This window comes from Spiroplasma endosymbiont of Polydrusus pterygomalis (assembly GCF_964030825.1).
Lineage (GTDB): Bacteria > Bacillota_I > Bacilli_A > Mycoplasmatales > VBWQ01 > Spiroplasma_E.
In genome coordinates this window covers 1211098-1268768 of the sequence record NZ_OZ034964.1, presented here as the reverse complement: position 1 = coordinate 1268768, position 57671 = coordinate 1211098, and the positions used below count along the sequence as shown (strand labels likewise).

The 57671-nt window shown below is 25.8% G+C and carries 71 protein-coding genes, 3 tRNA genes and 1 riboswitch (2 of these 75 only partly in view); of the genes, 67 read left to right on the top strand and 7 right to left on the bottom strand.

Going from position 1 to position 57671, the window contains the following annotated elements; translation table 4 throughout:
- The 32 genes from rpsC to ACQH25_RS06205 all read left to right on the top strand — a co-directional run.
- Nucleotides 1-356 carry the end of a 30S ribosomal protein S3 gene (rpsC, locus tag ACQH25_RS06360; RefSeq protein WP_425381168.1) on the top strand. 388 nt of this gene lie to the left of the window's left edge, so 356 of the gene's 744 nt are visible here — the last part of the coding sequence; the start codon falls outside the window, past its left edge; the stop codon is at nucleotides 354-356.
- Nucleotide 357: 1 nt separating this feature from the next.
- Nucleotides 358-843: a 50S ribosomal protein L16 gene (gene rplP, locus ACQH25_RS06355; RefSeq protein WP_425381167.1), complete on the top strand. Its 486-nt coding sequence runs from the start codon at nucleotides 358-360 to the stop codon at nucleotides 841-843.
- Nucleotides 824-1318, top strand: coding sequence for a 50S ribosomal protein L29 (rpmC, locus tag ACQH25_RS06350; RefSeq protein WP_425381166.1), 495 nt, complete (start codon nucleotides 824-826; stop codon nucleotides 1316-1318). Before rplP ends, rpmC begins: the two co-directional genes overlap by 20 nt.
- Entirely contained in the window at nucleotides 1318-1587 is a 270-nt protein-coding gene (gene rpsQ, locus ACQH25_RS06345; RefSeq protein WP_425381165.1) for a 30S ribosomal protein S17, read from the top strand. The genes rpmC and rpsQ overlap by 1 nt, the downstream gene beginning before the upstream one ends.
- 15 nt (nucleotides 1588-1602) lie before the next feature.
- A complete protein-coding gene (rplN, locus tag ACQH25_RS06340) occupies nucleotides 1603-1971 on the top strand; it encodes a 50S ribosomal protein L14 (RefSeq protein ID WP_425381164.1) in 369 nt (122 codons plus the stop codon).
- A gap of 13 nt (nucleotides 1972-1984) precedes the next feature.
- A complete protein-coding gene (rplX, locus tag ACQH25_RS06335) occupies nucleotides 1985-2332 on the top strand; it encodes a 50S ribosomal protein L24 (protein WP_425381163.1) in 348 nt (115 codons plus the stop codon).
- A gap of 21 nt (nucleotides 2333-2353) precedes the next feature.
- Nucleotides 2354-2911 carry a 50S ribosomal protein L5 gene (gene rplE, locus ACQH25_RS06330; protein ID WP_425381162.1) on the top strand — a complete coding sequence of 186 codons (558 nt, stop codon included), beginning with the start codon at nucleotides 2354-2356 and terminating at the stop codon, nucleotides 2909-2911.
- Nucleotide 2912: 1 nt separating this feature from the next.
- Complete coding sequence (locus ACQH25_RS06325) at nucleotides 2913-3098, top strand: type Z 30S ribosomal protein S14 (RefSeq protein ID WP_174480921.1); 186 nt, start codon at nucleotides 2913-2915, stop codon at nucleotides 3096-3098.
- Between the two features lie 13 nt (nucleotides 3099-3111).
- Nucleotides 3112-3516 carry a 30S ribosomal protein S8 gene (rpsH, locus tag ACQH25_RS06320; RefSeq protein WP_425381161.1) on the top strand — a complete coding sequence of 135 codons (405 nt, stop codon included), beginning with the start codon at nucleotides 3112-3114 and terminating at the stop codon, nucleotides 3514-3516.
- 12 nt (nucleotides 3517-3528) lie between these two features.
- Nucleotides 3529-4083, top strand: a complete 555-nt coding sequence (rplF, locus tag ACQH25_RS06315) for a 50S ribosomal protein L6 (RefSeq protein WP_425381160.1) — start codon at nucleotides 3529-3531, stop codon at nucleotides 4081-4083.
- 29 nt (nucleotides 4084-4112) lie between these two features.
- The gene (gene rplR / locus ACQH25_RS06310) at nucleotides 4113-4463 is read left to right on the top strand and encodes a 50S ribosomal protein L18 (RefSeq protein WP_425381159.1); all 351 of its coding nucleotides are present in this window, start codon (nucleotides 4113-4115) and stop codon (nucleotides 4461-4463) included.
- Between the two features lie 17 nt (nucleotides 4464-4480).
- Nucleotides 4481-5179 (top strand): 30S ribosomal protein S5, encoded by a 699-nt coding sequence (gene rpsE / locus ACQH25_RS06305; protein WP_425381158.1) that lies wholly within the window; start codon nucleotides 4481-4483, stop codon nucleotides 5177-5179.
- A gap of 9 nt (nucleotides 5180-5188) precedes the next feature.
- Nucleotides 5189-5632, top strand: coding sequence for a 50S ribosomal protein L15 (gene rplO / locus ACQH25_RS06300; RefSeq protein WP_425381157.1), 444 nt, complete (start codon nucleotides 5189-5191; stop codon nucleotides 5630-5632).
- Complete coding sequence (secY, locus tag ACQH25_RS06295) at nucleotides 5633-6991, top strand: preprotein translocase subunit SecY (RefSeq protein ID WP_425381156.1); 1359 nt, start codon at nucleotides 5633-5635, stop codon at nucleotides 6989-6991. It abuts the gene before it with no gap.
- A 9-nt stretch (nucleotides 6992-7000) separates the two neighbouring features.
- On the top strand, nucleotides 7001-7666 hold the full coding sequence (locus ACQH25_RS06290; protein WP_425381155.1) for an adenylate kinase: 666 nt from the start codon (nucleotides 7001-7003) through the stop codon (nucleotides 7664-7666).
- Nucleotides 7659-7904 carry a M24 family metallopeptidase gene (locus tag ACQH25_RS06285; RefSeq protein WP_425381154.1) on the top strand — a complete coding sequence of 82 codons (246 nt, stop codon included), beginning with the start codon at nucleotides 7659-7661 and terminating at the stop codon, nucleotides 7902-7904. Before ACQH25_RS06290 ends, ACQH25_RS06285 begins: the two co-directional genes overlap by 8 nt.
- Before the next feature lie 15 nt (nucleotides 7905-7919).
- The gene (gene map, locus ACQH25_RS06280) at nucleotides 7920-8699 is read left to right on the top strand and encodes a type I methionyl aminopeptidase (protein ID WP_425381153.1); all 780 of its coding nucleotides are present in this window, start codon (nucleotides 7920-7922) and stop codon (nucleotides 8697-8699) included.
- 3 nt (nucleotides 8700-8702) lie between these two features.
- Nucleotides 8703-9026 (top strand): translation initiation factor IF-1, encoded by a 324-nt coding sequence (gene infA, locus ACQH25_RS06275; RefSeq protein ID WP_425381152.1) that lies wholly within the window; start codon nucleotides 8703-8705, stop codon nucleotides 9024-9026.
- A gap of 21 nt (nucleotides 9027-9047) precedes the next feature.
- Nucleotides 9048-9161, top strand: coding sequence for a 50S ribosomal protein L36 (rpmJ, locus tag ACQH25_RS06270; RefSeq protein WP_425381151.1), 114 nt, complete (start codon nucleotides 9048-9050; stop codon nucleotides 9159-9161).
- A gap of 22 nt (nucleotides 9162-9183) precedes the next feature.
- Nucleotides 9184-9582, top strand: a complete 399-nt coding sequence (gene rpsM, locus ACQH25_RS06265) for a 30S ribosomal protein S13 (protein ID WP_425381150.1) — start codon at nucleotides 9184-9186, stop codon at nucleotides 9580-9582.
- Between the two features lie 15 nt (nucleotides 9583-9597).
- A complete protein-coding gene (gene rpsK / locus ACQH25_RS06260) occupies nucleotides 9598-9990 on the top strand; it encodes a 30S ribosomal protein S11 (protein ID WP_425381149.1) in 393 nt (130 codons plus the stop codon).
- An 18-nt stretch (nucleotides 9991-10008) separates the two neighbouring features.
- Nucleotides 10009-10977: a DNA-directed RNA polymerase subunit alpha gene (locus ACQH25_RS06255; protein ID WP_425381148.1), complete on the top strand. Its 969-nt coding sequence runs from the start codon at nucleotides 10009-10011 to the stop codon at nucleotides 10975-10977.
- A 19-nt stretch (nucleotides 10978-10996) separates the two neighbouring features.
- Nucleotides 10997-11362, top strand: coding sequence for a 50S ribosomal protein L17 (rplQ, locus tag ACQH25_RS06250; protein ID WP_425381147.1), 366 nt, complete (start codon nucleotides 10997-10999; stop codon nucleotides 11360-11362).
- A 202-nt stretch (nucleotides 11363-11564) separates the two neighbouring features.
- Entirely contained in the window at nucleotides 11565-11825 is a 261-nt protein-coding gene (locus ACQH25_RS06245; protein WP_425381146.1) for a hypothetical protein, read from the top strand.
- The gene (locus tag ACQH25_RS06240) at nucleotides 11800-11946 is read left to right on the top strand and encodes a hypothetical protein (protein ID WP_425381145.1); all 147 of its coding nucleotides are present in this window, start codon (nucleotides 11800-11802) and stop codon (nucleotides 11944-11946) included. The genes ACQH25_RS06245 and ACQH25_RS06240 overlap by 26 nt, the downstream gene beginning before the upstream one ends.
- A gap of 28 nt (nucleotides 11947-11974) precedes the next feature.
- Nucleotides 11975-12121 carry an AAA family ATPase gene (locus ACQH25_RS06235; RefSeq protein WP_425381144.1) on the top strand — a complete coding sequence of 49 codons (147 nt, stop codon included), beginning with the start codon at nucleotides 11975-11977 and terminating at the stop codon, nucleotides 12119-12121.
- A complete protein-coding gene (locus ACQH25_RS06230) occupies nucleotides 12111-12395 on the top strand; it encodes a hypothetical protein (protein ID WP_425381143.1) in 285 nt (94 codons plus the stop codon). The genes ACQH25_RS06235 and ACQH25_RS06230 overlap by 11 nt, the downstream gene beginning before the upstream one ends.
- Before the next feature lie 493 nt (nucleotides 12396-12888).
- Nucleotides 12889-13662, top strand: a complete 774-nt coding sequence (locus ACQH25_RS06225; protein WP_425381142.1) for a hypothetical protein — start codon at nucleotides 12889-12891, stop codon at nucleotides 13660-13662.
- Between the two features lie 62 nt (nucleotides 13663-13724).
- Complete coding sequence (locus ACQH25_RS06220) at nucleotides 13725-14267, top strand: hypothetical protein (protein WP_425381141.1); 543 nt, start codon at nucleotides 13725-13727, stop codon at nucleotides 14265-14267.
- A 253-nt stretch (nucleotides 14268-14520) separates the two neighbouring features.
- A complete protein-coding gene (locus ACQH25_RS06215; RefSeq protein WP_425381140.1) occupies nucleotides 14521-15363 on the top strand; it encodes an energy-coupling factor transporter ATPase in 843 nt (280 codons plus the stop codon).
- Nucleotides 15339-16211, top strand: a complete 873-nt coding sequence (locus ACQH25_RS06210; protein WP_425381139.1) for an energy-coupling factor transporter ATPase — start codon at nucleotides 15339-15341, stop codon at nucleotides 16209-16211. Before ACQH25_RS06215 ends, ACQH25_RS06210 begins: the two co-directional genes overlap by 25 nt.
- A 12-nt stretch (nucleotides 16212-16223) precedes the next feature.
- A complete protein-coding gene (locus ACQH25_RS06205; protein ID WP_425381138.1) occupies nucleotides 16224-17072 on the top strand; it encodes an energy-coupling factor transporter transmembrane component T family protein in 849 nt (282 codons plus the stop codon).
- A 738-nt stretch (nucleotides 17073-17810) separates the two neighbouring features.
- On the opposite strand, the gene ACQH25_RS06200 is transcribed toward ACQH25_RS06205, so the two are convergent.
- Entirely contained in the window at nucleotides 17811-17987 is a 177-nt protein-coding gene (locus tag ACQH25_RS06200; RefSeq protein WP_425381137.1) for a hypothetical protein, read from the bottom strand.
- A 588-nt stretch (nucleotides 17988-18575) separates the two neighbouring features.
- On the opposite strand from ACQH25_RS06200, the gene ACQH25_RS06195 reads away from it, so the two are divergent.
- Nucleotides 18576-18652: transfer RNA gene (locus ACQH25_RS06195), tRNA-His, on the top strand.
- A gap of 154 nt (nucleotides 18653-18806) precedes the next feature.
- Nucleotides 18807-19343 carry a DUF402 domain-containing protein gene (locus ACQH25_RS06190; protein ID WP_425381136.1) on the top strand — a complete coding sequence of 179 codons (537 nt, stop codon included), beginning with the start codon at nucleotides 18807-18809 and terminating at the stop codon, nucleotides 19341-19343.
- 54 nt (nucleotides 19344-19397) lie between these two features.
- Here the strand turns inward: ACQH25_RS06190 and ACQH25_RS06185 are convergent, their stop codons facing one another.
- The gene (locus tag ACQH25_RS06185) at nucleotides 19398-19580 is read right to left on the bottom strand and encodes a hypothetical protein (RefSeq protein WP_425381135.1); all 183 of its coding nucleotides are present in this window, start codon (nucleotides 19578-19580) and stop codon (nucleotides 19398-19400) included.
- Nucleotides 19581-19661: 81 nt separating this feature from the next.
- On the bottom strand, nucleotides 19662-20906 hold the full coding sequence (locus ACQH25_RS06180) for an HAD family acid phosphatase (RefSeq protein ID WP_425381134.1): 1245 nt from the start codon (nucleotides 20904-20906) through the stop codon (nucleotides 19662-19664).
- 351 nt (nucleotides 20907-21257) lie between these two features.
- Here ACQH25_RS06180 and ACQH25_RS06175 point away from each other — a divergent pair, with 351 nt between their 5' ends.
- On the top strand, nucleotides 21258-21731 hold the full coding sequence (locus ACQH25_RS06175; RefSeq protein ID WP_425381133.1) for a hypothetical protein: 474 nt from the start codon (nucleotides 21258-21260) through the stop codon (nucleotides 21729-21731).
- Between the two features lie 75 nt (nucleotides 21732-21806).
- On the opposite strand, the gene ACQH25_RS06170 is transcribed toward ACQH25_RS06175, so the two are convergent.
- On the bottom strand, nucleotides 21807-22316 hold the full coding sequence (locus ACQH25_RS06170; RefSeq protein ID WP_425381132.1) for a hypothetical protein: 510 nt from the start codon (nucleotides 22314-22316) through the stop codon (nucleotides 21807-21809).
- Between the two features lie 119 nt (nucleotides 22317-22435).
- Between ACQH25_RS06170 and ACQH25_RS06165 the strand changes: the two genes are divergently transcribed.
- The 11 genes from ACQH25_RS06165 (at nucleotide 22436) to ACQH25_RS06115 (ending at nucleotide 34110) form a co-directional block, all read left to right on the top strand.
- Nucleotides 22436-22807 (top strand): helix-turn-helix transcriptional regulator, encoded by a 372-nt coding sequence (locus ACQH25_RS06165; protein WP_425381131.1) that lies wholly within the window; start codon nucleotides 22436-22438, stop codon nucleotides 22805-22807.
- 73 nt (nucleotides 22808-22880) lie between these two features.
- Nucleotides 22881-24251, top strand: a complete 1371-nt coding sequence (locus ACQH25_RS06160) for a BMP family ABC transporter substrate-binding protein (protein WP_425381130.1) — start codon at nucleotides 22881-22883, stop codon at nucleotides 24249-24251.
- A gap of 344 nt (nucleotides 24252-24595) precedes the next feature.
- The gene (locus tag ACQH25_RS06155) at nucleotides 24596-25909 is read left to right on the top strand and encodes a BMP family ABC transporter substrate-binding protein (protein WP_425381129.1); all 1314 of its coding nucleotides are present in this window, start codon (nucleotides 24596-24598) and stop codon (nucleotides 25907-25909) included.
- Nucleotides 25910-25926: 17 nt separating this feature from the next.
- A complete protein-coding gene (locus tag ACQH25_RS06150) occupies nucleotides 25927-27507 on the top strand; it encodes an ABC transporter ATP-binding protein (protein WP_425381128.1) in 1581 nt (526 codons plus the stop codon).
- Entirely contained in the window at nucleotides 27500-29650 is a 2151-nt protein-coding gene (locus tag ACQH25_RS06145) for an ABC transporter permease subunit (protein ID WP_425381127.1), read from the top strand. Before ACQH25_RS06150 ends, ACQH25_RS06145 begins: the two co-directional genes overlap by 8 nt.
- A gap of 4 nt (nucleotides 29651-29654) precedes the next feature.
- On the top strand, nucleotides 29655-30575 hold the full coding sequence (locus tag ACQH25_RS06140; RefSeq protein WP_425381126.1) for an ABC transporter permease: 921 nt from the start codon (nucleotides 29655-29657) through the stop codon (nucleotides 30573-30575).
- Between the two features lie 50 nt (nucleotides 30576-30625).
- Complete coding sequence (locus ACQH25_RS06135; RefSeq protein WP_425381125.1) at nucleotides 30626-30772, top strand: hypothetical protein; 147 nt, start codon at nucleotides 30626-30628, stop codon at nucleotides 30770-30772.
- 413 nt (nucleotides 30773-31185) lie between these two features.
- Nucleotides 31186-31914 carry a glycerophosphodiester phosphodiesterase gene (locus ACQH25_RS06130; protein ID WP_425381124.1) on the top strand — a complete coding sequence of 243 codons (729 nt, stop codon included), beginning with the start codon at nucleotides 31186-31188 and terminating at the stop codon, nucleotides 31912-31914.
- The gene (locus ACQH25_RS06125; protein ID WP_425381123.1) at nucleotides 31914-33104 is read left to right on the top strand and encodes an MFS transporter; all 1191 of its coding nucleotides are present in this window, start codon (nucleotides 31914-31916) and stop codon (nucleotides 33102-33104) included. The genes ACQH25_RS06130 and ACQH25_RS06125 overlap by 1 nt, the downstream gene beginning before the upstream one ends.
- Complete coding sequence (locus ACQH25_RS06120; protein WP_425381122.1) at nucleotides 33023-33361, top strand: hypothetical protein; 339 nt, start codon at nucleotides 33023-33025, stop codon at nucleotides 33359-33361. Before ACQH25_RS06125 ends, ACQH25_RS06120 begins: the two co-directional genes overlap by 82 nt.
- A gap of 62 nt (nucleotides 33362-33423) precedes the next feature.
- Entirely contained in the window at nucleotides 33424-34110 is a 687-nt protein-coding gene (locus tag ACQH25_RS06115; RefSeq protein WP_425381121.1) for an ABC transporter permease subunit, read from the top strand.
- Nucleotides 34111-34249: 139 nt separating this feature from the next.
- Here the strand turns inward: ACQH25_RS06115 and ACQH25_RS06110 are convergent, their stop codons facing one another.
- A complete protein-coding gene (locus tag ACQH25_RS06110) occupies nucleotides 34250-34855 on the bottom strand; it encodes a BspA family leucine-rich repeat surface protein (RefSeq protein ID WP_425381120.1) in 606 nt (201 codons plus the stop codon).
- Between the two features lie 527 nt (nucleotides 34856-35382).
- Between ACQH25_RS06110 and ACQH25_RS06105 the strand changes: the two genes are divergently transcribed.
- The 16 genes from ACQH25_RS06105 (at nucleotide 35383) to ACQH25_RS06030 (ending at nucleotide 51219) form a co-directional block, all read left to right on the top strand.
- Entirely contained in the window at nucleotides 35383-36207 is an 825-nt protein-coding gene (locus ACQH25_RS06105; protein ID WP_425381119.1) for a purine-nucleoside phosphorylase, read from the top strand.
- On the top strand, nucleotides 36182-37120 hold the full coding sequence (gene tsaD, locus ACQH25_RS06100) for a tRNA (adenosine(37)-N6)-threonylcarbamoyltransferase complex transferase subunit TsaD (protein ID WP_425381118.1): 939 nt from the start codon (nucleotides 36182-36184) through the stop codon (nucleotides 37118-37120). Before ACQH25_RS06105 ends, tsaD begins: the two co-directional genes overlap by 26 nt.
- Before the next feature lie 10 nt (nucleotides 37121-37130).
- Nucleotides 37131-37739, top strand: a complete 609-nt coding sequence (gene coaE, locus ACQH25_RS06095; RefSeq protein WP_425381117.1) for a dephospho-CoA kinase — start codon at nucleotides 37131-37133, stop codon at nucleotides 37737-37739.
- Between the two features lie 181 nt (nucleotides 37740-37920).
- A riboswitch (cobalamin riboswitch) is annotated at nucleotides 37921-38088 on the top strand.
- A 207-nt stretch (nucleotides 38089-38295) separates the two neighbouring features.
- The gene (gene nrdF, locus ACQH25_RS06090) at nucleotides 38296-39315 is read left to right on the top strand and encodes a class 1b ribonucleoside-diphosphate reductase subunit beta (RefSeq protein WP_425381116.1); all 1020 of its coding nucleotides are present in this window, start codon (nucleotides 38296-38298) and stop codon (nucleotides 39313-39315) included.
- 20 nt (nucleotides 39316-39335) lie between these two features.
- Nucleotides 39336-41942, top strand: coding sequence for a class 1b ribonucleoside-diphosphate reductase subunit alpha (nrdE, locus tag ACQH25_RS06085; protein WP_425381115.1), 2607 nt, complete (start codon nucleotides 39336-39338; stop codon nucleotides 41940-41942).
- A 191-nt stretch (nucleotides 41943-42133) separates the two neighbouring features.
- Nucleotides 42134-42224: transfer RNA gene (locus tag ACQH25_RS06080), tRNA-Ser, on the top strand.
- A 102-nt stretch (nucleotides 42225-42326) separates the two neighbouring features.
- Nucleotides 42327-43850 (top strand): cardiolipin synthase, encoded by a 1524-nt coding sequence (cls, locus tag ACQH25_RS06075; RefSeq protein WP_425381114.1) that lies wholly within the window; start codon nucleotides 42327-42329, stop codon nucleotides 43848-43850.
- Nucleotides 43851-43899: 49 nt separating this feature from the next.
- A complete protein-coding gene (locus ACQH25_RS06070) occupies nucleotides 43900-44601 on the top strand; it encodes an acetyltransferase (RefSeq protein WP_425381113.1) in 702 nt (233 codons plus the stop codon).
- Nucleotides 44602-44617: 16 nt separating this feature from the next.
- Nucleotides 44618-46402 (top strand): hypothetical protein, encoded by a 1785-nt coding sequence (locus tag ACQH25_RS06065; RefSeq protein ID WP_425381112.1) that lies wholly within the window; start codon nucleotides 44618-44620, stop codon nucleotides 46400-46402.
- A gap of 6 nt (nucleotides 46403-46408) precedes the next feature.
- Nucleotides 46409-47860, top strand: coding sequence for a proline--tRNA ligase (gene proS, locus ACQH25_RS06060; protein ID WP_425381111.1), 1452 nt, complete (start codon nucleotides 46409-46411; stop codon nucleotides 47858-47860).
- A 208-nt stretch (nucleotides 47861-48068) separates the two neighbouring features.
- Nucleotides 48069-48425, top strand: coding sequence for an MG284/MPN403 family protein (locus tag ACQH25_RS06055; RefSeq protein WP_425381110.1), 357 nt, complete (start codon nucleotides 48069-48071; stop codon nucleotides 48423-48425).
- Nucleotides 48426-48435: 10 nt separating this feature from the next.
- Nucleotides 48436-49821, top strand: coding sequence for a hypothetical protein (locus ACQH25_RS06050; RefSeq protein WP_425381109.1), 1386 nt, complete (start codon nucleotides 48436-48438; stop codon nucleotides 49819-49821).
- Nucleotides 49822-50295: a hypothetical protein gene (locus ACQH25_RS06045; protein ID WP_425381108.1), complete on the top strand. Its 474-nt coding sequence runs from the start codon at nucleotides 49822-49824 to the stop codon at nucleotides 50293-50295.
- Nucleotides 50296-50355: 60 nt separating this feature from the next.
- Nucleotides 50356-50592, top strand: coding sequence for an acyl carrier protein (locus ACQH25_RS06040; RefSeq protein ID WP_425381107.1), 237 nt, complete (start codon nucleotides 50356-50358; stop codon nucleotides 50590-50592).
- 31 nt (nucleotides 50593-50623) lie between these two features.
- Nucleotides 50624-51085: a Fur family transcriptional regulator gene (locus tag ACQH25_RS06035; protein ID WP_425381106.1), complete on the top strand. Its 462-nt coding sequence runs from the start codon at nucleotides 50624-50626 to the stop codon at nucleotides 51083-51085.
- Nucleotides 51086-51144: 59 nt separating this feature from the next.
- A tRNA-Trp gene (locus tag ACQH25_RS06030) sits at nucleotides 51145-51219 on the top strand.
- A gap of 32 nt (nucleotides 51220-51251) precedes the next feature.
- Here the strand turns inward: ACQH25_RS06030 and ACQH25_RS06025 are convergent.
- Nucleotides 51252-52139 carry a DegV family protein gene (locus ACQH25_RS06025; protein WP_425381105.1) on the bottom strand — a complete coding sequence of 296 codons (888 nt, stop codon included), beginning with the start codon at nucleotides 52137-52139 and terminating at the stop codon, nucleotides 51252-51254.
- A 266-nt stretch (nucleotides 52140-52405) separates the two neighbouring features.
- Here ACQH25_RS06025 and secG point away from each other — a divergent pair, with 266 nt between their 5' ends.
- From secG to ACQH25_RS06010, 3 genes are all read left to right on the top strand, one after another.
- Complete coding sequence (gene secG, locus ACQH25_RS06020) at nucleotides 52406-52669, top strand: preprotein translocase subunit SecG (RefSeq protein WP_425381104.1); 264 nt, start codon at nucleotides 52406-52408, stop codon at nucleotides 52667-52669.
- A gap of 104 nt (nucleotides 52670-52773) precedes the next feature.
- Nucleotides 52774-55053 carry a ribonuclease R gene (gene rnr, locus ACQH25_RS06015; RefSeq protein WP_425381103.1) on the top strand — a complete coding sequence of 760 codons (2280 nt, stop codon included), beginning with the start codon at nucleotides 52774-52776 and terminating at the stop codon, nucleotides 55051-55053.
- A complete protein-coding gene (locus ACQH25_RS06010) occupies nucleotides 55026-55640 on the top strand; it encodes a phosphoribosyltransferase (protein ID WP_425381102.1) in 615 nt (204 codons plus the stop codon). Before rnr ends, ACQH25_RS06010 begins: the two co-directional genes overlap by 28 nt.
- Here ACQH25_RS06010 and ACQH25_RS06005 read toward each other — a convergent pair whose 3' ends face one another.
- The gene (locus tag ACQH25_RS06005) at nucleotides 55641-56033 is read right to left on the bottom strand and encodes a hypothetical protein (RefSeq protein WP_425381101.1); all 393 of its coding nucleotides are present in this window, start codon (nucleotides 56031-56033) and stop codon (nucleotides 55641-55643) included.
- A 250-nt stretch (nucleotides 56034-56283) separates the two neighbouring features.
- Here ACQH25_RS06005 and smpB point away from each other — a divergent pair, with 250 nt between their 5' ends.
- Nucleotides 56284-56715: an SsrA-binding protein gene (gene smpB, locus ACQH25_RS06000; protein WP_425381100.1), complete on the top strand. Its 432-nt coding sequence runs from the start codon at nucleotides 56284-56286 to the stop codon at nucleotides 56713-56715.
- A gap of 684 nt (nucleotides 56716-57399) precedes the next feature.
- Nucleotides 57400-57671 carry the 5' portion of a hypothetical protein gene (locus tag ACQH25_RS05995; RefSeq protein WP_425381099.1) on the top strand. The gene runs 7 nt beyond the window's last position, so 272 of the gene's 279 nt are visible here — the first part of the coding sequence; it begins with the start codon at nucleotides 57400-57402; its stop codon lies off the right edge, out of view.

Here is a 57671-nt window from a genome sequence, read left to right as displayed (position 1 = left end):
ATCGTATGTCACATCGAACAACACAAAAATTGGCAATTCGTAAAGCACTTCGTGCTGGAGCAAAAGGAATTAAAACTCGTGTTTCAGGAAGACTTGGCGAAGCAGATATGGCTCGCGTTGAAGGTTATTCAGAAAGTAGTGTTCCTTTAGCAACATTACGTAGTAATATTGACTATGCTACTGCTGAGGCAAAAACAACTTTTGGTCAAATCGGAATTAAAGTTTGAGTATATAAAGGTGAAATTTTATCAGGAACTGATGCAACACAGCCGGAAATTATTTCAAAATATAATCAAAGAAGTAGTAATAATCGTCGAAATAACTATTCACAACAACCACGTAAGGAGGTAAAGTAAGATGGCTATCCCCAAGAGATATAAACATTCTTGCGTTCACCGCTTGAGTTATGAAGGTACTGCCAAGGGTTGTAAAACAGTTGATTTTGGAACTTATGGACTTCGTGCTGAAGAAGGTTCTTATATTACTGAAAGACAAATTGAAGCAGCCAGAGTAGCGATGACACGTTATATGAAACGTGGTGGGAAAGTTTGAATTAGAATCTTTCCACAGTTACCAATTACTAGAAAACCAGCAGAAGTACGTATGGGTTCAGGAAAAGGTTCAATTGATCATTGAGTCGCAGTAGTAAAGGCAAAAACAGTTATGTTTGAAGTATCATATCCTAATGAAGCAACAGCACGTGAGGCATTACGTCTTGCCATGCACAAATTGCCAATCAAGTGTAAGATCATTACTAGAGAAATCAAACCAACAGAAGAAGTAAAGGTTGCTAAAAATTTAACAACAGAATTGGGTGAAGCAAATGGAAATGCAAGTAATTAAAAATAAATCAACTTTAGAATTACAACAACATGAAGAAACTCTTCGTGCACAATTGTTTGCTTTACGAATTCAAAGTTCGTTAGGTAAACTAGAAACTCCACATATGATAAATAATCTTCGTAAAGATATTGCTCGTATTAAGACTGAACTAAGTATTAGAATTAAAAATGGTGAAAAAATAAAACCATTACCTATTAATAAGATGGTATTACCAGAAGAAAAAAAAGAAGTTAAAAAAGCTAAAAAAGTTACTAAAGTTGATAAAAAAGATAAAGTTAAATCAATGACTAAATCAGAAGTTAATGCAGCAGATAAAGATGATCAAAAAGTAGTTACTGGAAAAACAACTAAACCAAAATTATCAGCAAAAGAAGTTAAAAAAGTTGTTACTACTAAAGCAAATAAAGCAGAATCGCCATCTAAAAAATCGACAGTTAAGAAAACTGTTACACCAGCTAAGGAGGACAAAGAATAATGACAAACAAACAATATAAGACTTTTATTGGAACTGTAAGTTCTAACAAAAATGATAAAACAATTACTGTTGTTGTTGAAACTTCAAAACGACATCCAATGTACCATAAAAGTTTTAAATCAACTAAAAAGTATCATGCCCATGATGAAACTAACCAAGCTAAAATTGGCGATAAAGTTGAAATTATTTCAACTCGTCCACTTTCAGCGCTAAAACGCTTCCGTTTGTTAAAGATTATTGAATCTAAAACAACTAAAAAGCTTAATTAACCAGGAGGATAAAAGATGTTACAAAATCTATCGTGAGCCAATGTGGCTGACAACACTGGTATTAAAGAAGTAATGGTTATTAGAGTTTTGGGTGGTAGTACTAAAAAATCTGCTAAAATTGGTGATATTGTTGTTTGCTCAGCAAAATCAGTAACTCCCAATAGTGCAATGAAAAAAGGACAAGTTGTGAAAGCTGTTGTTGTTCGTAGTAAATTTGGTGTCAAGCGTAATGATGGTTCTTGTGTAAAATTTGATGATAATGCAGTAGTAATTATTAAAGAAGATAAAACACCACGTGGTACTAGAGTATTTGGTGTTTTGGCTCGTGAGGTTAAAGAACGTGGTTATCATAAGATTGCTTCTTTAGCAGAAGAAATTGTTTAGGAGGATGAAGTAAATGGCAAGCAAAAAGAAACCAGTTATTAGTCTTGATACTAAATTAAAAAGAGGCGACCAAGTTAAAATCATTGCAGGTAAGCATAAAGGTCATACTGGACCAATTATCGAAGTCCTTCGTGAAAAAAATCGTGTTATTATTGAAGGTATTAGTACTAAGAAAAATAAAAAACCTACACAAAATGATCAAGAAGGTGGCATTGTGGAAATAAAAGCTAGTGTTCACATTTCTAATGTTATGATTCTTGATGGTAAAAAAGATAAGAAAGTAACAAAAATTGGGTACAAAATTGATAAAGATGGCAAAAAAATTCGTATTGCACGAAGATCTGAAACAGAATTACGATAACAAAGGAGTAACAGCATAAAAATGAATCGTTTACAAGAAAAATATAATAAAACTATTATTCCCCAATTGCAAAAAGAATTAAATTTTACATCAATAATGCAAGTACCCAAAATTGAAAAAATTGTCATTAATATTGGTGTTGGTGATGCAAGTGGTAATCCGAAAGCCATTGATAAATCAGTATCTGAATTATCAAAAATTACTGGTCAAAAACCAATTATTACCAAAGCAAAAAAATCAATTGCTGGTTTTAAGTTAAGAGCAGGAATGCCAATTGGTTGTAAAGTTACATTACGTGGTGAAAAAATGTATGATTTCCTTGATAAATTAATTTCAATTTCTTTACCAAGAATTCGTGATTTCCAAGGGTTATCATTCAAAGCATTTGATCAAAATGGTAACTATACTGTTGGTATCAAAGAACAAATTATTTTTCCTGAAATTAATTATGAAGAAGTAGATAAAGTTCGTGGTATGGAAATTTCAATTGTTACCACAACATCAGATAATGCAGTAGCATTACTCTTATTAAAAAAAATAGGATTACCATTTAAAAAACAAGGAAAGCAGGTGGCATAAAATGGCAAAAACTTCATTAAAAGTAAGACAAGCTCGTAAATCAAAGTTTAGTACGCAAGCATATACACGCTGTCAAAAGTGTGGCCGTCCTCATGCGGTTATTCGTAAATTTATGTTATGCCGTATTTGCTTTCGTGGTTTAGTATACCAAGGACAAATTCCTGGTATTAGAAAAGCATCATGATAGGAGGTATATAATTATGATGACAGATCCAATAAGTAATATTTTAACAGTTATTCGTAATGCTATTACTGCTGCTGATAGTAGTAAACATCGAGTAGTTAGTGTACCTTCTTCAAAACAACTAGTTAAGATAGCAGATATTTTACAAAAAAATGGTTATATTGAGAAATATCGCGTTACTAAGGAAAATCCTAGTAGACCTAAATTAGAACTATTATTAGTTCATACTGGTAAAAGTCCAATTCTTGGTTTAAAAAGAATATCTAAACCAGGATTAAGAATGTATGTAAAATGTGAAAACTTACCAAGTGTGTTAAATGGTTATGGTATTGCCATCGTTTCAACATCAAAAGGTATTATGACAAATAAACAAGCAAAAAAACTTGGTCTTGGTGGCGAAGTTCTTGCTTATGTATGATAAGGAGGAAACTATATGTCACGTATTGGTAACCGTATCCTTACCATTCCAGCAAATACTTCAATAACATTAGAAGCAAATAATTTGCTAACTGTTACAGGAACAAAAGGTTCTTTAAAAAAACTATTACCGAATGTTATTAAGATTAATGTTGATAAAGATAAAAATATTATTAGCATAGTAAGACCTGATGATAACAAAAAAAGTAAACAACTTCATGGTACAACCAATTCATTAATTAATGGTATGTTAACTGGTACATCAACAGGTTTTATCAAAGAATTAGAAATTAATGGTGTTGGATATCGTGCTGTTGTCCAAGGTAATATCTTAAATTTAACATTAGGATATTCGCACTCAATTAAATTTGAAATTCCACAAGGGATTACTATTGTTGCTCCCAAACCAACAGTATTACAAGTTAGTGGTATTGATAAACAATTAGTTGGTGAAGTAGCAGCTAAAATTCGTAAGTTCCGTGAACCAGAACCATATAAAGGTAAAGGAATTAAGTATAAAAATGAACACATTCGTCGTAAGGAAGGAAAAGCTGCTGGTAAAGGTAAATAATCTGATACTAGCACTTAAGGAGAATAGAAATGATTAAAAAACAACAAGCTCGTAAAGTTCGTCATTATCGTATTCGTAGTAAAATTACGGGTACTAGTGAAAGACCACGCTTAAATATCTTTAAATCTAATAATAGTTTTTATGCTCAAATTATTGACGATACTGCTTCAAATACAATTATTGGCATATCAACATTAACATTTAAAGATTTAACATCAACAAGTAATATCGAAGCTGCTATTAAACTTGGAGAAACAATAGCAAATTTAGCTAGTAAGAAAAAAATTAAAAAAGTGGTTTTTGATCGTGGTGGATATTTATATCATGGTAAAGTGAAAGCATTCGCACAAGCAGCGCGTAGTGCTGGATTAGAATTCTAAAAAGGAGAATAAAGAGTATGAGTTTAGAAAATAAAACAACAACTATTGATGATAAAGTAAATTCTGAAATTAAATCAACAGTAAAATTTTCTGTTAAAACAGAAAAAAATACTGCTGGTAATGAAAATAAACTTAGAAATGCTAATTCATCACAACCAAGAAATAACTACGATAAAAAAGAAAATAAAATTCGTGAACCACGTAAAAACTTTGAACGTAAACCAAAAACTCCAAGTGATTTTATTGAAAAAGTAATTTGAATTAGAAAAATTAATAAAGTAACAACTGGAGGAAGAAGATTACGTTTCTCGGCTGCTGTTGCTATTGGTAATGGTAAAGGTGTCGTTGGTCTAGGAATATCAAAAGCTAATGAAGTTCCTGATGCCATTAAAAAAGCAATTGAAGCTGCTCACAAAAATTTAACAACAATTACGATAACTAAAAATAATAATTCTATTGTTCATGAAGTGAGAGGAAAGTATTGTGGTAGTGAAATTTTATTAAAACCTGCTAAAGAAGGAATTGGGATTAAAGCTGGTGGATCTGCTCGTGATATTTTGGAATTAGCTGGTATCCATAATATTTATTCAAAAGCATTTCGATCAAAAAATAAAATTAACTTAGCTAGAGCAACAATTACCGGTCTTAGCAGTGTTAAACCAGCAGAATATTTTATTAAAAATAAAAATCTTACTACTAAACGTAGTAATGGTTAGAGGTGAATTATGGAAACAACATTACATAGCTTAAAACCAACACCAGGTTCTCGTAAAGATATTAAACGTTTAGGACGAGGAACTTCATCTGGCAAAGGTAAAACTGCTGGTAAAGGGACAAAAGGACAAAATGCCCGTACTGGTGGTGGGACAAGACCTGGATTTGAAGGAGGACAAACACCACTATACCGTCGTATTTCAAAACGGGGATTTACTAACTTTACTACAACTCACTATAGTATTATTAACTTAGAACAAATTGAATTAATTAACGAGCATGAAATAACACCTCAACTTTTATTTCAATTAAAATTAATTAAAAATAAAACTAATGGCATTAAAGTTCTTGGTCGCGGAAAATTAACAACACCAAAAACAATAACAGCTCATAAATTTTCAAAATCAGCAATTTCTGCTATTGAACAAGCCGGAGGAAAAGCGCAGGTGATCTAAGTGTTCACAACAACTCGTGAATTAATAAAAAAATATAAAGAAGTTATCATTAGGATTTTATTTACCATTTTTATTTTATTTATCTTTCGTGTTGGTGCCTTTATTACCGTTCCGGGAGTAACTTTAAATGAAGATTTTAATAATAGTAATAGTAGTGGTATTGAATTCTTTAATTTAATTTCAATGTTAGGTGGTGGTGCTATTAGCAGATTTTCTATCTTTGCCCTTGGCGTATCACCTTACATTACTGCTTCAATTATTGTGCAGTTATTATCAATCGATGTTGTTCCAACTTTAACAAGATGGGCTAAGTCAGGAGAAAAAGGTAAGAAAAAATTAGAATTAATGAATCGGGTATTAACAGTTCCCTTTGCTATTATGCAAGGTTTTGCTACCATCTTTGGTTTACAATCACAACATATTATTAATGTTGATTGAAATTCAGGATCAGGAGCAGCTGGACCAGCAGCCTTTTATTATATATTAATTCCCACTATTTTATTAGCAGGAACAATGCTATCATTATGAATGGCTGATCAGATTACTAATCGTGGTATTGGTAATGGTATTTCATTAATTATTTTTGGTGGGATTGCTGCTAATTTGCCATTTAATTTAGCATCAACCTTTAAATATTGAGTGGGACCAGATACTAATAATGGTGTTATTTTTCAGGGTGCACTAAAATTTGCGCTTTATTTTGTAGCCTTTTTATTAATCATTCTTGTTGTTGTATTTTTTAGTGAATCAGAGCGACATTTACCAATTCAACAAACTGGTAGTGGACTAACATTAAAAGGTGATAAAAGTTCTTACTTGCCATTAAAAGTTAATTCAGCAGGAGTAATTCCTGTTATCTTCTCTTCGGCACTAATTACGGCACCAATGACAGTGGCGCAAATTGTTGACCAAAATAGTGGTTTTGCTACTTTTGCTAGAAACTATTTATCTTTACAGTCATGACCAGGAATTAGTATTTTTGCAATAATGACAATTATGTTTACTTTCTTATACGCACAGGTACAAATCAATCCTGAACAAATGGCGAAGAATTTTCAAAAGTCAGGAACTTATATCCTTGGTATCCAACCAGGGAAAGAAACAGAAGTTTATATTAAAAGAATGTTAAATCGTTTGAGTACGATTGGTTCCTTTTTCTTAACTGCTGTAGCAATAACACCATTTTTAATTTCTAAATTTACTAATTTACCTTCTTCATTAGCAGTTGGTGGAACTGGATTAATAATTATGGTCGGTGTCGCATTAGATACAACAAAACAAATTAAAGGGCGAATTACTCAACATTCATTTTTAAATTATAAAGAAAAGAAAGATGTTAAGGAACACTTATGGTCTTAGGGAGCAATAATGAATTTAATTATTTTAGGCCCACCAGGGTCGGGAAAAGGTACTCAATCGCAATTTTTAAAAGAACAATACAAGTTAAAACATTTATCAACTGGTGATCTGTTTCGCGATGAGATCATGAAACAATCACCAATCGGTAAAAAAGCGCAAGCTTATGTTGATAAAGGTCAATATGTTCCTGATGAAATTATCAATCAAATTATTAGTAATACTTTAAAAAATATTAAACATGATTTTATTCTTGATGGTTATCCAAGAACAATATCACAAGCAGCATGATTAGATAAAGTATTAGCAAGTTTAAACGAAACAATTTCAGTGGTATTATATTTAGATATTGATGAAGAAATAGTTATTAAACGATTATCTTCAAGAATTACTTGTCCGCAATGTAAAACAATTTATAATCTTAATTTCTTACCACCAAAGGTTACTGGTATTTGTGATAACGATGGAGTAAAATTAATCAAACGAATTGATGACAGTGATAAAAACACGATTATTAATCGTTTAAAAACTTACAAAGTAGCAACGGCACCATTAGTAGCATCTTACCAAGCACGTGGATTGTTAAGAACAGTGGATACCAATCAAGATAATAGTAGTATTAAAAAACAAATTAATTCATACTTATTATCATTAAAAGGAAATAAAAACAATGATTAGCATTAAAAGTCAAACTGAAATTCAAAATATTAAAGCTGCTAGCCGAGTGGTAGCACTTATTCATAAAGAATTAGCAAAATTAATAAATGTTCGGATAACAGGTAAAATGCTTGATAAAGTGGCAGCACAAATTATTAAAGAAAATAATGCCACACCTTCTTTTTTAAATTATCATGGTTTTCCTGCCACAATTTGTGTTTCAGTTAATGAACAATTAATTCATACTTATTATCATTAAAAGGAAATAAAAACAATGATTAGCATTAAAAGTCAAACTGAAATTCAAAATATTAAAGCTGCTAGCCGAGTGGTAGCACTTATTCATAAAGAATTAGCAAAATTAATAAATGTTGGGATAACAGGTAAAATGCTTGATAAAGTGGCAGCACAAATTATTAAAGAAAATAATGCCACACCTTCTTTTTTAAATTATCATGGTTTTCCTGCCACAATTTGTGTTTCAGTTAATGAACAATTAATTCATGGCATTCCTAATAATAAACCTTTTAAAATGAATGATATTGTGAAAATTGATGCTGGCGCAGCTATTAATGGTTATCATGCTGATGCTGCATTTACCATTTGTGTTGGTAATAAGCCAACACCAGCACAAGCAAAACTTATTAATGTAACTAAAGAATCATTAAATAAAGCAATAGCAATTATTGCACCAGGAGTTAGAATTGGTGATATTAGTAACACTATTCAAACTTATGTCGAAAGCGAAGGCTTTTATTTACCAACATCATATACTGGGCATGGTATTGGTAAAAAACTCCACGAAGACCCAGCTATTCCCAACGTTGGTAAACCTAACAGTGGAATAAAATTACAAGCCGGAATGACAATTTGTATTGAGCCAATGGTGCAAATGACAACTGATAAAATTCTGGTTTTAAATGATAAGTGAACAGTAGTTGCTGCTGATAACCAACAAACTGCTCATTTTGAACACACGATCCTAGTAACTGATAATGGCTGTCAAGCATTAACAATACTTAGTGAAAATCAAAAAAATAATGAGGTGATGTAATTAATGGCTAAACCAAAACAACAAGTAGTAAAATCTAAAGTTCAAAAAGCAAAAAAACCTAATGATAAAACTATTGAATGTGAAGGAGTAGTAATAGAAGTGTTACCTAATGCTCGCTTTATAGTAAAGTTAAACGATTTTGACTTTACTGCTACTGTTAAGCCATCAGGTCGTATGCAAACACATAAAATTAAAATTATCAAAGGTGATCATGTAAAAGTTGAATTATCAACCTATGATCTAACGCAAGGACGAATTACCTTTCGCAATCGAACAGCACCACATTTACCAATCAATAATAATGGTGATGATAAATCAAAAAACTAATATTTTAGTAGGAGGAAAATGATGAAAGTACAACCATCAGTTAAAAAAATTTGTGATAAATGTCAACCAATCAAACGTAAAAAATGTAATCGAATCATTTGTGAAAATCCTAAACATAAACAACGTCAAGGGTAGATATTAAGGAGGAAAAATAAATATGACATCAAATATTAACAATGCGAGTCGAAGAATTGCTCAAGTAAATATTCCAGGAAATCAACACACAGTAATCGGTTTAACAAAAATTTATGGAATTGGTCGTAGCAGTTCTTCAAAAATATTAAAAGAATTAAAAATTGAAGAATCTAAAAAAATCAATGAATTAACTGAAAAAGAATTAAGTTCAATTAGTCAATTAATTGAAAAAAAATATAAAACTGAAGGTGAACTAAAACGTGAAGTTTCTTTAAACATTAAAAGATTAATGGAAATTGGATGTTATCGTGGTATTCGCCATCGTAAAGGTTTACCAGTTAGAGGACAATCAACAAAAACTAATGCCAGAACTTGCAAGGGACCACGTAAAACGGTTGCTAACAAGAAAAAAGCTAGTTAATTAGGAGGAAAAATAATGAATATAAAAACAACAGTAAAGAAAAAAATTAAAGTTAATCCTAATTTTGTTAAAGCAAAAGTATTTATTAAAGCAAGTTTTAATAATACTATTATTACTATTACTGACCTTAATGGTAATGTTATTACTTGATCAAGTGCTGGTGCCGTAGGTTTTAAAGGAACTCGTAAATCAACTCCCCATTCAGCACAATTAGCAGCAGAAGCTGCCGGTAGAACTGCAATGGAACATGGAGCTAAAATCTTAAGTGTTTTTGTTAATGGAACAGGTCCAGGAAGAGAACCATCAATTCGTAGTTTACAAGCAATAGGTTTTGAAATCAAAGATTTAAATGATGTGACTCCAATCCCACATAATGGTTGTCGTCCACCAAAAAAACCAAGAAAATAAAGTAGGTGAAAATAAAATATGGAACAACAATTTTTAAAACCAAAATTTAGTTTAAACAGTGAAAATAGTGCTACAAATTATAGTGAATTTATTGTTAGTCAGTTAGAACGTGGTTATGGCACAACTTTAGCTAATGCTTTGCGAAGAACATTATTATCTTCAGTGCCAGGGATTTCTGTATATGCAATTAGAATAAGTGGTGTATCACATGAATTTACTGCAATTAAAGGTGTAATTGAAAATGTTTCTGAAATCATTTTGAATGTTAAGGATTTAGTTTTAGCTTTTGATGGTGACATTCAAAAAGATGAAAAAATTGCTAATTTAAAAATTAGTATTAGTGGTGAACAAGATATTACCGCTGGTGATATTATTTGCCCAACTGATGTGCGAGTAGTTAATCCAGAGTTAATTATTGCTCGCACAACTTCAAGAAATGTTCTGTTTGAAATGGAATTAATGGTAAAAAAATCTCGTGGTTATTCTTCATTTGAAGAAAACAAAAAAGAAATTGCTAATAGTTCAGGTATTATTGCTATTGATTCAAATTTTTCACCTGTTGAAAAAGTTGATTATAAAATTGAACCAGTAACTAAAACATTAAAAGGTGTTGAGTACGAGAAATTAATCCTTGGTGTGCAAACTAATGGTTCAGTTAAAGCAGCATCAGCTATTGCTATGGCAGCTAAAATTTTAATAAGTCATATTGAATTTTTTGTTAATTTAGATGATAATGTTAAAAATTTTGAAGTTATTTCAATTGCTAATGAACAAGAAAATAATGATCTAAATAAAGCTTTAGAAGAATTAAATTTAACTGTTCGTTCATATAATTGTTTAAAACGTGATGGTTATAAAACTTTGGGTGATATTGTAAGTAAAAGTTTAGATGAAATTAAGCAAATTAAACACTTAGGGTCAAAATCGATTAAAGAAATTGAAGATTGTGTAGCAAAGCATAATTTAGAATTTTCTATTAAAAACTAACAAGGAGGATTAAGACAAAATGTCATATATTAACGATATCGGAAGAAATAGTGCTAAAGTTGATGCTGAAATCCGTAATTTAGCAAGTGAATTAATTGTTCATGGCAAATTAGTTTTGTTAGAAAAAAGAGCAAAAAGATTACAAACATTTATTGAACCATTAGTAACATTAGCGAAACGTGGTGATTTACATTCACGAAGAATAGCAATTGCTAAATTGCGCAAAGTAGCAACTAAAGAATATCCAAAAGATGGTGTTATTCCAACACTATTTGGTAATATTGCTGAAAGATATAAAGACCGTAAAGGTGGATATACAAAGTTAATTAAAGTAGATAATAGAACTGGTGATAATGCACCGATGGTATTAATTACTTTTGTGTAATTACTTTTGTGTCATTGAAAGTATTAACATAAGAAAAAAATAAAAAGAGAAAACATTTTTATGTTTTCTCTTTTTTGTCTCATTTTTAAATAAATTTTAATATTTTACTGATAATAAATACTTATTTTTTTTAATTTTGTCCCAAAAATAAAAATATATATTCTAATTTTACTAGAATTAAGAAAAGAGGACATTTGATAAAATGAAAAAAGTAATTATTGATATAATTGAAACAGCAGTAAATTTAAATAGAGGAACAGTTATAGAATTAGTAAAAAAACTTGCAATTGAATTAAAAAAAGAAGGTAAAATAAAAGATGCTGATTATATTACTTCTATTATTGGTAATACATCAACTGTGTCAATTAATTCAATTAATAATGAATATTTAGTTATTAAAAAAGCAGAATTATCAAATAACTTTATTTGAGAAAATTATGAACCGTTACAAAAAAATGATTAATTTTTTGGGAGATCATAATAAAATTGCCAAAATTGGAGTAATTAATATCTTAATTACTGGTCATCCTGGAACAGGAAAAACATCATTTGTAAATAAATGATATTGCAAAATCGCTTGATAAAAAATTATTTTCAATTAGTGCTTCAAATTTGATTTCTCATAAATTAGGTGAAAATCAAAAAAATCTTCAAAAATTATTAATAGATATTAGAAAAAATTATATAAATTCTATTTTTATCATTGATGAGTTTGATTCTCTTATTGGTTCTAGAAAAAGAGAAATAAATGATGAATAGCAAAGAATGATTGGGACATTTAATATGATTTTGGATTCATTACCAAAAGGAACAAATTTTATTTGCAATTTCTAATCAAGTTAATTCTATAGATTTAGCAACTTTAAGACGATTTAATGTCAATATTAAGATGAATAATATTAGTTTAGAAATTTTTGAAAAAGAGTTATTTTCTTTAGCTATTTTAAATAAATTTAATTTTGAAAAGGAAACATGTCATAAAATTTTAGTTTATAAAAAAGTTATTCCGCAAGAAATTGAACTCGATATTTAGACAAAATATAATTTAAGTAACTTTATTTTTAGTTAAGATGTAAGTTTTGGTAAAAATTTAATGTTATGTTTTTTATTATACTCTTTAAAAAAATATAATACACTACACTAATAGCGTAAAATAATCATTATTGATACATAGGATATATAGTTTGCTATAATTTTTCTAAACTTAATATAAGTTTTTAACTCATTATTTTATAAAAAGTAAATGAGTTTTTATTTTTTAAAAGAGGAGAAATTAAAAAATATGAAGCACAAAAACAAAATTTAATAGAAAAAATAAGATAAATTCAAATTTAAAAAATTAAAACCTTATACCAAGTATTAATAGACAAAATTCACCAAAAATATAAGGATAACTAAAATAGTTATTATTTTTGATGATTATTTTCAAGTTAAATTTTTAAATATAAAAGTTAAACTAAAGATAATGTTTAAATCCATTATTTTTTAATAAAATAATGAGTTTTTATTTTGAAAGGAAGATATTAATGTTATTTAGTAAAGAAGAAAATTATGAGAAAAAACTTTCAAAGTTAATTCGAGAATATAATAATGTAATAAATCAACCAATTAAATCTGCTTCAGTAGCAATCAAAGATCAAAAGTTAAAAATCAAGAATCAAGAATTAAAAATAAAATATCTAGAAGGTGTTGCAGAAGATTTAAAAACAGAATTTGAAAAAAAATATAGAAATGCTTTAGTAACATTAAATGAAGAGATAAAAAGCAAACAAACAGAAAAACAGAAATATGAAAGTGATTTAAAAACATTAACGAAAGAAATACAAAACAAGCAAATGGAAAAAGGTGAATATACAAATGAGTTACAAAAATTAAAAAAAATATTAAAAGATAACATTAAAAACAATGAAATTAAAAATTTGAAAGCAGAAATAGATAAAATTAAAAAAAATATAAAAAACTTAGATGAAGAAATACAAAAAAAAGAAAGTGAAGAAAAGAAATATAAAACTAATTTAGAAAATTTATATAAAAATATAAAAAAACTAGAAGCAATTTTAAAGAAAGTTCAAGAAAAAACAGACAAGAAAGTAAATGAACTAGAAGAACAATTAAAAGAATGTCAAGATAAGAAACAAAAATTGGAAAATCAATTAGCAGAGATAGAAAAAATGTCAACTACTAATAATCAAATAATTAATTTAAAAAAAATGCAAGAACAAAAATTTAATATAAGAGAGTTTATTAAACAAGAAGAAAACAAAAAAATGAATCACCTAATACAGATGAAGTTCAACTAATCAACTTACGTATAGAATTTGCAAATAATTTTAAAAAACAATTAAATTTATGTTCACTCATTATGGCAATTAATAATAACAACAATCTTTTAAATCATTCAACAAATGAGGAATTAGAATTATCAGTAACATTCTCAGTAGAAGAAAGTAATGTTACTAGAAGAAGAAATGAAACAGGATTATTTAGACGAATAATTAACTTATTTTCAAGTGGTGGAAAAAGAATTAAAAAAATTTATAATGAAAATAAGTCAAAAGACTTAGATGATAAAATCGAAAAAATGCAAGCAGAAATCAAGAAATTAGAAGCAGAAAAGTTAACAAGTTTTTGAAATAAATTTTGAATAGTTATTAGTTGTGGTTGTTATAATAATCATGGCAAAGTGAACAGAAAAATAAAAAAAAGAAATTTAGAAATAGAAAAAATTCAAAAAGAACTGGAAAATTTAACAAAAAATAATGTTGCCAATAGTGAACCACAACCTTCAACTTCATCAGTAACTACAAATCAGGTTGATGTTTGAAGTGATAAAACAAATTTAGAAATAGAAAATGCTCCTTTACCAAAGAAAAAGTCAAAAAATTTAAGTTCTACTTTAAATTAAAGATTTATTATTTCATATAATTGTAATTTATAAATTATTAATATAATTTAAGTTTTATTATAAAATGAACAATATTTATTGAAAATTAAAATAAAATTATTGTTCATTTTTCATTTTTAAAATTTTAATAAAAATAAAAAATTATTTTTTTTTATTCTTTTTTATAATTTTTATAAATTATAAATTGATATCTATAAAATTACTGTTATAATTTTACTAGCGTAATATTTACTAAAATGGAGTTAGAAGTAGTATGAATAAGTCCAAAATTTCATTAAGTTTAAAAAATGTTGAGTTTCGTTATAAACCAGAATATAATAATGCTGTTGATGATGTTAGTTTTGATATTAATCATGGTGAATATATTACTATTATTGGTCATAATGGTAGTGGTAAGTCAACACTTTCAAAAATTATTATTGGTGTTTTGCATAAACAAAAAGGTGTAATCCAATTATTTGGTGAAACAATTACTAATAAAAATATTAAACAATTACGTCGTCATTTAGGCATTGTTTTTCAAAATCCTGATAATCAATTTATTGGTTCAACTGTTCGTGATGATATTGCTTTTGGTTTAGAAAACCATTTAGTTGATCCTGGTGATATGCCAGCAATTATTGATAGAGTTGCTAAAGCAGTTGGTATGGAAAAATATTTAGATCATGAACCACTATGATTATCTGGTGGTCAAAAACAACGGGTAGCGATTGCTTCAGTTTTAGCTTTAGAGCCAGATATTATTATTTTTGATGAAGCAACTAGTATGCTTGATCCAAAAGGTAAACGGGAAGTTAAAGAAATTATGTTACAATTACAAGAAAAACGTAATAAAACTATTATTTCTATTACTCATGATATGGATGAAATCATTAATGCTGATAAAATTATTGTTATGAATAAAGGTAAATTAGTTCGTTATGGAACTCCAGCTGAAATATTAAAAGAATGAGAGTTTTTACAAAGTATTCATTTAGATATCCCTTTTGTTTTAAAAATATCATTAGGATTAAAAAATAAAGGAATTAATATTAATGAAACATTAAGTGAAGAGGAGCTGATTTCTAGTTTATGTCAATTAAATTCAAAGAAGTAAGTTATACTTATTCTCCTAAAACCCCTTATCAATATCAGGCCTTAAAAGATATTACCATTACCATTGTTGATCATAAAATAATCGCTATTATTGGTGAAACTGGTAGTGGTAAATCAACTATGATTCAGCACATTAATGGTTTATTAGTACCAATGGCTGGTTCGGTTGCTATTGATGATTTTATCATTAAAGCTAATCAGAAAAAAATTCGTGATATTAAGAAAATACGTAAACAAATTGGTTTAGTTTTTCAATTTCCTGAATATCAATTATTTGAAGAAACTATTGAGCAAGATATTATGTTTGGACCAGTTAATTTTGGTGAAAAAAAAAATAAAGCGCGAGAATTAGCTAAAAAATATATTAATTTGGTTGGTTTAGATGAAGCATATTTATCAAGAAGTCCATTTGATTTATCTGGTGGCCAAAAACGAAGAGTTGCGATTGCTGGCATTTTAGCATTACAAGGTCATACTTTAATTTTAGATGAACCAACAGCAGGATTGGATCCTGATGGTGAAAAGGAATTAATTAATTTATTTTATGATTTAAATCATAAAGAAAATAAGACCATTATTTTAGTAACTCATAATATGAATCATGTATTAATGGTTGCTGATGAAGTTATTATTTTACATAATACACAAGTTTATAAAAAAGCAGATCCCATTACTATTTTTAGAGATAAAAAATTAATTGCTGAAACTGGCATTGAACCACCAAAAATTTATAGTTTTTTGTATAAATTAGAAGCAGCAGGATTTGATACATCAAAAATTACTGCTAGAAGTAATTCAGAACTAATTGAGCAATTATCAGAGATATTATCTAAAAAAAGTAAAAAGTAAGGAGAGTCAATAGTGAAAATCAGTTTTGGTCGTTATTTACCTTTAAATTCAATTATTCACCGTGTTGATCCACGAATTAAATTAGTAGTTTTAATTTGTTTAATTGCTTCACTTTTTTTTCATACTGGTTTTGAAGGTTATGCTCTTATTGGTTTTACTGTCATAGTTATTTTCTTTTGTGCTAAATTACCTTTTATGATGCTATTAAAATTAGTGCGTCCTATTTTATTTATGGCAATTATTTTATTTATTATTAATTGTTTTTTAACTAATGGTTCTAATGTCGGAATGATTTGACAATGACATGCGATTAAAGTATCATATAAAGCAATATTTGTTAGTATATATATTTCGCTTCGAATTTACTTAATGATTTTAATTACAACCATTTTAACAACTACTACACAACCATTAGATTTAACTTTAGCATTAGAAGATCTAATGATGCCATTAAAATTAATTAAATTTCCTGTCCATATTATTTCAATGATTATTTCTATTGCTTTACGTTCAATTCCAACATTATTAGATGAAGCGGGAAGAATTTTAAAAGCGCAAGCATCACGTGGTGTTGATTTAAAGAATGGTCATTTTAAAGAAAAAGTTAAATCATTAGTATCATTAATTATTCCTTTGTTAGTATCTTCGTTTCAAAAGGCAGAAGATTTAGCTTATGCCATGGATTCAAGAGGTTATGACCCACAAGGTAAAAGAACACGTTTTCGCCAATATCATATTGATTTTAAAGATATATTTTTCTTTATTATTGGTGTTGGCCTATTAGCATTTCTTATTTCTTATACTTATCATCCAGAAATATTTTGAAAAATTCCGTTTATTGATGATTATTATTCTCAATAATAGAAATTAATTAATTATTAAGTATAATAAGTTTTTAAAGCTAATACTTTTTTAAATCGCTTATTTTAATTTTTAAAGTAAGTGGTTTTTATTTTGAAAGGGTTTTCAAATGAAATGTTTTAGTTCACTTTATTGTTAAATTATGGTTATATTAACTGTTACTTTATTTCAAGATGAGATTGAAAGTATTAATAGTAGTTCGAACCTTTAAAGATTTAATTAACTCAATAAATAATTCAACTTTATTACCAGAAATATCATCACTTGGTATCTAATCATCATTTTATGAAATATGATATAACACTAACTGAACCTTATTGAGAAAGAATGTAAAATAAAACAAATGAAAAAATTAACAAAAGAGTAAAAAGAGTAAAAGTTGCATATAACGAATTTAAATATGATAAAAAAATTAAAGATAGTAGTCGCAAAATTAAATTTTATGGTAATAATTATTGATACAAAGGAGAACTTAAACTTAATCCAAATAGTAAGAAAATAAAATTTATAGGCAATAGTGAATATTGTGAAAAATATTATGTTGCTAAATATTTGCAGATAACTTTTTAATGAAATGGTATTAATTATCAAGAAGGTTATATTATATTACAAGTGTATTCAAGGAAACAGTGAAGAACTTGATTTAATATTAGTAATAAAAATGAGTGAGAACATACTGATGTTTAAATTAATAGAGAACGAATGTTCACAATTAGAAATAAATAATATATTTTATTATTAATTTGATGTCTTCTTGAAAGATTTTCCTGATGTATAGCATTTTCAAGTAATTAATTTAGGATTAATTAATGATAATAATGATGAACAAATTAAACAAGCTAGTAAACAAAAATATTCTAATTTTGATGTTAATCAAGTTTTAGTTATTAATAAAGAAGAATATTCTCTTGGCATATTAAAACCAATTTTTACTTATGCAACACAAACTAAACTTAAAGAAATATCAAATTATAGTTAATGTTCCAAAAAAGTAAAATATGAATAGAAGATATAAATAACTGGTTCGCGACTTTGTCGCAAGTAATTGAAAATGCTAAAACATTTACCACTAAGTTATTATTTAATTGAAAATTATAGCAAAAAGAAATAAGTAAAGGTTATATCAGAGATTGAGAATTTACTCATCCTTTAGAATATAAATTAAAAATAGATGAATTGGATAAAGTTAGCCATGGATTAAAAGAAAATTTTGAAATTATAAAAAATCAAATTAATGATGTAAATGAAGAAATTATAGATTTAGAATCTAAATTAAATGTAAATTGTCCTATTTTTTAATTATTGGTGGTGGTATTATTTTGTATTCCCGTAATTGGAACTACTGGGGAGGCAGTAGCTAATGTTGTTGCTGGAGTTTATGCTATTGCTAATGTATAACAAAAATTTAAATGCTACTATTTTTTTATTTTTATGAAAAAAATATTAAAATTACTTAAATTTATTGTATAATATTTAACGGTTTTACTTATAGAAACTAATACGGCGATTGTGGCGTAGTGGTCTAGCGCATCAGTTTGTGGAACTGACATTCGCGGGTTCGAATCCCGTCAGTCGCCCCATTTAATAAAATATGTTAATACTCCTTTGGAGTTTTTTTATTTTTTAATAAATACTTTATTCTTAGAAATTTATTTTTTCATTTCTATTTACTAAGTAATTAATGGTATAATTACTATGTTTTATGATTTGCAGAAAGTTGAGGTTTAACCGTGTATGTACCTTAAAGAAGGACAAATACTTTCAATTCATGCATATAAGCATAATGGCGATTTATATCGTAGTTGAAACAATTCAATTGTTTTAGAAGATACTGCAAAATATTTAGTTTTAGTGAATGAAAATGTAACAATTACTGAAATTAATGGTCGTAAATGAACAACTATTGATCCAGCAATTTGATTGTTTTTTAAAAAGGATTGGTACAATATTATTTGTATGATTCGCAATGATGGTGTTCATTATTATTGCAATATTGCTAGTCCTTTTATCTTGGATTCAGAAACAGTTAAATATATTGATTATGATTTAGATATGAAAGTATTTCCTAATCGTTCTTATAAATTATTAGATTTAAAAGAATTTAAAACTAATCGTCGAATATGAAAATATCCAATTCCTTTACAAAATACATTGTGACAAAATATAAATCAATTAAAAAAATGTATTAAGAAACGAGAAATTAATTTATTTAATGATGATGTAATTTTAGATTACTGAAAAAAATACCAAAATCAAAATTTACAAAAATAGTAAGAACATATGTTCTTACTATTTTTAAGTATTAGTAATCTTTGTTATTTACAATTAATATAATGATTTTGCATAAGTATGATCTTGATGTTTTTTTTCATTTTCAATATTATTTATATTTTTGATATCTGTCTTAATGATTTTTTGATAATTGCTATAATAAATAGCATATTCTTTTAAATTTTGTACTTTTTCTAACATTAAATATTTAACAATTTCTTCATTTTTTTTATTCATAATTTTTCTCCTTTTTATATTAAGCTTTATATTCGGTAATTACTATTGATTTTTTATAAATTGATAGAATAGTTTTGTAAGTTAATTTCATACACTTTCATATTTTTTAAAATAAAGTTTTACTAAATCTAATAAATTATGACCATATTTTTTTTCTAAATCTCATAAGAAATTACCATATACATCATTACCACCAACTGGTATATAAATTTCTTGTCAACCAATATTTCCTACTTCTAATTTAATTTCTTTTACAAAACCAAGATTTTTTAAATCATTATCAACAAAATTATTTTTTGTATTTTTACTTCAAAAATGTTCTATGATTTCTCCTTTTTCATTTTTGGTAAATCAAATTTCATCTCCTACTTTACCAATTAAATTATTAAAATTTTTATTATTTAATATTTCATTTCTTAGCGAAATTTTATCTTTTGTTTTAGAATTTGTTAAATTAGAATGAAAATCATTAATATTATCACCTAATCTCATTATAATATGAGCGGGAACATTTTTTATTGGCACTAAATCATTTTCTCAATTTTTTATTTGCATAGCATTGTTAGCTTTTGATGATAATTTAAAATTACTATTATTAATATAATTAAAACGATCTTCTTTTGATATTAAATCTTTGTAATTAGTTGTATTATATTTAGTTACTCCTTGCATTCATCAAACATAACTGTCAAGAAATGCTTTGGGATAATAATTATTTTCTAATAATTTTTTAGTTGCTATTGTTTCATCTCCATATTTGCTATTTTCACCTTGGAAACGATTTGAATCAAATAAAACAATACCACCAGTTGTTCAAACATGTTTAACAAATTCTAAAACTCCATCATAAATTTGTTTGTCAAAATTAACTTGATGATCAACTCAACGTTTAAATTCATAATCTGGATCTTTCATGTTGGGATTAAAAAATTGATAAATTGAAAAACCAATATTATTAACGAATGTTTCATCTAAATCGGTAATAACGATAGGTACATATTTATTACTTTTAATGTTTGCTTGATTATACTGTACAGTATAGTTTTTATCATTTTCATTATTTTTGGCATTTTTTTTATCTGCGGTTGCATAAATAACATCTAGTGATAAATGATCTTTATTTGCTGCAATACCATCATCATATTGTTTTATTGCTGCACGAAAAGTATTTAATAAAGATATTTTTCTTTCTGCTGATTCTTGTCAAAGTATTGTTTGTAATGCTCTTAAGTCATAACTATTTTCATTTTTATTACATCCAATAAAACTTAAACTGGTAGTTATGCTAATAATTAAACCACTTATTGTTTTTAGTATTTTTTTCATCTAATCTCTCCTTTTAAAACTAAAACCCATTTTTAAAAATAAAAAATATGGGTTAAAAACTATCTTTAGTTTGTAAATATTTTTAGCATTTTTTTTAAGATTTTACAATTAGTAATAAATTATTTTGAAAGTAAAAAATTTAAAAAAGTTAATTTAAAGTTATTGAACAACTATCTACAATTACGTATTATTGTTGATTTATCTTTACTAAATGTTAAGATAATGTATAAATACACATTTACTATTAGTTAGTTTTCTCTAGTTTTTGTAGTTTTAAGATGTTAAAAATAAAGTTAAATCGTTTTATTAGTTAAATATTATAAAATAATAATTATAAAGAGGTAAAAAAGGATGTTAAAATTTTCAAAAACATTATCTAACATTGGGATTTACTTACTTTTAACAGCATTAATGCCAGTAATGGTTGTTTCAATAATTATGATTGCATTAAAAGGATTACTAGAAAGTTCTTATGAGTGATTATGAAAATTTGGAGAATGATTACAAGAAGTACTTGATTCTGGATTAAGTGCTATTCAATGATTAGGATGGTTGATCCTAATTGCTTGTTTAATAACTTATGGTATTTTTATTTTTATTTTAGTTATGATAAATTCAAACAAGGCAGTTGAACAAAGAATTGGTTATATTGTTGGTATCTGTATTGGTCTTGGTGCAATTATTGTTACGTTATTACCATTAATTATTGTAAGTCTTGCTAGTCTTGGTAATGGTGTAATAACTTTATTATTGGGGTTATCATTTGTTTTTATTGGTTTAAATGGGGGGGTTGCTAGCTTGTGGTTCATTATTTGGTTTAATTAGTGCAAGAAATATGATAAATTTATGAGAAACAAAGAAGAAGAAAGATAATTAATGCTACAATAGCAAATAAAGATATTATTTTCTTTTGTATTTATTTCAGGGTAATTGTAAGTTTGTTAAGGTATAGTGCATTAATTGGCGATGAATACCAATCGTTAAAACATTAAATATTGTGACAATAAGTAAAATTCATCAATGATGATTTAAAGTATTAAAATAATCAAGTTTATTTTTAAAAACAGCACTTTCAATTAACATAAATAATGCATTTAAAGTAAAAAAAATCAATCATCCAAAACTAAATAAAATAATTCAATAACGATAAATTTTAGTTTGAAAAGTGCTACCTTTAATTTTAATTTGATAAACTGTTTCAAAAGTATAATAGTTAATTGAAAAAGCAAACAAGATTAATAAAATTAAACTGTTGATGCCAACTATTAACAAAATATTAATTATTTTTTCACTAGTAATAGTTATTAAAATTCCTGCTATTACTATAAATATGATTTGTGCGATTAATCACAAAATACTAATATAAAAAAAACTTTTTTTTCCTCAGTATTTGATTAATTGATTTTCCATTTATATCACCATGTTAATTTTATTATATTTTATGCAAATATAGAATAAAATTTATCTTTTTCCAATTTTTCATCACATAATAAAGTTGGGAATAACTTAAAATTAGAGAGGGGAATAAAATGGCAATTGAAGTAGAAATTAGACGAATACGTCTAAGGCTTGGTTGAACGCAAGCATATTTGGGGAAATTAGTAGGTGTTCGTCAGGCAACAATTAGTAGAATTGAAAGTAATGCTAAAAATTCCTCGTGAGGAATAGTTCATAAAATTCTTTTAGCATTATTAGTAGACATGAATGATATAAAAATTTTTACCCATGATTTTGTGTTAAAAGAAAATGATTTTGAACTATTTATTAAGTTATTAATGGCTAATTCACAATTAAAAACCAATATTTTATATAATCCTGTTCATTGTGCGCGGATTATTATTGATGCGTATACCAAAGGAATTATTAATTTTGATGAAAAATATGGTAAAAATAAAGTATAAAATATTGTAATTTAATAAGATAAGTATTATTAATATTTAATATAACTAAATTTTTTATTTCTAGGAGAAATTTATGAAATATTTTTTAAAATTATTAACTGTTATTTTGTTAATAAATAGTACATCAATTGGTTTAATTGGATGTACTATTCCTAGCATTGGTGATGTTTGGATAATTACTGATGGTGGTGATTTATTTGATAAAGCTTTTAATCAACAAGTGTTGGAAGGTTCAGAGGAGTTTACTAAAACATTTAATGATAATCGCACTGTAATTAGTAATTTACCAGGTAATGAAGTGTGAAAGAATAAAACCATGAAAACACGTTGAATTATTTCACGAGATACTAATGTCTCAACTTTACAAAATAATTATAATTTAGCAACATTTGCTGGTGCTAAAACAATTATTGTTGTTGGTTTTAATCATCTTGGTGCATTAACACCAGCTATTCAAAATCAATATAAAAAGTTAGGTGTTCGTTTTATTTTAGTTGATGCTAAATTAGAAAATCCAATTGATGTAGCAACTTTAACTTATTCAGCAGAACAATCAGGATTTTTATCAGCATTGGTGGGGGCAATATGATTAGCTGCTAATCATGAAGTATATTATGATGACAATGGTTTAAAGATGTCAACTTTTGGTGGTTTACCAGCTGCTACTATTATTAGTTATATGATGGGTTACTATTGAGGTGTTTATTATTTTAATCAATATCGTAATCGTAATAATGATTTGTTAGTGATGACTAATGAACTTAGAAGTGAAAAAGGTAAAATAGGAATTACTAAGGCTGATTTTATTTCCAATAAATTTAAGATTTATTTTGATAAAATTGCTAAACAATTTACCGGTAGTTTTGAGTCGGGTACCAAGTCATCAAAAGCAATAACATCACAATTGATTGATGGTTATAAAGATGATATTGTTATGCCAGTTGCTGGAGCACAAACGATTGATTTAGTATCGGCTGTTAAAAATTCTACTACTAATAGTAAAGCAAAAATTATTGGGGTTGATGTTGATCAAAGTGTCCAATATAGTTATGCTAAAGATACCTTTATTACCTCAGCTTTAAAGGGAATTCATAAATCTGTTGCGACTTGATTATGATACTCTTTTAATTTAGATTATAATGGAGATAGTAATATACCAGTAATTGTTGCTACTGATGGTGACAAATATTTTAATGGTAGTATACCACAACCAGCATTAGGTGGTGAACAATATCTTGGTATTGCTGATAATGATCCGATTAGTACTATTTATAATAAATTAATTAAAGATAGTAATGACTATTGACTTTTGGCCGAAAAAGTAACTGTTGCTTATAATAAATTAGTTAATGATTTAGCAACAGTTGCTACTCCTGATAAATGAGAAAATGCTTGAAAAAATGATATTGATCAAACTGTTGAAACTTATAAGCCACATTTTTAATGATATTTTATTATATATTACTGAAATATATATAATTATTATTGAATTTTTAAAGAATAAGTTTTATTATCTTAGTATAATGGTAATCATACTATTACGAGGAGAAGCTAGTGTTTAAATTTAATTGTGAAAATAAGAAAATAATTATTATTGAATGTATACGTAGTTATACTATTTTTAATAGTAAGTTATTCCCAACCACTTATTTTCAAACTTTATTTTCACATATTTTTATTTTATATTATTTTATTTTGAGTAATTGAATTTAAGGAAGCAATGTTTTTGCTTTCTTTTTTTATATTTTTATATAAATATTATATATAATTGTTAGGAGGAATAATAGTATGCGTAAAATTTTTACTACATTTAGTGCTTTATCATTAACACTAATAATGATATTACCAATCATTGCTTGCAATAATCAGTTTAATGATCCCAATATTTATCGAATAACTGTTGTAACTGATGGACATACTATTAATGATGCTTCTTTTAATGAATCATCATATAATGCTGCGCTAGAGTTTAAACAAGAATTTGATACTTGAACACATAGTAATTATGTTGATCCACAATATAAAAATAAAAGAGTAGAAGTTTCTTGAGATAATCCCCAATTAACAACACTTGATAATTTAATGACATCATATAGTAAAGCTGTCTTTATTAATAGTAAAGTAATTATTGCTTCGGGATTTTTACATCATGATGCCTTAGTTAAAGCACAGAATACTATTTTAAATCATAAAGTTAAATTTATTTTTGTTGATGGTGATACTCCCAATAGAGAAGTACCAAAAACTAATAAACAATTAGCAGGTTTGCTTTATAAAGTAGAACAATCAGGATTTTTAGCAGGAATAGCAGGAGCAATCTGATTAACTGCTCATGCTAATGAATATGGTGGACTTAATAATTTAAAAATGTCAAGTTATGGTGGTCTAGATATTCCAGCAGTTACTAATTACATGTATGGTTATTATTGAGCAATTCAATTTTTTAACAATAAAACTAGTGCTAATCCGATTCAAGATCAGTTATTACAATGAGTTAAAATTTTAAATCCAAATTTTACTTCACCATTGCCAAATATTGAATTTATTAGATTAGGAAAACAATTTAGTGGTAATTTTACGCAAGGTGCAGAAAGTTCAAAGGGAATTAATGATGCCCTTGTGCAACAGGGAAGTGATATTATTTTTCCAGTAGCAGGACCACAAACTGAAGATACATTATCATCATTAAAAAAAGTAGGCCAAGGTAAAATTATTGGCGTTGATACTGATCAGCAACTTCAATATCCACAATCGGCAGATCGATTTATTACTTCTGCCAAAAAAAATTTAGTTAGTTCAATTAAATTTATGCTTTGGAAATCAGTTGGTAGAACTGATAAAAGTCCAGAACATGAAAGTGATCCGACTGCTAATCAAACGTTTACTGATGATGCACCATATCGAGGGGGCCCTAATTTTACTGGGATAGCAGCAAATAAAGCAATTAAGGATGGTACTAAAGATATTTATACACCACTAGTTGCACTAGAAAATACTACTGATTTGTTAGATAAAATTTCTAATGGATGACAAAAAGTATTAAGTTTAAATAAAGATTATTGAATTAATAGTATTAAAGATGAATATAATCCATTTAAATAATTAAAAGGGGTGATAAAATGCAAATAAATGTTAGAGAACAGAAATGACAATATGCTGTTGAAATGGAAGGCATTACTAAAGTCTTTTTGGATACTATTATTGCTAATAATAATATTTCTATTAAAATTAAAAGTGGCGAAATTCATGCTTTAGTTGGTGAAAATGGTGCTGGTAAATCAACATTAATGTCAATTTTATTTGGACTATATCAACCAACAAAAGGTATCATTAAAATTAATGGTAAAGAAGTGGTAATATCAGGACCGATTAAAGCTAGCAAATTAGGAATTGGTATGGTTCATCAACATTTTAAATTAGTTGATAACTTTACCATTTTACAAAATATTATTTTAGGTAGTGAACCAGTTCATAAATGACAGTGAATTAATTATAAAAAAGCTAAAACAAAAATTTTAGAAATTTCAAAAAAATATAAGTTAGACATTAAACTTAATTTAAAGATCGAAAATGCTAGTGTTGGTATGCAACAACGTGTTGAAATTTTAAAAGTACTTTATCGTGGTGCTAGTATTATTGTTCTTGATGAACCAACTGCGGTTTTGACACCACAAGAAATTACTAGTTTATTAGTAATCATTGAAGAACTTAGACGTGATGGTAAAACTATTATTTTTATTAGTCATAAATTAGAAGAAGTTAAACAAATTGCTGATAATGTAACAGTAATTCGTTTAGGCAAAGTTATTGAAACTTTTAGTGCTAGTAGTAAAAGTAAAGAAGAAATTGCTACCTTAATGGTTGGTAGAGATTTAGTTGATGTTAGAAATCAGGGTAATGTTGCATTAGGACCAGTATTATTAAATGTTGATAATTTGTTTGTTCATAAAATTGGTAACAAAAAATCAGTAATAGGTCTTTCTGATTTTAGGCTAGAAATAAAATCAGGAGAAATTGTTGCGATTGCTGGTGTTGAAGGTAATGGTCAGAATGAATTAATTTCGACAATTACTGGTTTAATTAAACCAGAAAAAGGTAATATTTTTTTTAGTAATAAAAATATGAAACACAGTTCAATTCAAACTTTATATAAAAATGGTTTAAGTCATATTCCTGAAGATCGCCATAAGTATGGTTTAGTTTTAGACTATACTGTTATTGATAATATGGTCTTACAAAATATTAGTCAGTATCCCTTTTCTAAGCATGGTTTAATTCGTAATAAAGCTATTCAATCTTATGCCCAAAACATTATTAATAATTATGATGTTCGTGGTAGCAAAAATGGTTTTGCTTTAATTCGTGGTTTATCAGGTGGTAATCAACAAAAAGCAGTTGTTGGTAGAGAATTAACAAGAAAACATAAAATTTTAGTTATTGCTCAACCAACACGTGGTTTAGATATTGGAGCTATTGAATATATTCATAGTCGAATTCTTGAAGAAAAAAATCAAGGTAATGCAGTATTACTAATTTCTTATGAATTATCAGAGGTGATGTCATTAGCTGATCGCATTGTTGTTTTACATGCTGGTAAAATTTCTGGTAATGTTAGTGCTAAAAGTGTTACTCGTGAACACTTGGGATTAATGATGGCTGGACAAAAGTTGGTAATGAAAGGAGATGACAATAATGTTTAAACAAAAAACATGGGTTTTAAAACGACGAAGTCGTTTATATCTTGGTTCAAATGAAATGAATAGTAGTCTTACTAAATTTAAGGGTTCTTTGTTCGCTATTATTTTTGGGTTAATTATTGCTTGTTTTGTGATAATTGGCTCAGGACAAAATGCATTTACTTATTTTCAGTTGCTATTAACATATGCTTTTACTAGTTGGCCAGCTAATAATTGAGATAATACTTTAGTGTGATGAGCAATTTATATCGTTGCCGGCTTGGCACTAGTTATTTCATTTCGTTCGGGAATGTTTAATATTGGAGTTGCAGGCCAAATGTTAGCAGCAGGAGCTGTTGTTATTGCCATTGGTGTTCGTTATGATTTATCACAACCATTAGCGATAATTATTGCTCTTTTTGCTGGTGTGTTAGCAGCAGTATTGGTAGCATTAACAACAGTGTTATTAAAAGTTTTTTTTAATGTTCATGAAGTTGTTACTTCTATATTATTGAATTGAACAATTTGATATTTAATAAAATGATTATTTAAAAGTAGTAAGGATTTATATGATGCTGATCATGGCACTTCAGCAACTATTCATGATAGTATGAGTATGAGTATCAATGGTTATAATTGTATATTGCCATTATTAATTGCTATTATTTTAATAATAACAGTTTGATTTTTATTGAAAAAAACAACTTTGGGTTATAAAATTAGAACAGTAGGTTTAAATCCATTTGCTGCACTTTATAGTGGTATTAATAATAAATATTATAGTATTATTTCATTTATTATTTCAGGATCATTGGCAGGAGTAATGGCGGTTATTTATTATATTGCTAAAAATCCTTCAATTAGTTTTTTAACTGATGATTTACCAACTATTGGTTTTGATAGTATCGCCGTTGCTTTAGTTGGTCAAATTAATGCCATTGGTGTTGTTGGTGCTGCCTTTCTTTGAGGTTTAATTAAAAGTGGTGGTTCTATTGGTTCAGTATTAACATTGCCAACAGCAACTGGTGATATTATTTTTGGTGTTATCATTTATTCAGCTGCTTGTGCCGTTTTATTATCACGCTTGCAACCAATTAAATTTTTGCTTCGTTACTTTAATATTGCTTTTGATAAAGAGAAACGTAAAGTTACAAATGCTTTTATTGGTAAAATGTATCAATATTTTATTGAAACTTTTAAAATAAAAAATGAATATAACAAAAAAATTAGGGAATTAAGAATAGTTTTAAATCAGGAAAAAACCGATCAAATCAAATATTTAAAAGCAGAATATAATAAAGCAATCGTAAAATTATCACAAAATAAAGATGATCAACAGTTAATAGTAAAACAAAAGTATAAAAAAATAGATAATAACGTTAAAATAAATAATAGTGTATTAATTAAAAATAAACGTCAAGAAGCATTTGCGATTAAAGAATTAAAACAAAAATTAAATCAAAAAATTAATAATAACATTAACTTGCAATTACAAGCAATAATTAATGATAAAAATGATAAAGTAGGTGTTACTTGAGCACAATTTTTTCAAGAAAAAAAAGCTTTAACACATTATATCTATAAACAATATAATGCAATTTGAAAAAAAGGCAAAATTGGTAATTGAAATAATTTACAACAAAAGGTAAAAGCAGTTTATGCTGAAAGTTTAAATACATATATTAATGAGAGAATGAAATGTGAAACTGTTGTTTATAATTATAAACAAGAGTTACTTCGCGAAGTAATGTTATTAAAAAGACAAAAAACAATATTAGATAAATCAAGAGTAAGAGATTTAAAATGCAACCTTTTTCGAGAAATTATTAAATTAAGAAAAGAATTAATTAATGAAATAAAATTAGTAAAAAAACAAATTGCCAATACTGCTGATAAAAAGTTAAAACAACAATTAATTTTAGCAAAACATCAATTAAAAACAAATTATAAAATAAAAGTTAAAGCATTAATCAAAAAAAAGAAAATTGATCGACATCAATTAAAGAATCAAATTATACCAATTAATAGTAATATTAAGATTCTAACTGAACAATTTACAAAAAAAGTAGAAGCTGAAAAAATAATGTTTACTAGTAAATTTAATAACATAATTGCACAAGAACAACAAGCAATTATGGAAATAAAAATGCAAAGAAGGGGAGGATAACTTAATGGAAGCATTTACAATAATTCTTCAACATTCCAGTTTAATTTTTGTTGTGTTAGTACTTGGTGCACTATCTGGATTAATTTCAGAACGTGCTGGTGTTGTTAACATTGGAATTGAAGGAATGATGACAATTGGTGCCCTTGCTTTTTCTTCATTTGGAAAAAATATTGGTATTAATTGAGGTAATTGATCACAAGTTATTGCTTTATTAGTCGCAGGATTAGCAGGAATGGGATTTGCATGTTTTCATGCTTTTGCCGCAGTTACTTTAAAATCTGATCAAATTATCTCTGGTGTTGCAATTAATATTTTAGCAGCAGCGATTGCTATTTTTGTTGTACAATTACCGGGTAATAATGGTTTCATTTCATTAACAAATATTTATCAATTGCCAAAGATAGGTAATAATGAATTTTTTAATTTATATTTATTTTTAGCAATTATAGTTTTGCTTGGTGTTGCTATTATTTTAAAATATACTAAATGAGGTTTACATCATATTGCAACTGGTGAAAATCCTAATGCAGTTGATGCTGCAGGAATAAATGTAATTAAGCAGCGTTATGTTGCTGTATTATTGTCAGGATTTTTAGCAGGAATTGCTGGTGGCGTTTTTCCAATGTATGCTAGTCAAACTTTTCGTGGCACAGTTAGTGGTAATGGCTTTATTGCTTTAGCAATTTTAATTTTTGGTCAATGAAGAGTACCGTTAATTATGATTGGTGCTGCTTTATTTGCCATTGTGGAAACAACAGGTGCTAGAATTGCATTTTTACCAAATATTGCTCCTTGAATATCTAATAATTCTGATATATGAAATATATTACCTTTTGTTGCATCATTATTAGTTTTAGTATTTACATCAAAATGAAGTAAAACACCAAAAGCATTGGGTGTCGCTTTTAATAAATCTAAACGATAAAATAACTTACTAAACTTATATTTATTTTATTTTATAGTAGGGGGATAAAAGTGAATAATTCGATAAATATAGTTGCTATTACAAGTTATTCATTACAAATTAATGATAAAGAAGTATCGAAGAAAGCAAAAAGACGAGAATATCTTCAAAGACCAGAAGTAAAGGCAAGAACACAAAAATATAATTGAAGGATATAATAAAAGAGTAAAGCAAAATAATTAATCAAATATATGACGGGCAAATAATAAGTGATTTAAAATTAGAACAAGTAAGTAGTGAACGTTTACAATTTAATTCAATTAATTTTAATGACATTTATGGTCAACAAACGATAACGAAAGCTTGAAATGCTTTAGAACCAGAACAAATAATTTTATTAAATCAATCTTTTGATGAGCTAGTAGTTAATAATGATATGTCAGAACAAAATTATAGAAAGTATCATTTGTAATTTAATTAGTGATACTTATGTTCATGATTTGATAACTAGATTATGTCAATATTATCAATAATAAGTTTATTTTTTATCTGGAAAATTATTTTTTTAATTACAAAATGAGTCTAGTGTAAAATGATTAAGTATAGAAAATATTAGGGGGTTTTCATAATTATGCCATTATTAGTAGCACATCGTGGTTTTCGTTCTACACAAGGTGAAAATCGAATGATTGATTTTCAAAATGCTTTAAAAATTTGTCAAGCAGTAGAATTTGATATTCGGTTAATAAGAGATAATAAAGTAATTATTTTTCATGATGATACCTTTGAAAGAATTGCTAACAATAAAAGTAAGGTTAATAGTTTATATTATGAAGAAATTATTAATTTGAAGTTTTTTAAAAATAATAAAGATTGAATTCCACCGTTGTTTAATGATTTTATTGAAAAGTTAAGTAAAGATTATCAAATGATTAATGTTGAAATTAAAGAAGAAATAAATCGTAAATATACTGAAGATGAACTAATGATTATTTTTTCAGAAATTAAAAAATTACAAAAAAGTACTAACGCTGAAATTATTGTTTCTTCTTTTGACCAACAATTATTAGCGGAAATTGACAATAAAATTAAATATCCAATGAAAAAAGGCTATTTATTTGAAAATAAAAATGATTTTAATGAATTGTATGCTAAGAAATTTGATTATCTTCATCCTTCGATTTCCATCGTTTTAGATGTTGAAATGATTACTAAATTTAAAACTATTAAAAAACTATTAAATATATGGACTTTTAATAATAATGATGAAGCGATAAAAGTTAATGAAATATATGGTGAACAAGTAGCGGGGTATATTAGTGATAATCCTAAATTATTGTGAAAGCGAAAAAATAAATAATGAAAGCATTTTTAAATAAGTGTTGAAAAAAATTTACACATGGTTTAGATAATAGAACTATTTTAATTATAACTATTTTAGCATTATCTGATTTATTTGTTTTTAGTGGAGTTCTTTATTTACGATATATTATTCCTAATTTTAATCAGTATCTTGATTTAAACCAAGATGAATTTGATTTTGTTGTTGCTATTTATGGTTTTGTTGCTCTTATTTCTAGAATTCCAGGTGGTTGACTTGCTGATCGTTTTAGTGCCAAAAAAATTATGATAGTATCACTTTTAATAACTGGTTTGTGTGGTTTATGATGAACATTAACAATTCAACTTAGTATGGCTAAAGATGTACGAATGATTCAATTGTATATTATTTATATAATTTGAGGTATTTCTATTGCTGGACTATTTTGAGCACCACTTTGAAAATTAGTATCACAAAATGTAAAAAAAGAACAACAGGGAATTGCCTATGGCTTGGAAGGAACAATTTTGGGATTTTTTGGTTTGATTTTTATTGTTGGCATTGCAACGGGAATAACAATTTTAACTAAAAATTTACAAAATAAATATGGTCAAGATGATTTTATTACAAAAATCCCATTTTTAGTTTTTGCTTATTTTATTTGTGGTATCGTTTTGGTAATGGCATTGTTAGTCTTAATATTTATTCCTAATAAAAAACGTAAACAATCAAAAATTATTTGAAAGGAAAAAATAATTACATTATTTCAACCAATGAAATTTCTACGAGTTTGGCTTTGTGGAATTTTTGTCTTTGGGATGTATATGTTTCAATCTACTTTTGCATATTATATGAAAGATACGCTAACAGAAGTTGGTGTTACCATTGGTATTGTAACTGTTCTTGGTGGTATTCGTTCATATGGATTAAGATTTTTAGTTGCTAATCCAATTGGTCGTTGAGCTGATAAATGAAATTCTTATGTTTTAGGATTAGTATTTTTGTTATTAGTAGGAATGATTGCATGTTGTTTATATGTACTTATTCCTGGTTGAGGTAATGTTTGATTTTTACAATCTTCAAAGGCAATTCAAATTTTATTTCAACTTATAATGTGTTTGCTTTTTTTATTTATTGGTTGTATTGGTTGGGGATTACTGACATTAAGATTTGTGCAAGTTGGAGAATTACCGATGGAAAAAATAGTTATGCTAGTACAATTTCATTAATTTCTTGAATTGCTTTTACACCAGATGCTTGATTTAATTATGTTGCTTCTGCGATTGGAAAATTACCAGGTAATTCTTATGTAGTTGATGGTCATCGTAATTATTCATTACAAGGAATTCAAATTTTATTAATTATTGCAATTGTTTGTGTTTTAGTTGGTTTAATTGCCGGAATAATTATTTATAATTTAAATAAATGAGAATTAAAGAAATTAAATAAAACTTCATTTCGTTTTCGTGAGTTGGGAAATATTTAATTTAGTTAAAAGTTAGCAATTGTATAGACGATCGATGATCAGGTTTAGGTGGAATCGATGCTATGGCTTATCTTAATGTGAGTTTTTTTGGTATTCCTGGTTTAATATTAATTGTTACTTTTAGTTTAATTTTAAATCATATTTTAATTTCTAAAGAAATTGATAAAGGTTATTTAGCTTCTTGATTAACTATGCCAATGTCTAGAAAAAGTATTTTAAATTCAAAACTTTTTGTTTTAATTTCTTCAATTTTAATATTGTATCTTTCAGCTTTTATTATTCAATTAATTATTTTTCCCATTAGATTTCAGGATTTTAAACTTCAAGAATTTGGATATCTGGTTTTATATAATGTTGGTTTAATATTATTAGCATTACTTTGAACATCAATTAATTGAGTTTTTATTGCTGGTTTTAATAAATCAATTATTGCACTTTCAGTAGCAGCAGGCGTTTCTGTAGTATTTATTATATGTAAAACAGTAGTATTATTTTCTGTTATACCTGGTAGTGAAAGTCTTAAGTATTTTAAGTATTTTACAATTGCTTCTTTATTTAATTCTCCATTTGTCTTTGGAGATGTTCCAGCTGTAAATCCTGCTCCTGGTGAAACAATAGTATCAAAAGCACCGCTTTTACCTATTAAAGCATTAGCTTTTACTTGACAATATCCAGTAATGTTGATAATACCTTTTCTTTTATTTCCATTAGGAAATTATTTTCTTATTAAGAAAGACTTATCTTTATAAAACATTGTTATTATTAATTTAATAATTAACTTTGTTTAAAATGCCTTTGTTACATCAAAGGCATTTTAAATATTTAATATATTGTTTTAATTTTTTTAATTATTTGAAATTGTTACTTATTTTGTTAAAATTAAAAGTTTTATTTTCTAAATTTAGGTAATTTGTTAGAGTTAACAATTTCTAAGTTGGTACTAAAATTATTATAATATGTTACTTCTTTTACATTTCATCCTGAAAGATTTTGGTTAAACTTTTTATCATTACAAAACATAAAACTCATTGCTTTTACTTTGGCAGTATTTCAACTTGAAATATCTTGATTAAATACTATAGCATTTGAAAACATTGCAGTCATGTCTGTGACATTTGAAATATTTCACTTTGAAAGATCTTGATTAAAAAAAATACATCCGTTAAACATATCTTTCAAAGATGTAATTGCTGATGGTAATTTATTAGGTACTTTCTCAATTACTCTTGGCATTTTAACAACTTGAATTTCGTGATCTCCATTTTCAAAAAAACCAATTTGCACAATTTCTTTACTATCTATATTTGATAAGTCTATCTCATTAGTTGCTATTTGCTTTTTATCTTTATCAATGTAAATTGTATCTTGCTGTGTGTTATCATTTTTTTTAGAACTTATTTTTAATTGTCCATTATTTAATAATTGTCCATTATCTAAGACACCTGTCATCGTTGTCATCACTAAAATACTTAATGCTTTTAATAAAAAATTCATAAATTAATCCTCCCTTACTTACCCGATAACTTCTTAAATTTAAGAAGTTACTTATAGTTTTAAGTTTGTTTAAAATGAGATGCAATATATAATTGTTAATCTGAAATATTAGTTATAATAAACAAATTTTTATTTTATTAGCTTTGAATTAACGATTTGCTGTTTTTTCATCTCAATCTCTTGGTATTTTTAAAAGATTAAGGCTGATAAAAACTGAAAACATATTTGAGTTTATTTTCTTTCAAAACAAAAACTCATTTGTTTTAAAAATAAAGTAATGGATTAAAGAAATATATAAATTTAAGTAATTTATAAAGTATTTGTTGTAAAAAAATCCTATTTAATAGTATTTAAAAGATTTTTTCAATATATATTGATGACATTATTTAATTCTTTAATTAGTTTGATAAAGTTATAAGATCACCTTTAATTTTTGAAATTAAAAAATTAATCATTAAAAATATTAAGGTTGTTACTAAGTTAACAATATATTATAATAACTATTATTATTTAAAAAAGGAGAATATATGGATAATAAAGAAAAGATTCCAACCGCTCACATTAGTGCTACTCGTAAACAGATTGCAAAAGTAGTAATTATGCCTGGTGATCCATTACGTGCTAAATATATTGCTACTAATTTTTTACAAGACTGAAAGCTAATAAATGATGTTCGTAATATGTTAATGTTTACTGGAAAATATAAGGGATGTGATGTTACTATTGCTGCTAGTGGTATGGGTATGCCTTCAATTGGAATATACTCATATGAATTATATAAATTTTATAATGTTGATTGTATTATTCGAGTTGGCAGTGCTGGTTCATATCAAAAAGACATTAAGCTTTATGATGTTATTAATGCTACTACAGCATATAGTGAGTCAACTTTTGCTAAATATGCTGCTAATATTGATAACAATAAAATTGCAGCTAGTGATAGCATTAGTAAAATTATTAATAAAGTAGCACAAAGAATTGATAGCGAATTAAATTCGCATAGTATTGCAAAGTCTTCACAACTAATAAGTGAAAAAATAAATTTAAAATCAGGATTAGTGCATTCAAGTGATGTCTTTTATCGCATTAATGATGATTATAAAAAAAATCCATTAATTAAAGAATGTTTAGCAGTAGAAATGGAATCTTTTGCTTTATTTGCTAATGCAAAATATTTAGGTAAAAATGCTGCTTGTTTATTAACGATTTCTGATTCTTTTGTCACTGGAGAGTCAATTTTATCAATATTACGTGAAACTAGTTTTAAAAAGATGATGATTTTGGCTTTAGAATCAGCGGTTATTTTCTATAAAGAAGGGGATATTAATGATAACTTTAGCAATCGAAACTAGTTGTGATGAAACTAGTGTTGCAATTATTAAAGATAAAAAAGTTTTAAGTAATATTATTGCTTCACAAATTAAACTTCATCAACAATATGGTGGTGTTGTTCCTGAACTAGCAGCGAGAGCCCATAGTGAAAATATTGCTATCGTTTTACAAACGGCAATTAAAAAATCAAAGATTTTACTAACAGATATTGATTTTATTGCCTATACTAATACTCCAGGTCTTATTAGTTGCTTACATGTTGGTAAAGTTATAGCGCAAACTATTGCTGCTTATTTAGAAAAGCCATTATTGCCATGTAATCATTTAGTTGGTCATTTATATGCTGCTATAATTGAAGATAAATGACAGTTTCCCGTGCTTGGTTTATTAGTTAGCGGTGGTCATACCCAATTAATGTTGGCAAATCAACATTTAAATTTTACTGTTCTTGGTCAAACATTAGATGATGCTGTTGGCGAATGTTTTGATAAAGTAGCAAGAATGTTGGGATTAAAATATCCGGGTGGTCCTGAAATTGAACGAATTGCTAAATTAGGAAAACCAATTTATAAATTACCATTACCGAAAAATGATAATAGTTTAGATTTTAGTTTTAGTGGTTTAAAATCTGCTTGTGCTAATATTATAGATAAAGAAAAAAATAATTTACAAGTTAATAATTTTGCAAGTTCTTTTCAAATAACAGTTATTCAAGTATTAATTAATAAGATTGAAATAGCATTAAAAAAATACAATCCCAAAACTTTAGTGTTAGTTGGAGGAGTTAGTGCTAATCAACAATTAAGATTGGCAGTATTGAATTTAAAAGTTAAATATTCAAATTTAAACATAATTGTTCCAAAATTAGAATATTGTACTGATAATGCAGCAATGATTGGTATTCTTGCAAGTTATCAAATTGAATATAAGTAAAGGTGAATTTATGATTATTGGTATTATTGGTATTATTGGTGAAGCAGGTGTTGGTAAAACAACTGCTACAAATTTTTTTCAAAACAAGGGTGCATATGTTATTTTTGTTGATAAAGTCGTTAAACATATTTATACATTAAAAGAAACAAAAAAAGCATTAATTAATGAGTTTGGTAACACATTTATTAATAATGATAAAACAATTAATAAAGAAAAATTACGTTATGAGGCATTTTATTATCCCAATATTTTACGTAAGTTAGAGAATATCATTTGACCAACAATGACCAAGATTGTTGAGGATGATATTATTCGTAATAAAGGACAACAGTCATTAATTGTTATTGACTGTGCAGTATTATTTAATGCAAAATTAAATTTATTAGTTGATAAAGTTATTTTAATTGAAGCTGAAGAAGATAAAAAAATACAACGAATAAAAATTCGTGATAATGTTAATGATTTACAAGTAATAGCACTATTAAGTCAACAAAAAAAATATTTAATTTTAAATAAGGATATTGACTTTACAATTAAGAATAATGGCACTATTAATGATTTTATTAAACAATTACAAAAAGTTGAAAAAAAGTTACTAACAATAAAACCGAAAGATTAATTTTTAGGTTTTTTTACTTATTGTTTTTATTAAAAGAAAATTATTATATTTCATATTTTATCATTTATTTTAACACTAAAAATTTTATTAAAGAATAATTAAGGTTTAAAAAAATTATATAATAATGTATTTATAATTTAACAAAATTGTTTTTCTTGTAGTAGAATATTTATACAACTAAATTAACAAACGGACTTTAGATGTTTGGGAAAAAGATGAAAATTCTTTGCTGTACCAGCAACTGTGATGTTGATGAACGTTACAAAACCATTGAAGATAAAACTCTTTGAGAAGGGTAACTAGTAAGATGAAACTAAGCCAGTAGACCGGTCTAATTTTCTAAGTAGTATTATATTCCTGGGTGTGAATTAATAATTATTTTTATTTTAATGATTACTTTTATTTTTAAATATTTGTAATTTTAAAAAAATAATTTTTAAAAATGTCAACATCCCTTATACTATATAAAGGATGTTTTTAGTTGTCTTAAATTAATGAAATAACATTTTTAAAAATGTGAAGTTAATTTATTAAAAATGTAGAAAGGTAAGTTGTAATGGCAAAAGATAATAATTATTTTCAGCAATCACAATCACCATTAGAATATGTTATGAATAATTTTAATGGTAAAATGCGTTCTGTAAATTGAAATGTAATGAATGATGAGAAAGATTTAGAGGTTTGAAATCGTATTACGCAAAATTTTTGATTACCAGAAAAAATTCCGGTATCTAATGATTTAATTTCTTGGAAAACATTAACTCCAAAATGACAACAGTTAATAATAAGAACATTTACAGGTTTAACTTTATTGGATACAATTCAAGCAACAGTTGGTGATATTGCACAAATTCCTAATTCATTAACAGATCATGAGCAGGTTATTTATGCAAACTTTGCTTTTATGGTAGCAGTTCATGCGCGTTCATATGGAACAATTTTTTCAACGTTATGTTCTAGTCACCAAATTGAATCTGCTCATGAATGAGTTATTAATAATGAAAGTCTACAAGCAAGAGCACGTGCATTAATTCCTTATTATACAAGCAGTGATGGTTTAAAATCAAAAGTAGCTGCCGCTTTAATGCCAGGTTTTTTATTATATGGTGGCTTTTATTTACCATTTTATTTATCTGCGCGTGGTAAGTTGCCTAATACTTCTGATATTATTAGACTAATTTTACGTGATAAAGTTATTCATAATTATTATAGTGGTTATAAATATCAAAGAAAAGTTGAAAAATTATCTAAAGAAAAACAAGAAGAAATGAAAAAATTTGTTTTTGATTTATTGTTTAAATTAATTGATTTAGAAAAAGAATATTTAATAGAATTGTATCAAGATTTTAACTTAGCTGAAGATGCTATCAAGTTTAGTTTATATAATGCTGGTAAATTTTTACAAAATTTAGGATATGATTCACCTTTTAGTGAAGAACAAACAAGAATTAAGCCAGAAATTTTTAATCAATTATCGGCACGTGCTGATGAAAATCATGATTTTTTTTCAGGTAATGGTTCATCCTATGTAATGGGTATTACTGAAGAAACCGAAGATAGAGATTGAGAATTTTAATTTTAAAGGAGAATATAAGTATGCATAATGATGTTGTGAAAGTTTCAAGCCAAGAAATAATAAAACCAGAGGGAAAAATTCATGTTGTTTATTTTTCTTCATTATCAAATAATACTCATCGTTTTATTCAAAAATTGGAGGTTTTAAATTCAAGAATTCCTCATGATTTAGAAGAAGAAATTTTAGTAGATAAAGATTATGTTTTAATAACACCAACATATAGTGGTGGTGGTGATATTAAAGAAGGGGCAGTCCCAAAACAAGTAATTAAATTTCTTAATAATAAACAAAATCGTAATTTTTGTCGTGGTGTTATTGCTTCAGGCAATACTAATTTTGGTGATACTTTTGCAATTGCTGGACCAATTCTTTCAAAAAAATTAAATGTTCCATTACTTTTTCAATTTGAATTATTAGGAACTCATAATGATGTAACAACAATCAAAAAAATATTAGTAGACTTTTGAGAAAGAAAACATAAAAATGATAATGAGATAAATAGTTTATCTGGCACTTTGGAAAATGATGAATATGTTACTTTAAATGCTAAAGCAAAAACTAGTAATAATGCGCAGTTTGATTTACAAGCAGCGCAATCTTATATGAAAAATCATATTAAACCAAATTTAATGGAATTTAAAACAATTAAGGATAGAATTGACTATTTAGTTAAAAACCAATATTATGATGAAGCAATAGTTAATAAGTATACAATTGCAGAAATTGAACAATTAACAAAGGAAGCATATAATTTTAACCATCAATTTGCAAGTTTTATGGGTATTTTAAAATTTTATAATTCTTATGCTTTAACAACTTTTAATGGTAAACAGTATTTAGAAAATTATGAAGACAGAGTTGTTATGAATAGTTTATTTTTTGCTGATGGTAATATTAATCATGCTAGTAAAATTTTAAAACAAATTATGTCTGGTCGCTTTCAACCCGCAACTCCTACCTTTTTAAATGCTGGAAAAAAACAAAGAGGTGAATATACTTCATGTTATTTGTTAAGAATTGAAGATAATATGGAATCAATTGCTCGTGGTATTACTACTTCATTGCAATTATCAAAGCGTGGTGGTGGTGTTGCTTTGTGTTTAACAAATTTAAGAGAATTTGGAGCACCAATTAAAAATATTAAAAATCAAGCAACAGGCGTTATTCCAGTTATGAAAATTCTTGAAGATTCATTTTCATATGCTAATCAATTGGGTCAGCGACAAGGAGCAGGAGCAGTTTACTTAAATGTTCATCATCCAGATATTATGTCTTTTTTAGATTCAAAACGCGAAAATGCCGATGAAAAAATTCGTATTAAATCAATGTCATTAGGAGTAGTTATTCCTAATATTTCTTTTGAATTAGCTAAGAATAACGAAGAAATGGCACTTTTTAGTCCTTATGACATCGCAAAAGTTTATGGTAAAGCAATGACAGATATTTCTATTACTAAAGAATATTATCATATGTTAAAAAATCCTAATATTACTAAAACTTTTATTAGTGCTCGCAAGCTATTTCAAATGATTGCTGAATTACATTTTGAAAGTGGATATCCTTATTTATTATTTGATGATACTGTTAATGAAAATAATGCGCATCCTGGTAGAATTGTTATGAGTAATTTATGTAGTGAAATTGTTCAAGTAAGTACTGCTAGTAAGTACAATAGTGATTTAAGTTTTAAAGAAATTGGTGAAGATATTAGTTGTAACTTGGGAAGTATTAATATTGCAAAAGTAATGGAGAGTGGTAGTGAATTTGGTGAGGTTATTTATCAAGCAATTCATTCATTAGATCATGTTTCTAGAAGTAGTGATTTTTCTAGTGCCCCTTCTGTTGCATATGGTAATAAAGAAAATCATGCTTTAGGTTTGGGGGCTATGAATTTACATGGTTTTTTAGCAACAAATCGTATTTTTTATGATTCAAAAGAGGCAATTGATTTTACTAATATTTTCTTTTATATTATGGCTTATCATGCTTTTAGTGCATCTAATAAATTGGCATTAAAATTTGGAAGTTTTAGTGGCTTTAAAGTTTCAAAGTTTGCTGATGGTTCATATTTTGATAAATATGTAAAATGTGAAAAAGATAAATGAATTCCAACAACAAAAAAAATACAAGAATTATTTAAAAAATATAATATTATGATTCCAACACAAGAACAGTGAAAAGAATTAGTAGTAAAAATTAAAACGACAGGTTTGGCTAATTCACATTTAATGGCAGTAGCACCTACAGGTTCAATTAGTTATTTATCTTCATGTACACCAAGTTTGCAGCCAGTAGTTGCTCCTGTTGAAGTCCGTAAAGAAGGAAAACTAGGTCGTGTTTATGTTCCAGCTTATAAAATTGACAATGATAATTTAGCTTATTATAGGGCAGGGGGTTATGAATTAGGTCCTAATCCAATTATTGATATTGTTGCTGCTGCCCAACAACATGTTGATCAAGCAATTTCTTTAACTTTATTTATTACTGATAAGGCAACAACACGTGATTTAAATAAAGCATATATTAGAGCTTTTAAAAAAGGTTGCTCATCAATTTATTATGTCCGTATTCGTCAGGAAGTTTTAGAAGATAGTGAAAATTATCAGTGTAATGTTTGTGTTGTATAAAATAGTTTTTAAATTTGTCAATAAGTAATTTTAAATAATAAATAAATTTGTATTAAATTTAGTATTTTATTTAAAAAATAGTGATATTTAATTTTGGAAAACAAGATTTTTAAAAATAATTAAAAAATACATAGTAAAATTTAAAATTAAAGTTATAATAATAATTGTAAAAAAATAATTATTATAATTTTGGAGTGGTACTCAAGAGGCTGAAGAGGACTGATTGCTAATCAGTTAGGACGGGAAACTGTCGCGAGAGTTCGAATCTCTCCCATTCCACCATTATTAAAAAAGCATTAATTGCTTTTTTTATTTTTAAATAATAAATTTATTAATAATTAGATATAATTTAAGAAAGAACTACCTTTATTTGAAGGAGAAATTATGCGTAAACGAGTAAATTTACTTTTATCATTAATTTTATATATTGCTTTGATTGCAGCAATAGTTTTTGTTATATTTAATTATATTAAATATTCATGGATTATTTTATTAATAATTATTACTTTAACTATTCTCACTGGTATTATTATTTTTATTACTAATCGCATGCAGGATGCAAAATTATCATGAATTATGGTTACTTTGTGCTTACCGATAATTGGTATCTTTTTATACTGAACTTTTGGTCGACCTTATCGTTATCGCCGCAAACAGAAAACCTACTTAAAAACAAATAGTTATTTTTATACTCAGGAAGATTGAACCTTTGCTAATAAAATTTTAGAATTAAAAAAATTAAATTTAAGTGAAGATACTTTATCATTATTTAATTATACAACAAGGATTTCACATCGACCATTTTATAACAATACTGATGTTCAGATCTTAAATAATGGTCCTAATAAATTTGTTAAATTAATTGAAGATTTAAAGCAAGCAAAAAACTATATTTTTATTAATTATTTTATCCTTAGTGAAGGAGAGTTATTAGAAGTAATTATTAGTGTTTTAAAAGCAAGGATTGCAACAGGAGTTAAAGTTTATATCATTTATGATGCTGTTGGCTCATACTTTAGTTTATCTAAATATAAAATATGAAAGATGAAAAAAATGGGGATTATTATTCATAAGTTTTCACCAGTTAGATTACCATTTATGACAGGAAATTATAATTTTCGTAATCATCGTAAAGATATTATTATTGATGGTAACATTGGTTATGCTGGGGGAATTAATTTAGCAGATAATTATATTCTTCTTTCTGCAAAGTATGGTTTTTGAAGAGATACCCAAATTAGGATTGTTGGTGAAGCTGTTAAATCACTTGATTTAATTTTCAGGCAAGATTGACATTTTATTACTGGTAATATTCTTGATGTTACAGCTGAAAGTCCTGAACAAAAAGTTACAAATAATATTATTGTGCAAGTAATTGATGATGGGCCAGTAACTAAAGAAACAATTCAAAAAGATTTATTTATTAAATTTATTAGTAATGCTAAAAAACGGGTGTGAATTAGTACCCCTTATTTAGTTCCAACTAGTGATTTAATTACTGCTTTACGTAATAGTGCTTATTCTGGTGTTGATGTTAGATTATCATTACCTGGCATTACCGATAAATTCTTTTCATTAGATATGTCAAGAACTTATTATGATTCATTAATTGAAGCAGGAGTTAAAATTTATGAATATAATAATGTTTTTAACCATTCTAAATCTGGTATTTTTGATGATAATATTACTATTATTGGTTCAACTAACCTTGATTATCGTAGTCTTTATTCAGATCATCAAACTTTAGTAATTGTTTATGATAAGAAAACTAATAGTGATTTATCTACTTCATTTGAAAATGATTTTATTCATTCTAGTTTAATTATTACTAATCCATTATTACAACGTAGTTTTGCTTATCGCGGTATATTTTTATTACTGCTTCGAATTTTAGCACCATTATTTTAAAAAAATTTAGTATAATTAGTAAATATTAATAATAAGGTGGTTACAATTTATGGGTTGAAGTCGACGAATTAAAAAAATTAAAGAATATTTTAGCGATGAAAATCAACCTAATTTGGATATTTCTAAGTTATCAGAAGACAATGAAAAAAAATCTTCTTTTTTTAAAAGATTTAGAAAACAAAAAAAACCTAATCATGCTGCTACTTCGACCAGTAATAAAAAACGTAATAATATTTTTTTAAATTTTAGAAGAAGATCAACGATTCAAATTATTAAACATTTAGAAAGCAAAAATATTTTTAATTTATTTTTTTATACTGATGTTAGTAATATTACATTAATATTAGAACAAGGAATTAAACCAAGTTCAGAAATTAAATTATTACCAAAACAAGAATATATTGTTTGAACTTATTTAGAACATGCTACTTATTTAGAATTAGAATTAGGTAGTTCAACACGTCATTTTTTTTGAAAGTGATGTGCCGAACAGCATGTTGATATTAATAAAATTGCTATTATTTCTGTTGATGTTCATAAATTATTTCAAAGTACTACTAAAGATTGAGGTTTAAATATTGATACTAATCGTGTTCAAATATATGAACCAATTCCAGTTACTGCGATTGATTGAATTTTAGTTAAGGATCGTAAAATGTTTCGTTTAGCTAAATTATATGTTGATAATCAAAGATTAAAGTTAAAACTATTTCAAGGAAATAATGGTAATATTAGTTTAGGTTCCGATTAAATGGAGGTAAAAAATTATGCATTGATCTGCTATTGTCATTATTGCTTTAATTCCTTTTATGACAATAATAATTATCTTATTTATACATTTAAATCATCGTAATAACCAATACTATAATATTATTCATGGTGATTTGTTAAGTTTAGTTCCATTAAAGATTGATCTAAAAAATGAAGTTATTACTTTTTCGGAACGATTGGAAGTTTTAAATCGTAAAAAACGAATTTCATTATTTGTTTTTAAAGCAATGATGAATCGTAAAACTAAAGTAAAAATTGAAATTTTTATTCAAGATTTATTAGTAAATAAAGTACCATTTGAATCATGTCATTTTTCAGTTTCTTTTCAATTAGGTAACAAAGTCATTGTTTATGATTTATCAATTGATTATTTTGATAGTAATAATAAAATTTTATATGGTCAAATGCAAAGTAATATTCGTTATAATCGTTTTGCGATTTCACAAGCAATTATTTTACAACAAAGTGAATTAACAGTAGTAAAATCAGCTTTTGTACAAAGTATTTTAGATAATTTTAGTCAAAAAAAATATAGTAAAAAAACAAATAGTCAATTTGAATATATGATTTTAATAAAAATAAAAAATTATTTAGCTTTAGAAAATATTTTAACGGTTAATAATATTGAACGAATGGAGTTATTGATTTCATATTATAGTAAAATAACTTTAGGATTAGATAATACTATTATTTGTAAGTATTATGATGGTCAATTTTTAATTTATTCGATAAATAAAAAAATAAATTTATATCGATTTCAAAAAAAAATAAATAGTTATATTAAGCGTAATTTAGTAGAAAAAAGTAGTTATTTACAAATTCAAAGTCAGATTTTATGTGTTTATGCAACAGCTAAAACTGATGCTTCAAACGTTTATATATTATATAACCAAATTATTGATAAAAATCAATTAGAAATAGTACAAACTAAAGATTTAATTGAAGTTAAATTGAAAGCAAATGATATTTTAAATTATCCTGATTATAACCATTATTCACTTTTACAGTCAGAACAAATGGAAAAATTATTGACTGTTAGTATTAGGCCAGTATATAAAAGTGATAATTCAAATGAACCAAATTGTTATTATGCTTGATGAAATTTTGTTAAAAACTCTTACTATGATTCATTTCTTGTTTTAATGCGTAATATTCAAGATTCAGGTTTATGATGAAAAGTAAATGAACCTTTATTTATCCAAGCATTTGAAAAATTTGCAAAATTAAAACAAGAAAAAAATCTTATTCTTCCTGTTAGTTTAATTGAATTACAAGATAGAACTATTTTAATAAAACTGATAGCGCTTGTTAATAAACGAAAAGTTCTTTTTGAAAATTGTGATTTAATTTTTGATTTTCAAGATATTGGTGAAATTAATAGTTGAAATAAATATGATGTGATTATTAAAACTATTCGTAGTAATAAAATTAAAATTTCTTTTACTCATGATTTACGTCATATTGATAATTTTAAATTGATTAATCATTTCAAACCTGACTATGTAGTTTTAACTTCAAATTTGTTAGAGCAAGTTACTTTTAATTTTAGTAAATATGTTGATGTTATTATTTGTTTGCATTATCTAAGAATTTTAGGTATTAAAAATATTTTAGCTCGTGGTATTATTAATGTTCCCGAAATTATTGTTTTAAAAGGTTTAAAAGTTGATTATTTATTAGGAAAAGTATTAGAATCAGAACAAGCAAGTAAAGTATTAGATGCTTTAAATTATCCAAATTATTGAAAATGACATAAAAGTCAATCAACGAAAGGTGAATAAATCATTATGAATCAAGCAAAAAATAAAAATATTACAGCAAGAGAAATTGATTTTGCAAAATGGTATACTGATGTTATTAAGCAAGCAGAACTTTGTGATTACGGTGCTGAAAATGGTTCAGTTGCTGGTACCATCATTTTTCGTCCTCGCGGTTATGCAATTTGAGAAAACATTCAACAGTTATTAAATCAAAAGTTTAAACTTTTAAATATTGAAAACGTAATGTTACCATTGTTAATTAGTCAAAAAGCATTTCAAGTGGAAAGGGATCATATTGAAGGTTTTGCACCAGAATGTGTAACAGCAACTAAAGTTGGCAATAATCAATTATCAGAAGAATTAATTATTCGTCCTACTTCTGAAGTTTTATTTTGTCGTCATTTTGCAAAAATAATTAGTTCCTATAAACAATTACCATTATTATATAATCAATGATGTAATGTTATGCGATGAGAAAAAAATACAAAACCATTTTTAAGAACTAGTGAGTTTTTATGACAAGAAGGACATACCATTCATAATAATGATAAAGAAGCACAAGCATTTACTTTAAAAATGATTAAATTATATGCTGATTTTGTTGAGCAATACTTGGCAATAAAGGTTATTGTGGGAGCAAAAACTATTCATGAACGTTTTGCTGGAGCGAAAATAACATATACAATTGAAAGTATGATGCAAGATGGACAAGCATTACAAGTTGGCACTAGTCATTATTTTGGTCAAGAATTTACGAAAGTATTTAATATTAAATTTAGTAATGAAGATAATAAACAAGAATTGGGATATCAAACGTCATGAGGAGTTTCGACACGATTAATTGGTGCGTTAATTATGGCACATAGTGATGATTTAGGTTTAGTATTACCACCAACAATTGCCCCACATCAGATTATGATTTTAAATTTAGCTCCTAAAAGTGATAAAGTTAAAATACTTATTGAAAAAGTATATAAAATTTTAAGTTCTCATTTTCGAACACTAATAAATGATGATAATAAAAGTTTTTCTTATAAAAAAAGTGAAAGTCAAATTAAAGGAATTCCAATTACTATTGCTATTGGTGAACAGGAATTAGAAAATCAAACAATTAAATTAATTTTACGTCATAATTTAGAAGTTATTGATGTTAAATTTAATGATGAAAAACTATTAGTAACAACTATTATCAAGCAATTAAATGTCATAAATAAAGATCTTTTCAATATTTCACAAATAAAATTAAATACATGTTTAAAAGAAATAACAACTTTTAGTGAATATCAGAAATTAGTTAAAATTCATAAAGGTTTTTTTATTGTACCTTTCTGTGGTCAAATCACATGTGAAGCAGAAATTAAAAGTTTGACTGGGACAACATCACGTTGTATTCCTTTAGAATCATTTAAAACACCAACTAATTGTTTTAAATGTCAAACCACTAATAGTGTATGAACTTATTTTGCAAGATCATATTAAAAAACAAAGATTTAATTATTTAAATTTATTAAATCATTGATATTAATTATAGAAATTATGATATTATAATTTTTAAAACTTAATATAAGTTGCTAACTTATTTATTTTTAATTACTATTTATTTGACAAGTTTACTGATAAGTATATTAAATAAAAACAAAAAAGGAAAGATAATTATTTACTCTTAATTATTATTGAGGTGATAATAATGAAAGAACAAATAAGAGTCGATAAGCAAGTAATTGCTACTATTTTTGTTAAATATCAACAAGCAAAGTTAATGCTAGCAAATAATAATTTTAAAGAAAATGATGTATTGCAAGAAGAAACTGTTCATTATGTTAATAATATAAAAATAAATGAAAATTTAAAGAATTATCAAAAACATGTGCAAGTTGTTGATACAGTATTGGCATTATTACCAAAAACTGAATATAGTTATATTGTTAGGACATTCCTTGTTAAAACAAATAAAAATTGATGAAAAAAGTATTATCATATTAAAGAATATGAAAAATTACAAAAAACGGCTATTAAGCATTTTTTATATTTATATTTAATATAATGGTGTCACCATGAATAATCATCATCAATTATTAAATTCGCATAGTTTTTTAGAACAAAAAATGAATTTGACAGGTGATGTCAAAAGTAGTCCACTTTATGAAGAAGAATTATTTTTAATTCCAAAATTTGTAGTTGTTGGTTTTCCAATGCAAAATTCTCAAAAAACTAGTTATTATTATATTGAACTTCAAGTTTTAGAAGCATATTGCTATGATTTTAAAAATACTAAAGAACAACATCAGGGATTACTTAATGATGTAACATTTCAATATGATATCAATAAGCAAGCAAATGGACAACTGGTAATATCTAAATCAATTCAGTGAATATTTTTTACGTCTTTGTTTTTTAAGTTACTTGAAAATGATAAAGTTGATCATCGATATACTAATATTACTGAACTTCATATGTTTATGAAAACTTATAAGATAATTCTACCAGCAATTGCAATTAATAAAGATAGTATAAATATTTTAAGCTATAGTTTTAATGGTAAACAACCGGCTAATCTTAAAAGCATTCGTCATATTAATAATAAACATAATTATGGTTCGCTTAGTTTTTATTTTAATAATAATCCACAATATCAATTACAAATTAAACCAAGCATGTTTGTGACAACAAATTTTAATTTAGAGGTTAAAAATCCAATTATTTTAACAACAAATTTCTCTGATAATTGTTATTATCCTATTCTTTCTAAAACTGTTATTAAAAATATAACAGTTGGTGGTAAATCAAGATTAGATGAAGTTTTTACATTTTCTGGTAATAATATTAATACTACAAATATAGTGCCATTAAAGATTAAGCATTATTTAATATCACATTTTCCAAAAATAGAATATTGATTTGATGATAAAGAAACAATATTACATAAAATATTAGTATTTTATAATAATTTTAATTTACAACAAAATACATCACTAAATATTAATGAAGAAACATCAAAATTTTATCAAAATAATAAAATACCAGCTTTTTTATTACGTGATAATAATATTAAAGATAATATTGATCAATATTTTTTAGAGTTTGATAGTACTATTTATAATAGTACTATCAATAAAATAGCAATTAATGATGAGATGGCAAAAAATCAATTTGATTTACCATGATTTGAAAGTTTTCACTTTAAGATAAATATTCCATTTAATTTTCAAACTTTTTTTAGATATAGTATTAATTTAAAAGTTATTGAAGAAAGTAATGAGCCAATTATTGGTAATGGATATCATTCTATCTTTATTCAAAAATTAATAAAAAATCGTGAAAATTGAGTTGTAGCTACTAATTTTATTTTAAATTATGATGAAATATTAAAGTTTTATAGTAGTGATAGTTTTAGTTTTACAGATTATAAAAATTTAAATCATAATCAGGGAAAATTATAAATGTCGAAACGTAGATTACAAATTAGCATTTTAATTTTTACTATTACTATTATGTTAATTATTATGTTATTTTTTATTGTTAAAAATTTTTCAATTAGTAGTAACTTAAATCAAATGGTAGAAAAATATGATGTGAAAGTGGAAACTGTTGATGATAAAAAGGAAAATTTAGGACCAGAAATAATTAAAGATGCTATTGATATTAGCACATTAAATAAAAGTATTGTTATTCGGTTAGATAAAAATAATACTATTTTTGGAGATGAGCCACAAATTATGTACAAAATACAATTTAATCAGAATTTGTTTCAGTATCTATTTTTAAAATTAATTATTAAAACATTTCCACAATGAAAAATTAATGATTTTATTTTTCATTTTAATGCTTTAAATAATGCAGTGTGAGTTGAATATAATACTAATTTAAAATCAGATTATTTGGAATGATATTTTAAAATAACAAGTAAAATTTAGCGCTCTATGTTATACTAAAATTACATTTAGTGAAAAATAAATTAATTTAGGAGAGCGTATATGAATATTTTAAGTGAAATTCAAAAAATTGTTAAGAAAAATCATCCGAAAATTAAAGTAAAAATTACTCCAAAAACTAAGTTTGAAGATGTAAAAGAAATTGACTCCTTAGAATTAGCAACAATGATTATTGAGTTAGAAAAAATTTGTAATATTGAACTTGATGATAGTATCTTAATGGGATTACAAAAAAAAACGGTACAAGACTTAATAGATGAGATTGAAAAATTAATGTAAAAATAATATTATTATTTTTCAGGAGATTAGCATGAATAAAAATTTTGAAAATATTACCCAAAAATTAAAAAATAAAGAATATCGTTTAACTGACATTCGTAAAGCAGTGATAAAAGTATTGACACTTAAACAACATGTTAGTATTAACGATATTATTAGTTTTTTAACAAAAGAAGGTAATGAGAATATTAATATTATGAGTATTTATAATACTATTGATTTATTAATGACAGAACATATTATTCATGCTAATATTTTTGAAGGAAAGCAAATTATTTATGAACTATCAGAAAATGCTATTCATATTATTTGTAATTTTTGTAGTAAAATTATTCATACATCATTAAAAAATCAACAACAAATTTCACCATTACAAGCAAAAGAACTAGAAAGATTGGCAATTAAAAATAATTTTTCTTTTTCTCATTATAAGTTGGAAATTCATGGTACTTGTGATAAATGTGGATTAAAATTAAAAAAAATGAAATTTTAATTGCACTTAAAACTTCTTTCGCGTAAAATTTAACATGTACTAATTAAATCAAATATTTTAGGGGTGTAGTTCAATGGTAGAACATCGGCCTTCAGATCCGAGTGTTGTGGGTTCGAATCCTGTCACCCCTGCCATTGCTAAAATCACTTTTTTAAAAGTGAATTTTTTATTCTTCTAATTTTGGCAACTTATCTTTAGTTAAATTAAAAGCAACAAAACTAAAAGTTCCAATGCCGGTATGAGCACAAATTACATTAGCTAGATTAATAATTTTAATGTTTTTGATACCATAATCTTTAACATATTTATTTACTTTTTCAATTGCTTTTGCTTCAGCAAAAGCATGAATGATATAAAAGGCAGTAATACTTTCTGCTTTTTTACTCTTATTGATTTCTTTAAGAGTATTTTTAATAGCTTTATCTCATGTTCTTGTTTTATCAAACTTATCAATAGTTCCATCAAAGGATAAAATTGGATTTATTTTTAACATAGTAGCTAAAGCTGCTGCTGCTTTTGAAATTCTACCACCACGAACTAAGTAATTTAAATCATAAGGTAAAATAAAGGCTATATAATTGTCACTTATTAGTTTTAATGCTTCGATAATATCATTAACACTATTTTTTTTATTAAGGGACATTTGATATGCTTTTTTAACTAGTAGTCAGTTAATAACTGAAACACCATTACTATCAAAAACAAAAACTTTATTTTTAAAATTAGATTCTTTTGCTAGCATAGTAGCAGTATTATACTGCCCTGATAAACCTTTTGATAAAGGAATAAAAATAATTTGTTCAAATTTAGTTAAAGTTTCTTCTCAAATTGAACTCATTTGTCCTAATGGTGTTTGTGAGGTTTTAGCAGATTGTTTTCGCTTTACTATTCGATCATAAAATTCTTCATCTTTTAAAATATTAGGGTCATCACTAATAGTTGTACCGTCACTAAAGTTAATTAATAATGGACAAAAACCAATATTCATTTCTTTTAAATCTTTAATTGAAAGCCCTGAAGACGAATCAGCAACAATACCAATTTTTTTTTTCAACTTCCTCACCCTAACTATATTATTTTATTTAATCTATATTATTTTATTTAATTAAATAAATTATAACATATATTTCTTACTTAAAAAGTGACATTATATTTTGCAAATAGACATCAGATAATTACAATTTTGTTTTTTAGTTTAAAGTAAGGAAATTATGTAATACTAATATTTTATTTAAATAAATGATAATTTGAAAATTTTTTTATTTTTAGTAAAATTAAGTGTAAAATTAATAATATTATAACAGAAGTGGAAGTGACAAAATGAGTCAAAATATTATTTTTGCTTTTGAAATTATTGCTTTAATTATTGCTATATTATTAGTAATCTTAGGTTTATTACAAGGTAAAAAAAATCATAATGGTCTTGGTGCTTTAAGCGGAGGTAACCAAGAATTATTTGCTAGTACTAAAGAACGTGGCTGAACTAAGTTATTTTCTATTGCTACTTTAGTATTGGGTGTATCGTTATTTGTTATGGTTATTATCGTGAGAATTCTTATTAATACTATTGGTGGCATAAATTAATATTACTTTTTTTATAAAAAGGCACATTTTAGTGTGCCTTTTTATAAATTTTAAAAGATAGATTATAATTAATATATAATAGGGTAAAGTTGGGATTGATTGAAATGAAACAAGAGATTATTAATGAATTACAAAATAGTACTACACCTTTGTCAACAGTTGACTTAACAATGAAACTAAATATTACCAGTCATTATCAACAGCAAGAACTTATTGCTGATTTAGAACAATTAAAAAATAGTGAAATAATTTTGGAAAATAAAGAACAACAGTTTTATATGTTAAAAAATAATAATTTATTTATTGGTAAAATTCAAATTACTAAAAAAGGGTTTGGATTTGTTAAACTATTGAATAGTGATGAAGAATACTATGTTAATGTCAAAAATATAAATAATGCTTTAAATAATGATGAAGTATTATGTAAATTAATCAAAATTAATCATGAAGAAGATGAAGCAGTAGTATTGAAAATTATTAAACGTGATACAAATTTGCTTGTTGGTACTGTTATTGTTGATAGAGATACCAAAGTAAAAACTTTATTAATTCAAAATGCAAAGTTACAACAGTATGAAGTTAACATTTTAAATCCCGATAAAGCATTAGAAAATAATATTATTGTTGCAAAAATTGAAAATTTTGAGCAAAATATTTTTAACGTTACTGTTACTAAAATATTAGGTAATATTAATGATCCAGGTGTTGATATTTTAGCTGTTATTTATGAGATTGGTATTAAAGCACAATTTGATATTGAAACATTGATAGCAACCGAGAAAGTACCATTGACAGTATCAACAGCAGAAAAAATTGGCCGTATTGATTTAACTAAAGAGTTATTAGTGACAATTGATGGTAAAGATGCTAAAGATTTTGATGATGCAATTGCTGTTACTAAGTTAGTTAATGGTAATTATCGTTTAATTGTAGCAATTGCTGATGTTAGTCATTATGTAACAGAAAGTAGTCCAATTGATAAAGAAGCATTTACTCGTGGTACATCTGTTTATTTAGCAGATCGTGTTATTCCAATGTTACCAACACAGTTATCTAATGGTATTTGTTCGTTAAATGAACAAGTAGAACGTTTGTGTATGGTTTGCGATATGGAAATTGATAGCGATGGTTTAACAGTAAAACATAAAATTTACCAAGCATTTATGAAATCAGTAAGAAGAATGAATTATGATGAAGTAAACGATGGCTATAATAATAAAAATCCAAATTTTATCAAAACACATCCGCAAATTTGAGAGATGTTATTACAGGCAAAAGCGTTACATCAGATTTTATGAAAATTTAAACAAGATGCTGGAGTAATTGACTTTGAAATTAATGAAGCAAAAACTGTTGTTAATGTTAATGGTGAAGTAACCGATATTATTTTAAGAACTCGTGATACTGCTGAAAAATTAATTGAAAGTTTTATGATTAGAGCTAATGAAGTTGTTGCTAAAACGGTATTTGATATGAAATTACCTTTTATTTATCGTGTTCATGACCATCCTCGTGCCAAAAAAATGCATCAAATGATAACTATTTTAAAATTAATGGGTATTAAACTTAACCCAAAAATTATCAATATTAGTTCAAAAGACTTACAATTGTTATTAAATTCGTTAAAACAATTACCAACATTTCAGGTTTTATCAACATTATTACTAAGAAGTATGGAAAAAGCACAATATAGTAATAAAAGTATTGGTCACTTTGGACTTGCTAGTGATTATTATACACATTTTACGTCACCAATTAGACGTTATCCTGATTTAATTGTCCATCGTTTATTGCGTCAGTATCTAATTAAAAAAGAAATAAATAGTAAAATAATTGAAAAGTATCAAAGTTTTACTAATTGAGCGGCTGAACAATCTAGTAATATGGAATTAAAAGCATTAGAATGTGAACGTGCTGTTAATCAAATGAAAAAAGCAGAATATATGATGCAGTTTATTGGTCATAAATTTGAGGGTATCATTTCTAGTGTAACTGGTTTTGGGTTATTTGTTGAGTTACCCAATACCATTGAAGGTTTAATTAAAATTGCCGATATGAAGGATGATTATTATATTTTTAATGAAAAAGCAATGGTTTTATTTGGTGAAAGAAAACGTAAGCAGTATGGTCTTGGTCAAAAAGTTAGTATTATTGTCAAAAGTGCAAATAAAGTTGCTAGAACTATTGATTTTATTTTGGAAGAAAATGGTCAACAAAATAAAAATTCTGATAAAAATAATAATAATAGGCAATCATCTAAAATGCACAAAGCGAATAATTTTAAATTTAAAAAAAATTTAAAACTCAAAAATAAAATTAAAAAAAGTAAAAATGAAAAGAAAAATGGTGAAAAAAAGTGAAAACGGAGCAACAAAAAAGATTAATAAAAAATAATAGTATTAATATTGAATGTTATTATTATAATTATTTTAAATCACAGGGCTTAAAAGATTATCCACAATTATCATGAGTTAATGAAGATTATAATTTAATTAAGCAAGCAACTATTAGTCATGATGTAGCAACAAGGTTGGCAACTAATTTATTTGAGGTTGGTGAAAAATTTAATTTGTTTAAAAATTTAGATTATTTTATTATGATGCCTAAAAAACCAACATCAGTCAGTAGTTTGGAATTAGTAATAATTGAATTGATTAATATTATTAAAAAAAAATTAAATTATCAAATAGTATTTATTAATGATCTTTTCCAAGTGGATAACTATCGTAAATTTTGAGAAAATAAATTAAAGATTAGTGAAAGACAAATTGAGATTGCTAATAAGATTCATTTATTACCTAAATATATTAATTTTTTTAATAAAAAAAATATTGTTATTATTGATGATGTCGTTGCTTCAGGAATTTCTATTATCGAAGCTGTTTTAGAAATTATTAATAATAACAATGATTTTAATATTAGGGCTTTGTGTTACGGTTCAGTTTATAAATGAGAAGAAATTTATAAGTAATTAAAAAAGTTTTCGTGCTTTTTTTCTTTTTTCTTCTAATGAATCTGAATCAGATATATTATAAGACTCTTCAATATTATTGATAAATCCATAATTAATTTCAGCATTAATTTGATTTTCAGCAATAAGTTTTAAAATATAATCAGCAGTATCTGCTTCTAAAGCAAATGTGTAAATTTCAAATTCATCTTCATTAATGATTTTTGTTTTAGTAGAAATTTTTAAAATGTGATGTTGTTCATCAATAGTGATTTTGCAAACCTCAAGTTTTTTTCCAGTTAAGATTTTATAAATAACAACTTTATCATTATTGCTTTTATCAAAACCTAAGTCGCCTTGATGAAGTTGATTACTTTTTATTATTCTTGCTTTAGTGTTTAATTCTTCTGCCATGTCCTTAGACTCCTTTCAATTGTTTTAATAAAAAGAACCCGTAAAACAAATATAAAATTTATTTCTTGGGTTGTTGCACAACAAATATTAATTTTTACATATTATTGCTAGAGAAACTATTGATTAATCTAACCTTCATTAAATTATAACATGTTATTTTAAAAAATAAAATTAAGTAAGTATTTGAGTAAATATAAAATTATTATTATATAATTTAATTATAAAATTTACAAAAATAATGGTGGTAATAATGAGAATAATTGCAAAAAATAAAAAAGCATATTTTAACTATCAATTATTAGAAAGGTTAGAAGTGGGAATTGTTTTGACTGGTTCTGAAATTAAATCAATTCGTTTGGGAAATGTATCATTACAAGATAGCTATATAACGTTCACTAATAATGAAGCGTATATTATTAATATGAATATTAATACTTATAAATTTAGTACTAGTTATGTAGTTGATCCATTAAGAAAAAGGAAATTATTATTAAATACTCGAGAAATTAAAAAAATTAAGCAAGAGCAAAAGCAAAAAAACTTAACTGTTGTACCAACAATGATATACTTAAATAATAAAAATAGAGCAAAGTTAGAAATAACATTAGCTCGTGGTAAAAAAAACTATGATAAGCGAGAAACTATTAAAAGTCGTGATGCAGTAAGACAAATAAAAAAATAGTAATTTAGTTTAGAAAGGAAAAAGATATGGCAACATGATTACCTTGTCTATAAATTTTTTGTTTATTAACTAGTTGTTATTTATTAGCTATTACTTTTTGCTTTATATTAGTATTAATAGTTTGAAAACTATTAATAATATTTTAATGTTATCATTAACTACTTTTGCTTCATAAGTAATTGCCATCACAGCAATTATCTCACTTATTATAATTATTTTTGCTGTTTTTGTTATTTTTTACTGCAAAATTTAAGAAACTAAAATTATATGTTTGATGGTTTCATAGTTGGCTTTTAGTGACATCTTGTTTAGTACTTATTGTAGCAAAGCTTTGAACTTTACTCTTATTATGTATTATTAATTTAGTTACTATTAATATTTATGCACTTTTGATTTCATAAATTTTAAGTAATATTGCTTTTGGAATTTGTAGTTTTATGATATATAGTTTATTTTTTTGTGACAATATTTTCCTCAAATTATTGAGTTACAGAAAAGCATAATGTTTTAATTAAAATTAAGCAGTTCGAAACAAAAAAATAAATAGTTAAAGTAATTGAAAATCATTATCATGAATTTTGGTTTTTTTAAATTAATGGCTAAGCATATTCAACTTTTTATTATAAAAATTATATAAAATATTGATTGTATAGTTATAAAAAAAAGAATTTAGGAGAATTTTTTATGTCTAAGCGAGAAAAAAAGAAAAAAATTATTAGTGGTGTTATGAGTTCAGCAACTTTAATTGGTGGTGTTACTGCTGGTATTATATATGCTAGTAAAACAGAAGAAGAAAAAAAAGAAAAAGAAAAAACAAAAACACAAAGTAGCATAAAACCTAAACAATCAAAATCAAATACATACATCAAGCAACAATTTACTATTTATCTTGATAAAAATAGGAAAAAAGTAAAAATTAGCAAAATTGATTTATCAGATGAAAATATTAAGGAAAT